We start from the raw sequence: 56,035 nt of genomic DNA on the forward strand, positions 1-56,035 counted from the left end.
TTTAACAATATAAACCTATCAATCTGTGTGGGCACTCGTTGATGATAATCCAATTAGAAACTTCGGTTTCAAATTAGGTTTCAATGATACGAAGTGACCAATGAATCTTCGGATTCAGCACAGTCAATTCAAACATTACTTTATGTAATGTTCAGTATTCATTGAGCCGAACAAAATCTTAAATTGAAGAGTTTGATCATGGCTCAGATTGAACGCTGGCGGCAGGCCTAACACATGCAAGTCGAGCGGAAACGAGTTAACTGAACCTTCGGGGAACGTTAAGGGCGTCGAGCGGCGGACGGGTGAGTAATGCCTGGGAAATTGCCCTGATGTGGGGGATAACCATTGGAAACGATGGCTAATACCGCATAATAGCTTCGGCTCAAAGAGGGGGACCTTCGGGCCTCTCGCGTCAGGATATGCCCAGGTGGGATTAGCTAGTTGGTGAGGTAAGGGCTCACCAAGGCGACGATCCCTAGCTGGTCTGAGAGGATGATCAGCCACACTGGAACTGAGACACGGTCCAGACTCCTACGGGAGGCAGCAGTGGGGAATATTGCACAATGGGCGCAAGCCTGATGCAGCCATGCCGCGTGTATGAAGAAGGCCTTCGGGTTGTAAAGTACTTTCAGCAGTGAGGAAGGTGGTAGTGTTAATAGCACTATCATTTGACGTTAGCTGCAGAAGAAGCACCGGCTAACTCCGTGCCAGCAGCCGCGGTAATACGGAGGGTGCGAGCGTTAATCGGAATTACTGGGCGTAAAGCGCATGCAGGTGGTTTGTTAAGTCAGATGTGAAAGCCCGGGGCTCAACCTCGGAATTGCATTTGAAACTGGCAGACTAGAGTACTGTAGAGGGGGGTAGAATTTCAGGTGTAGCGGTGAAATGCGTAGAGATCTGAAGGAATACCGGTGGCGAAGGCGGCCCCCTGGACAGATACTGACACTCAGATGCGAAAGCGTGGGGAGCAAACAGGATTAGATACCCTGGTAGTCCACGCCGTAAACGATGTCTACTTGGAGGTTGTGGCCTTGAGCCGTGGCTTTCGGAGCTAACGCGTTAAGTAGACCGCCTGGGGAGTACGGTCGCAAGATTAAAACTCAAATGAATTGACGGGGGCCCGCACAAGCGGTGGAGCATGTGGTTTAATTCGATGCAACGCGAAGAACCTTACCTACTCTTGACATCCAGAGAACTTTCCAGAGATGGATTGGTGCCTTCGGGAACTCTGAGACAGGTGCTGCATGGCTGTCGTCAGCTCGTGTTGTGAAATGTTGGGTTAAGTCCCGCAACGAGCGCAACCCTTATCCTTGTTTGCCAGCGAGTAATGTCGGGAACTCCAGGGAGACTGCCGGTGATAAACCGGAGGAAGGTGGGGACGACGTCAAGTCATCATGGCCCTTACGAGTAGGGCTACACACGTGCTACAATGGCGCATACAGAGGGCGGCCAACTTGCGAAAGTGAGCGAATCCCAAAAAGTGCGTCGTAGTCCGGATTGGAGTCTGCAACTCGACTCCATGAAGTCGGAATCGCTAGTAATCGTGGATCAGAATGCCACGGTGAATACGTTCCCGGGCCTTGTACACACCGCCCGTCACACCATGGGAGTGGGCTGCAAAAGAAGTGGGTAGTTTAACCTTCGGGAGGACGCTCACCACTTTGTGGTTCATGACTGGGGTGAAGTCGTAACAAGGTAGCCCTAGGGGAACCTGGGGCTGGATCACCTCCTTATACGATGATTATTGCGATGAGTGTTCACACAGATTGATATGTTTATACACGTTAAGAGACGATACTGGGTCTGTAGCTCAGGTGGTTAGAGCGTTCGCCTGATAAGCGAGAGGTCGGTGGTTCAAGTCCACTCAGACCCACCAATCTTCCTCCCAGAAGAATTGGCACACAGTATCAACACCTGATGGGGCTATAGCTCAGCTGGGAGAGCGCCTGCCTTGCACGCAGGAGGTCAGCAGTTCGATCCTGCTTAGCTCCACCATCTTTAAGCGCATTTGCGTAAGTGTTCTTAAAAATGGTTTCGAAAGAAATCTAGCTCTTTAACAATTTGGAAAGCTGACGAATAACAACAATCCCCATCTCTATGAGATGCGTTGTTATTCAATTAAAAGTTCTCAAATCCTAAAACTATGTTTTAGGTACCAACACACATTCAAGTGTTCTTGGAAACATCCTTGTGATGTTTAATATTTGAGTCCGGCAAAATCGTGTCTGCACATGTATAAAAATGCAGACAACTTTGGTTGTTTAAACAGAAGACCCTTTGGGGTTGTATGGTTAAGTGACTAAGCGTACACGGTGGATGCCTTGGCAGTCAGAGGCGATGAAAGACGTAGTAACTTGCGATAAGCCCAGATTAGGTAGTAACAACCATTTGAGTCTGGGATTTCTGAATGGGGAAACCCAATTGCATAAGCAATTACTGTTAACTGAATACATAGGTTAACAGGGCGAACTCGGGGAACTGAAACATCTAAGTACCCCGAAGGAAAAGAAATCAACCGAGATTCCGAAAGTAGCGGCGAGCGAAATTGGACTAGCCCTTAAGCTTTTAATGAGACAGGTGAATGAGCTGGAAAGCTCAGCGATACAGGGTGATAGCCCCGTAACCGACATCTCATCATCAGTGAAATCGAGTAGGGCGGGACACGTGATATCCTGTCTGAATATGGGGGGACCATCCTCCAAGGCTAAATACTACTGACTGACCGATAGTGAACCAGTACCGTGAGGGAAAGGCGAAAAGAACCCCTGTGAGGGGAGTGAAATAGAACCTGAAACCGTGTACGTACAAGCAGTAGGAGCACCTTCGTGGTGTGACTGCGTACCTTTTGTATAATGGGTCAGCGACTTATATTCAGTAGCAAGGTTAACCATCTAGGGGAGCCGTAGAGAAATCGAGTCTTAACTGGGCGTCGAGTTGCTGGATATAGACCCGAAACCAGGTGATCTAGCCATGGGCAGGTTGAAGGTTGAGTAACATCAACTGGAGGACCGAACCGACTAATGTTGAAAAATTAGCGGATGACTTGTGGCTAGGGGTGAAAGGCCAATCAAACCTGGAGATAGCTGGTTCTCCCCGAAATCTATTTAGGTAGAGCCTCGGACGAATACTACTGGGGGTAGAGCACTGTTAAGGCTAGGGGGTCATCCCGACTTACCAACCCTTTGCAAACTCCGAATACCAGTAAGTACTATCCGGGAGACACACGGCGGGTGCTAACGTCCGTCGTGGAGAGGGAAACAACCCAGACCGCCAGCTAAGGTCCCAAATTATAGCTAAGTGGGAAACGATGTGGGAAGGCTTAGACAGCTAGGATGTTGGCTTAGAAGCAGCCATCATTTAAAGAAAGCGTAATAGCTCACTAGTCGAGTCGGCCTGCGCGGAAGATGTAACGGGGCTAAGCTATAAACCGAAGCTGCGGCAATGCAATTTATTGTATTGGGTAGGGGAGCGTTCTGTAAGCCGTTGAAGGTGAGTTGTAAAGCTTGCTGGAGGTATCAGAAGTGCGAATGCTGACATGAGTAACGATAAAGGGGGTGAAAAACCTCCTCGCCGGAAGACCAAGGGTTCCTGTCCAACGTTAATCGGGGCAGGGTAAGTCGACCCCTAAGGCGAGGCCGAAAGGCGTAGTCGATGGGAAACGGGTTAATATTCCCGTACTTCTTACAATTGCGATGGGGGGACGGAGAAGGCTAGGTGGGCCTGGCGACGGTTGTCCAGGTTCAAGTGCGTAGGCTTGAGAGTTAGGTAAATCCGGCTCTCTCTAAGGCTGAGACACGATGTCGAGCTACTACGGTAGTGAAGTCATTGATGCCATGCTTCCAGGAAAAGCCTCTAAGCTTCAGATTGTAAGGAATCGTACCCCAAACCGACACAGGTGGTCGGGTAGAGAATACCAAGGCGCTTGAGAGAACTCGGGTGAAGGAACTAGGCAAAATGGTACCGTAACTTCGGGAGAAGGTACGCTCTTGACGGTGAAGTCCCTTGCGGATGGAGCTATTGAGAGTCGCAGATACCAGGTGGCTGCAACTGTTTATTAAAAACACAGCACTGTGCAAAATCGTAAGATGACGTATACGGTGTGACGCCTGCCCGGTGCCGGAAGGTTAATTGATGGGGTTAGACGTAAGTCGAAGCTCTTGATCGAAGCCCCGGTAAACGGCGGCCGTAACTATAACGGTCCTAAGGTAGCGAAATTCCTTGTCGGGTAAGTTCCGACCTGCACGAATGGCGTAATGATGGCCACGCTGTCTCCACCCGAGACTCAGTGAAATTGAAATCGCTGTGAAGATGCAGTGTACCCGCGGCTAGACGGAAAGACCCCGTGAACCTTTACTACAGCTTGGCACTGAACATTGACCCTACATGTGTAGGATAGGTGGGAGGCTTTGAAACCGGTACGCCAGTATCGGCGGAGCCGTCCTTGAAATACCACCCTTGTAGTGTTGATGTTCTAACTTAGACCCGTTATCCGGGTTGAGGACAGTGCCTGGTGGGTAGTTTGACTGGGGCGGTCTCCTCCCAAAGAGTAACGGAGGAGCACGAAGGTGGGCTAATCACGGTTGGACATCGTGAGGTTAGTGCAATGGCATAAGCCCGCTTGACTGCGAGAATGACAATTCGAGCAGGTGCGAAAGCAGGTCATAGTGATCCGGTGGTTCTGTATGGAAGGGCCATCGCTCAACGGATAAAAGGTACTCCGGGGATAACAGGCTGATACCGCCCAAGAGTTCATATCGACGGCGGTGTTTGGCACCTCGATGTCGGCTCATCACATCCTGGGGCTGAAGTCGGTCCCAAGGGTATGGCTGTTCGCCATTTAAAGTGGTACGCGAGCTGGGTTTAGAACGTCGTGAGACAGTTCGGTCCCTATCTGCCGTGGGCGTTGGAAGATTGAAGGGGGCTGCTCCTAGTACGAGAGGACCGGAGTGGACGAACCTCTGGTGTTCGGGTTGTGTCGCCAGACGCATTGCCCGGTAGCTAAGTTCGGAATCGATAACCGCTGAAAGCATCTAAGCGGGAAGCGAGCCCTGAGATGAGTCTTCCCTGACCCCTTGAGGGTCCTAAAGGGTTGTTCGAGACTAGAACGTTGATAGGCAGGGTGTGTAAGCGTTGTGAGGCGTTGAGCTAACCTGTACTAATTGCCCGTGAGGCTTAACCATACAACACCCAAAGGGTTTTGATGGACTCAAAGCAAGAACTTTGAATGTGTAACTACAGAACTTAATAACAGCTTTCCGAATTAAAGAATTTGCTTGGCGACCATAGCGATTTGGACCCACCTGATTCCATGCCGAACTCAGAAGTGAAACGAATTAGCGCCGATGGTAGTGTGGGGCTTCCCCATGTGAGAGTAGGACATCGCCAGGCTTTAAATTTCGACTTTAGGTCTAACCAGTGCGGAGCGGTAGTTCAGTTGGTTAGAATACCGGCCTGTCACGCCGGGGGTCGCGGGTTCGAGTCCCGTCCGCTCCGCCACTTATTCCAGACCTCAGCAGCAATGCTGAGGTCTTTTTGTATCTACGGGATTATTTTGGTCTGCGACCAACGAGTCCCGCTTGCCCGCAAGCCCGGCCGACCCGCCACTTATTAAGAAAGCCTAGTCTTACGACTAGGCTTTCGTCGTTTTGGAAGCCCGTTGCTATCGCAACGGGCTTCTTGCTTTTATGGGAGAGATGGAACGGACTGCGTCCTCGGGAACGCTTCGCTATAGATGCGAGAACAGGCTTCGCCCTACGAGAGGTAACTGTTGAAATTAAGTTGGTAGAGCCGATGATTTAGAAGGTGTTGACAGCACTCGTCTCCTAAAAGACACAATTTTCCAGTTCTCCAGTTCTCCAGTTCTCCAGTTCTCCAGTTCTCCAGTTCTCCAGTTCTCCAGTTTTCCAGTTTTCCAGTTTTCCAGTTTTCCAGTTTTCTAATCTTGACGATTAAACATCGTATTTGCAGTCAGTGTCTATGAGAGATACAAAAAGGAGTTACTTATATCTAACTGAGGAAACAGTATGATAGATGCGATTCTTTCGGTCTTGATTGCCTTGTGGAATCAGGACTTTTCAATCCTGCAGAATCCTGAAAGTGCACTGATGATTTATTGCGTTGTCGGGGCTTTGATTTTCCTTGAAAGTGGCTTTATTCCTGCCGCTCCTTTTCCATGTGATAGTGTAGTGGTTCTTTCAGGGACACTTGCGGCAGTCGGAGTTTTGAACCCGATAGTGATATTGCTGTTGATTTGTATTTGTGCTGCTCTTGGCAGTTGGGCTGCTTATTTACAAGGGGCTTGGCTAAATCGACTACCCAAAGTTCAAGGGTGGATAAATGCAGTACCACAGAGTCGTCTCGATCAGGTTGATGTGCTTTTAGGTAAACATGGTTTAGTGGCTCTGTTTAGTGCTCGATTTATCCCAGTTGTACGCTCTTTACTGCCATTAATGATGGGGATGAGGGCCAGAACAGTGGTGAAGTTTCATTATTTCTCTTGGCTTAGTGCGATCTTATGGACGCTACTTCTCTGCTCTTTCGGTATGTTGCTACCATCGCTTCCTGAATCTATAAGTAAATACATCACAGCGGGGCTTATGGCAGCGCCAGTCATTACTTTATGCGCAGCACTTTCAAGCATTATTGTCATCAAGCTGCGTAAATCGATGATGAAACCTGTCACGGAAAATGCTCAAAAATAGCTTTAGGTTACCTATGATCCAAAAGCTTTATATACTAAAAAGGCAGCTTGGTTAGCTGCCTTTGCGTTATAGATGTTTCCAAACCCTATTCTTGCTCTGCCTCTCTATTTTCAGAATCCATCTCTTTTTGGGCAAGCTTAGCTTTTTCGATCATTGGCGTAATGGTTGAGCCTTGGACTAAGATCGAGAACACCACTACCGAGTAGGTCATGACTAGGACAATCTCTTTTACATCGATCAGTTTATCCTGAATAACCCAGATACCAGACGGAATGGAAAGCGCCATGGCTAATGCCAATCCGCCTCTTAACCCACCCCAAGTAAGAATCTTGACCGACCAAGGGTTATATTTTCTAAAACGCTTAAAGCCAATGTATGACAAGAAAACACTTAGGTAGCGAGCTGACAAGACTAGAGGTACTGAGAAAGCCATTAGAATCCAGTCTTCTTTATGGAATTCAAACAACAGCATCGACATACCAATCAGCAAGAATAGAACTCCGTTAAGGAATTCGTCAACGAGTTCCCAGAAGTGATCGAGGTGATCTTCACTCTCTTTGGAGAAACCGATAAATCTGGTCCAGTTACCAATCATAATGCCAGATACGACCATAGCTAATGGTCCAGAAACATGCAGAACTTCGGCAAAGGCATAGCCTGCTGTTGGTATACCTATGGTTAGCAAGAGCTCCATTGAGTGATCGTCGGTAGAGCTGATTAGATAGTGGAACAATAAACCTAAAGCAAATCCATATAAGATGCCGCCCAGCGCTTCTTGGATAAACAGCATGGTAACACTACCAACCGTAGGCGCTTCGGTACCAAAGGCTATGGTAAAGATAGTGACAAAGATAACTAGGCCAAAACCATCGTTAAAGAGAGATTCGCCTTCGATTTGAGTAGAGATGCGTTTAGGAGCGTCGAGCTTTTTAACGATAGCCAGTACAGCGATTGGGTCGGTTGGTGAGATAAGCGCACCAAACAGTAGGCAGTAAACTAGGTCAAACTGAATACCGATAAACTGACAGAAACCATAAAGGACAAAGCCAATAAAGAAGGTCGAGAATAGAGTCGCGCCCAGAGCTAAGGCTGTGATTTCCCATTTTTGATCTTTGAGATTGGGTAGCTTGATACCTAGACCACCGGCAAAAAGGAGAAAACCCAATATGCCTTTAAGTAGGAAATCTTCAAAGTTAATGCTCGCCACTGTGTTTGAAGCGATTTCTGTTAAATGAAACCAATCATTTTGGCCTGCTACAAGAATCAACAGCGACAGCATCATCGATCCAGCAGTGATTGCGATAGTGGTTTGCATTTTACCTATCTTGCTGTTTACAAAAGCAATCAACATAGCTGCAGCTGATAGGAAACAGAGCGTGTAATAGACCGACATTATAATCTCGACATGTAACAAATTGTGAATGGGAATTTTCTGCCTACTATGTACAAATAGCAAACATTTTTTTGTCATAACTAAGTCATCAATTAACTCTTTTAGACGTCTAGACTCCTTTTTAATGTGTGATAGGATGGAGTGATAACTAAAGGAATGAGGCTGTACCGTGGGAAGTAATGTAAGGCAACAGATTGAAGCTCAATTAAAACAACGTATCTTGCTGATCGATGGTGGTATGGGCACCATGATTCAAGATTACAAATTAGAAGAGCAAGATTATCGAGGTGAGCGCTTTGCTGACTGGCATTGCGATTTAAAAGGTAATAACGACTTACTCGTTCTTTCTCAGCCTCAGCTTATTAAAGATATCCATTCTGCTTATCTAGAGGCAGGTGCAGATATCCTCGAAACCAACACCTTCAACGCAACCACTATTGCAATGGCTGACTATGAGATGGAAAGCCTAAGCGAGGAGATCAACTTCGCCGCAGCCAAACTCGCACGTGAGGCGGCTGATGAGTGGACGGCAAAAACGCCAGAAAAACCTCGTTACGTTGCAGGTGTATTGGGCCCAACCAACCGCACATGTTCTATTTCACCCGATGTAAACGATCCCGGCTATCGAAACGTTAGCTTTGATGAGCTCGTCGAAGCGTATTCAGAGTCGACTCGCGCTCTGATTAAAGGTGGCTCAGATCTAATTCTGATCGAGACCATCTTCGATACCTTGAACGCTAAAGCGTGTGCCTTTGCAGTAGACACTGTATTTGAAGAGTTGGGACTCACATTGCCAGTGATGATATCGGGCACCATTACCGATGCGTCAGGTCGAACGCTTTCTGGTCAAACAACCGAAGCTTTCTACAACTCCCTTCGTCACGTTAATCCAATCTCATTTGGTTTGAACTGTGCTCTAGGCCCTGACGAGCTACGCCCGTACGTGGAAGAGCTCTCACGTATCTCAGAGACATTTGTTTCGACTCACCCTAATGCGGGTTTGCCTAACGCCTTTGGTGAATATGATTTATCACCTGAAGATATGGCGGTGCATGTTAAAGAGTGGGCGGAAAGTGGTTTCTTAAACCTTATTGGCGGTTGTTGTGGTACGACTCCAGAGCATATCCGCCAAATGGCTATCGCGGTAGAAGGAGTAAAACCGCGCGCGCTACCAGAACTTATCACGGCTTGTCGTCTATCTGGTCTTGAGCCACTGACAATCGAAAAAGAAACCTTGTTTGTTAACGTTGGTGAAAGAACTAACGTAACGGGTTCTGCGCGCTTTAAACGTCTGATCAAAGAAGAGCTTTATGATGAGGCGTTAGAGGTTGCACGCCAGCAAGTCGAGAATGGTGCGCAAATCATCGATATCAACATGGATGAAGGCATGCTTGATGCTGAAGCATGTATGGTGCGTTTCCTCAACCTGTGTGCCTCTGAGCCAGAAATTTCCAAAGTGCCTATCATGGTCGACTCCTCTAAGTGGGAGGTTATCGAAGCTGGCCTGAAATGTATTCAGGGTAAAGGCATTGTTAACTCTATCTCACTCAAGGAAGGTAAAGAGAAGTTTGTTGAGCAAGCTAAGCTGATTCGTCGCTATGGTGCGGCTGTTATCGTGATGGCGTTTGATGAAGTTGGTCAGGCAGAAACGCGTGAACGCAAACTGGAAATCTGTACTAATGCCTACAATATCTTGGTTGATGAAATTGGCTTCCCACCTGAAGATATCATCTTCGACCCGAATATTTTTGCTGTTGCGACCGGTATCGAAGAGCATAACAACTACGCAGTAGACTTTATTGAAGCGGTTGCGGACATCAAGCGCGATCTGCCTTACGCGATGATCTCTGGTGGCGTGTCTAACGTCTCTTTCTCATTCCGCGGCAACAACTATGTACGTGAAGCGATTCACGCCGTATTCCTTTATCACTGTTTTAAAAACGGTATGGATATGGGGATCGTAAATGCTGGTCAGCTTGAGATTTACGACAACGTACCCGACAAGTTGCGTGAAGCGGTAGAAGATGTCGTTCTAAACCGACGTGATGATGGTACAGAGCGACTGCTCGATATTGCCGCTGAATATGCAGGTAAAGGCGTTGGAAAAGAAGAAGATGCGTCAGCACTTGAATGGCGTAACTGGTCAGTTGAGAAGCGTTTAGAGCATGCGCTAGTTAAAGGTATCACCGAGTTTATTGTTGAGGATACCGAAGAGGCGCGAGTTAATGCGAGCAAGCCGTTAGAAGTGATTGAAGGTCCACTTATGGACGGCATGAACGTGGTTGGTGACCTATTTGGTGAAGGCAAGATGTTCTTACCTCAGGTGGTTAAATCAGCTCGCGTGATGAAGCAGGCGGTTGCTCACTTAGAACCTTATATTAATGCATCAAAGCAAGCGGGCTCGTCGAACGGTAAAATTCTTCTAGCGACAGTAAAAGGTGATGTTCACGATATTGGTAAGAACATTGTTGGCGTTGTTCTACAGTGTAATAACTACGAGATCATCGATCTTGGCGTTATGGTGCCGTGTGAGCAGATCCTCAAGGTCGCCAAAGAAGAGAACGTTGATATTATTGGTTTGTCCGGCCTGATTACTCCTTCATTGGATGAAATGGTTCATGTGGCAAAAGAGATGGAGCGTCTCGACTTTGACTTGCCACTGCTTATTGGTGGCGCGACGACATCGAAAGCCCACACTGCGGTTAAGATTGAGCAAAACTACAAACATCCCGTGGTGTATGTAAACAATGCTTCGAGAGCAGTTGGTGTGTGTACTTCACTTCTGTCAGATGAGCTGCGTCCTGCTTTCGTCGAGAAGTTAGATGCTGACTACGTCCGTGTTCGTGACCAACACAATCGTAAGAAGCCAAGAACTAAGCCTGTGACTCTTGAACAAGCGCGTGCTAACAAAGTGGCGATTGATTGGGAGAGATATACACCTCCAGAGCCTGCTAAGCCGGGTGTTCATGTGTTCGATGATTTTGATGCTGCCACACTGCGCAACTACATTGACTGGACGCCTTTCTTTATGACTTGGTCGCTTGTCGGTAAGTACCCAGCGATTTTAGATCATGAAGAAGTCGGTGAAGAGGCGAAGCGCCTGTTTAAAGATGCCAATGATCTGTTAGATCGAGTAGAGAAAGAAGGTCTACTTAAAGCACGGGGTATGTGTGCGCTGTTCCCTGCAGCAAGTGTTGGCGATGATATTGAGGTGTACACCGATGAGTCACGCACTGAAGTGGCCAAAGTGTTGTATAACCTGCGTCAGCAAACAGAGAAGCCAAAAGGCTTTAACTACTGCCTATCTGATTATATTGCCCCTAAACAGTCAGGTAAGAAGGACTGGATTGGTGCGTTTGCCGTGACGGGTGGTATTGGTGAGCGCGAACTCGCTGACCAGTATAAGGCGGCTGGTGACGACTATAACGCCATCATGATTCAGGCGGTGGCCGATCGCTTAGCTGAGGCATTTGCCGAGTACTTACATGAGCAGGTACGTAAAGAAATCTGGGGCTATTCTGCAGATGAGAACTTATCGAACGATGAACTGATCCGTGAGAAGTATCAGGGGATTCGTCCTGCTCCTGGTTACCCAGCTTGTCCTGAGCACACAGAGAAAGGTTCTCTATGGGATCTGCTTAAAGTTGAAGAGACCATCGATATGTCACTGACGACAAGCTATGCGATGTGGCCAGGCGCGTCTGTTTCTGGTTGGTATTTCTCTCACCCAGATTCTCGTTACTTTGCGATCGCGCAGATCCAACAGGATCAAGCGCAAAGCTACGCGGACCGTAAAGGTTGGGATATGCTCGAAGCCGAGAAATGGTTAGGGCCAAACCTTAACTAGTTCTAAATCAAGAAACAAAAAGCGCAGCTTATGAGCTGCGCTTTTTAGTCTCTGAAAGTCTGATTAAATCATGATGGTTGCTAAGCCAAGGAAGACAGATAGGCCGATAACATCGGTCACGGTTGTGAGCGCCATACCCCCCGCCAGTGCCGGGTCGATGTTCATCTTCTTGAGTAGAATAGGGATAGTTACCCCAGCCACACCTGCGACCAGTAGATTGGTCAGCATTGCGGCGGAAATAATGCCGCCTAACATCCAATTTCCTTTCCAAGCGACAACGATACCGCCAATAATCAGTGCCCACATGATGCCATTGAGTAGGCCGATCGCGGCTTCCTTCATCAGCAGTTCACGTTTATTGGCATCACCAATATGACCAAGTGCTAGACCGCGAATTACGAGCGCTACGGTCTGGTTACCCGCGACACCGCCCATAGAAGGGACTATGGTCATTAAGACAGCAATTGCCGCCATTTGGTCAAGCGTTGCTTCAAACATGTTTGATACGGATGCGGCAGCAAGGGCTGCGAGAACATTCGCACCTAGCCAGATACTACGCTTACGCGCTGACTTAACCACGGGTGCGAAGGTATCTTCGTCATCATCCATACCGGCCATACTCATCATTGAGTGTTCAGCGTCTTCACGGATAACGTCGACTACGTCATCGATAGTGATACGACCAACCAAGTGTTGGTTCTCATCAATAACAGGCGCTGATACCCAGTTGCGGCGTTCAAACAAACTAGCAATGTCTGAGTCGCTCATAGTGACATCAATGGCTTCATCGGTATCTTCCATGACATCACTGATCTTGATGTCAGGCTGAGTAGTCAGAAGGGTTGTGATCGGTAGTTCACCAATCAAGCGACTTTCTTCGTCAATCACGTATAAAGCATCAGTTGCTTCTGGCAGTTCCCCTTTCATACGTAAATAGCGAAGTACAACATCGACGTCGACATCACCACGAATAGTGATAACGTCGGTGTTCATCAAACTACCGGCAGTGTCTTCTGGATAAGATAGGGCCGTTTCAACCAATAGACGCTCAGCTGTATCCATTTGGGATAAGACTTCGCGAGAAACATCATCTGGTAGGCTGCGAAGTACGTAAGCGACGTCATCGGTTTCCATACCTTCTGTTGCTTCAGCAAGCATCTCCGGCGCCATTTTGGACACCAGATCATCTTTAACGTCTTCGTTTAATTCATCAAGAATTTCACCGTAATCTTCCGGATCGGTGAGTTGCCAGAGGACTTCTCGACTTTTACGCGGAGAGGCTTCTAAGAGATGGGCAATATCTTCTGGTTCCATGTCCTGAAGTTGGCGACGGACATGGACAAAACGACCATTTTCTAGAGCTTCGGTAACTTCTTGGAGGGCTTGGTGAGCTTGATCGAATTCTATTTGCTCTGCCATTCATTCCCCCTGACTCTCTATGCTTACAATGCTGTGAATAGTAACTTAATTTTAGAATGTATTTAATAAGTTAATGTGAAGGAAGGTTATTTAGTGCCAAATGACTGGTGAATTACTCATCTTCGTCAAACTTGTCTTCAATAAGATGACAAACGGCTTCAAGAGCAGGGTGCGCATCACTGCCTTCAGCGCTGATAGTGACATGTTCGCCTTGTGCTGACTCGAGCATTAGCAGCCCCATTACGCTGTCTGCAGTCGCTTCTTTGCCTTCATGATTTTGAATGGTAAGGATGGCGTCGAAGGATTGAGCCAGTTCGACCAATTTGACAGCAGCACGAGCGTGAAGACCTAAACGATTTTGGATTAAGACAGTACGACTTTGCTGCTGCATAAATTATTCCTTGTGGTTTTTCTCGAGTGAAGCGTGACGAATCTGAACTTGATGACCCATCTGTGCAAAGTATTCGCCGATTTGCTGAGTGAGATAGACGGAGCGATGTTTGCCACCAGTACAACCAATAGCGACGGTTAGATAGCTACGATTGTTTTTCTCCAGCATTGGCAACCAGTGTTCAATGAACCTTTGAATTTGCTGTTTAAGCTCCATCACCTCTTGATGACCTTCCAAGAAGGATTTGATAGGTGCATCTAAGCCAGTTAAAGGTCTTAAATCTGGTTCCCAATGCGGGTTGGGTAAGAAGCGTACATCAAACACATAGTCGGCATCGCTTGGTAGGCCATATTTGAAACCAAAAGACTGGAAAACCATGACAAGATCTTTGCGTTCACGTCCTTCAACGCGCATACGCACTGTTTCACTTAGATCATGCAGAGATTGGTTACTGCTATCGATCACTAAGTCAGCATGCTCTTTGAGAGGAGAGAGGATACAGCGTTCTTTCTCTATCGCCTGCTCTAACGAGGTGTTTTCAATGCTGAGTGACAAAGGGTGAATTCGACGTGTTTCGCTATAGCGCTTTAATAGAGTCTCTTTGTTGGCATCCAAAAATAGCACGCTGACATCAGAACTTTTCTTTAGCTTAGTTAACACAGCTTCGACTAAGTTTGGCTCTGTTGGTAGGTTACGGATATCGATGCTGACGGCGACATTCTGTTTGCTGGTTTGAACCGATTGAACAAAGACTTCAAGCAGGTCGACGGGCAGGTTATCTACGCAGTAGTAACCTAAGTCTTCCAGTACGCGTAACGCAACGCTTTTACCTGCACCGGACTGACCGCTAACAACGATAAGGCGCATTATTGATTAACCATGATGTCGTAGAGCTCTTGGTCTGACTGAGCTTTACGCAGTTGTTTGAGGATCTGTTTGTCGTTTAGACGTTCTGCCATGCTCGAAAGTGTTTTTAGGTGCTCTTTACATTGTGCGTCTGGCACGAGTAGAGCAAAAAGTAGGTCGACAGGGCGATTGTCAATGGCGTCAAACTCAACAGGTGATTCACACTGCAGCAATACTGCGACAGCTTTATCGCTTGCTTGCATACGAGCATGGGGAATGGCTATTCCATTTCCAATGCCAGTACTGCCCATTTTCTCGCGACTGAGCATACATTCAAAAAGTTCGGTTGAGTTTTGCCCCGTTTGTTCAGCGACAAGTTCACTGATCATTTCAAGGGCTCGTTTTTTACTAGTACATTGAACTGCACTTTTGGTGCAGTCCAATGTAAGGATTTCGCTTAGTTGCATGGTTTTAGTGGGCGTTTAGCTTTTCTTTGTGCTTGTTGAGCTGTCGAACAAGTTTGTCGACGAGCGAATCTATCGCTGCATACATGTTTTCATCGTCTGAAGAGGCATGAATTTCAGCTTGATTTACGTGAAGGGTAGCTTCCGCGATTTGACGGAGTTTTTCAACTTTTAATACCACATGAATACTGTTGATATGGTCAAAAAAGCGTTCGAGCTTCTGAAACTTTTCGTTTACGTAGTCTTGCATTGAATCGGTTAGATCAACGTGGTGGCCATTAATATTGATTTGCATAGACTTTCCTTCTCGGTTGTAGGCCTAAAGCAGGCGTTTGCGCTGACTTGAAGGGGCTATTCCTAAAGACTCTCGGTATTTCGCTATCGTCCTACGAGCGACCTGAATCCCTTGGTCAGCGAGTAGAGCTGCAATCTTACTGTCACTGAGTGGTTTCGCACTGTTCTCTGCAGCGACGAGTTTCTTAATCAGTGCACGGATTGCAGTTGATGAGCACTCTCCGCCATTGTCGGTGCTGACATGGCTTGAAAAGAAGTACTTCAGTTCAAAAATGCCACGAGGGGTATGCATGTATTTCTGCGTGGTAACCCTAGAAATGGTGGACTCATGCATGTCGACAGCTAAAGCAACATCATTAAGCACCATTGGCTTCATGGCTTCTTCACCATACTCAAAGAAATCGCGTTGATGTTCAACAATACACTTAGCAACTTTGAGCAACGTCTCGTTTCTACTTTCTAAGCTTTTGATTAGCCATTTTGCTTCTTGCAGGTTGCTGCGAATGTACTGACTATCGGCAGTATTGCCTTTGCCCAGTGCTGCATATTGCTGGTTGACCTTCAGTCTTGGCACTGAGTCTGGATTAATGGTTACTACCCACTTACCGTGATCCTTAAACACGGACACATCTGGGATAACATATTCAGCATGGTCAGGGGCAATACGGCTTCCTGGTCTTGGATCAAGCTGTTGAATCAGCTTGAGTACTTCACGCAGCTCTGCTTCTTTTAGCTTAGTCTCTTTTATAACCAGTTTGTAATCACGGTTACCTAACTGGTCGATATGGTTAGTTAGTACTAACTTGGCTTCTGCCAACCAAGGAGTGTCTTCTGGGAAGGTGGCGAGCTGAAGTAGCAAGCAGTCTTGGAGATTATTGGATGCAACGCCGAGTGGATCAAATTGCTGGATACGTTTACGTACAGCTTCAATTTCCTCGATCTCAATCTCTTCGTTATTGAAGCTGTCGAGGATGTCCTCAGTCGATACAGTTAAATAACCATAGTCATCAATGGCATCAATCAGTGCCAGGGCGATGGTGCGGTCCGTTTCACTAAATGGCGTGAGGTCTAATTGCCAGATTAGGTAGTCTTGCAGAGATTGAGTGGTTTCACCTTGGTAGACGGGAGCGTCATCATCAAGAGCGATGCCTGTACTACCCGTGTTTGCACTGTAGACATCTTCCCAAGTGGTATCAATTTCGAGGTCGTTGCTGATTTCAGATTTTTCTATCAGCTCTGAGCTGTCTTTTACATCAGGCTCTGCTGTTTCTGCAAGCTCAACTGTGGATTCTTTCTCTTCATTGCGGTTTGTTTCTTCAGCAGACGGCTCATCACTGGTTTCTTCAACCTCGAGGAGAGGGTTTGAATCCAAAGCTTCTTGAATCTCTTGTTGAAGATCTAGCGTCGACAGCTGCAACAAACGAATCGCTTGCTGCAATTGAGGTGTCATCGCTAACTGCTGTCCTAGCTTGAGTTGTAATGAGGGTTTCATTCAGTATTACTTGCCTTAATGCTGGAGAATCTTACCGTTCTTCCCTTTAATCATAGACGGAATTGTTCGCCGAGATAAACTTGTTTCACTTGCTCGTTGTTTAGCACTTGATCTGGTGTGCCTTCTGCGATGAGGTGACCTTGGCTTACAATGTAAGCTTTTTCACATACATCCAGTGTTTCACGAACGTTGTGGTCAGTGATCAATACACCCAGTCCACGATCTCTTAAATGTTCAATGATCTTTTTAATGTCGATAACCGAAATCGGGTCAACACCTGCAAACGGCTCATCCAACAGAATGAATTGAGGGTTGGCTGCTAGTGCGCGTGCAATTTCTACACGGCGACGCTCACCCCCTGATAATGCCATACCCGCGCTGTGGCGTATGTGCTGAATGTGGAATTCTTCTAACAAATCTTCTAGCTTGTCTTGGCGTTCTTCGCGAGTCATCTCTTCGCGAGTTTCCAAAACCGCCATAATGTTGTCTTCAACAGACAACTTACGGAAGATAGATGCTTCCTGAGGCAGGTAGCCAATACCCATACGTGAACGGCTATGCATCGGTAGGATACTGATGTCTTCACCGTCGATAGTTATCGCACCTTGGTCACGCGCCACTAGGCCGACAATCATATAAAACGAGGTCGTTTTACCTGCACCGTTAGGACCTAAAAGGCCAACAATCTGACCCGATTCCACTTGCAAACTTACATCGGTGACAACTGTGCGATTGCCGTAAGTTTTCGCTAAGTGCTCAGCTTTAAGTATTGCCATAATTATTCTTGTACTGCTTGTGGCTGAAGTACGGTAGAGACGCGATCGCCTTTCTGTTTACCGTCAGCAATCAGCTTCTGAGATGAAATTTTGTAGCGTATTTTCGTGCCGCGAATCACGCTGTCATCTTGCGAAAGCATGGCTTCATCGATCATGGTCAATTGGTCATCGACCATGACGTAGTAAAGCTCTTTTGCTTCCCCGTAAAGCGTTTTTCCATCATCCGTTAACTGAGAAAACGTTGCCAAATCCCCATACCCTTCAATCTCTTGGATTGAACCATCTTTGGGGTCACGGGTAACAATAACTTTATCAGCATTGATATTGATACTGCCTTGTTTGAGTTTTACGTCTCCAAGGAAAGTAACTTTATTGCTCTGCATGTCTAGCTGTTGGCTATCTGAGTCGATATAAACCGGTTGGTCTTGGTCCGTCGACAAAGCCATTGCTTGACTAGACAGTAATAAACAAGAAATCAGACTAAGGTGTGAGAGTTTCATATCTACTTTGTACGTGATTGTAGAGGGTAGCGTGATTATCGGCGAAATTGCCCGTCATCGCTTGCCCTACTGTTTCAAATTGAGGCCCAACCATGATTACTTGGTTGTCTGCCCAAAAGTCTCTGCTGTCTAGCTGGATGTTCATAACATCGGTAGACAGGGTGTCAAAGCCAGAGTCAGGTAATAAGTTTGTCGCTAAAACATCTTCATAAAGCGTCAAAACATGATCTTTGCTTAAAACACCACGGACTGCTGTCACTTCCCACTCTTGAGTGGTGCCTTCCTTATAAACTTTAAGGACTGGCTGATAAAAAATGGTATCGCCACTTCTTGCAAAGTGGTCAAGATTTACCGATGTGATTACGTAGCTGCGAATGCCTGACTCATTGTATGAGGTGTTGACTAGACCTTCACCACTGAACATCGGGAGCTCTGTATCTGGCTCTACCTGAATATCATAACCCTGCTGCTTATCGAAAAGATAGTAAGCAGACCAGCATATTATGAAAGTCAGGATGAGATATCCAATACGAGATAGACTCATATACTTAGACCTTTATGAACATCGAGTTCGTTTCGTGCTTGTAGAATTAGGTCGCAGACTTCTCTTACTGCTCCATGTCCACCTCGAATAGAGGTCACGTAGTTTGCTCGACGCGCCAGTAGTGGGTGTCCATCAGCCACACATACTTTTAAAGCAACTTGCTCCATCACTGGCCAATCAATTAGGTCATCACCAATATAGCCAGTTTGTTCTGGTGCAATGTCGAGCTTGGTACAAATATCCTGATAGGCTTTGATTTTGTCATCTTGACCTTGGTAAATCAGGCTGATACCTAATGCCTTCATACGGTTTTCGACGATCTGAGAGCGTCGACCGGTAATAATGGCGATTTCAATCCCCGCATTCATTAGCGATTTTACGCCATAGCCATCACGGGTATGAAATGTTTTCAGTTCTTCACCATTGTTGCCCATGTAAATCAGACCGTCAGAGAAGACGCCATCTACATCGCAGATCAACAGTTTAATGTCTTTGGCAATATCTAGAATGGATTGTTCCACTGGTTGATATAAAGTTTCAATCATTTTCGACATTACATCACTCCAGCTTTTAATAAATCATGCATGTTGAGTGCGCCAACCACTTTACCGTTATCACATAGGATTAGGCCACTAATGCTTTTATCCTGCATTAAGTTTAACCCCTCAGCCGCGAGCATATTTGGTACTGCGACGGTTGGGTTTACGGTCATTACATCACCAATCAGCGCAGTGTGAATATCGACTCGTTTATCCAAGGTTCGGCGTAAATCACCATCGGTAAAAATACCAACCAGTTGCTGGTGGTCATCGACGACCGCCGTCATTCCAAGCCCTTTTTGGCTGATTTCGAGCAGCGCATCACGAACAACTGTGTTTGGGGTGACAAGCGGTAAGTCCTCGCCCGTATGCATGATATCAGACAGCTTAAGCAACAATTTTCTTCCCAACGCACCACCTGGATGCGATAGGGCAAAGTCTTCTGCTGTAAAACCGCGTGCTTGCATCAGTGCCATTGCTAATGCATCGCCCATTACTAGGGTTGCCGTGGTGCTAGATGTTGGCGCAAGTTGGATTGGACAAGCCTCTTTTGGCACTGTGATTTGTAGGTGAATATCAGCCAGTTTTGCCATGTTCGACTTCGGCTTGCCAGTCATACTGATGATTTTAATATTGAGGCGTTTTAATACTGGGAAAAGCCCAAGGATTTCTCCAGATTCACCCGAGTTGGAAATCGCTAGCACAATATCACCGGGCTCGATCATGCCTAGATCGCCGTGAGCAGCTTCGCCTGGATGAACAAAAAAGGATGAGGTGCCTGTGCTGGCAAGTGTCGCAGCAATTTTGTTGCCGATATGACCAGATTTACCCATACCCATGACCACGACCTTGCCATCTTTGTTGGCAAGGATAAGCTCACATGCTTTGATAAAGTCTTGGTTTAGATATTGGTCGAGCTGTTCTAGTGCTGCGATCTCGGTTTTTAGTACTTCTAGTGCCGCAGAGCGATAGTCAAACATACAGAACTCCAACAGGTTTTTAGGCGGTCATGTTCATAATTAAGTAGGCTTGGTAGCCAATAAAGCAGCAGAATAGGGCTGCGCCTTCAAAACGATTAATGCTACGAGATTTACCTAGCGCCATCGCAACAAGCAGTAGTGAGACGCCAAGCATGACCCAGAAATCACGCCCCATTGCATATTCACTTAAAATTGATGGATTTAGAATGCCAGGGATGCCCATGACTGCGAGAATATTGAATACGTTCGAGCCAATGATGTTACCGACTGCCATGTCATCTTCACCTTTCATAACGCCAGCAAGAGAAGCCGCTAGTTCAGGTAAGCTAGTACCAACCGCAATAATCGTCAGGCCTATCACTAGATCGCTCATGCCAAAGTATTGAGCAATGATCACCGCATTGTCGACTAATACATCGGCAGCGAGTGGCAAAACAATCAGGCCGATCACTACCCACATCGCCGCTTTACCGTTACTTACGCCTTCTGGTACTTCGGATTCTTGCTCTTCAATGAATGCATCGCCGTTCTTTTTCTCGCTACGGCTGATGCGCAGCATAGTGAGGATAAAAGCGGCAAAAAGAGCAAACAGTAATACACCTTCGTAGAAGCCTAAGTGGCTATCCCACAATAGAACACCTGCTAAAAGCGTTACTCCGATCATCAAAGGTAATTCGCGGCGTAGAACACCTGAGCTGATTGAGAGTGGCTTGATTAGTGCGGTGATGCCTAAGATTAATGCGATATTGGCGATGTTTGAGCCTAGGACGTTACCTACAGCAGTATCTGTTTTACCATCGAGAGCTGCAGTGGCAGAAACCATCATTTCAGGTGCTGAAGAGCCCATAGCAAGGATGGTCATACCGATAACGAGAGGAGAAATACCTACGTTACGAGCCAGAGCAGCAGCACCAAACACCAGTTTGTCGGCACTCCAAACCAAAAATACCAATCCAATAATGAGAAACACAACGGCTTCAAGCATGATGATTCCTAATCAATATACAACGAGAGAATTTAACCGTTAATTTTGACGGTTTGGGGGTAAAAAGAAAAGCAGTTCATTCAATTAATTGTTAACCAAATACGTAATTGGAGCCACTAAGGTAGAGTAGGCGGGCGATAGAGTCAGAATTCGAATAACTCACATTTAATTGAACAGTGCTTTAAATTCAATTTGAATGTGCTTATGATTGCCCATTCTTAAAGGAACAAATATGAGTCCAGCATGGAATCTAAAGACCTAGTCACCGTTAAGCAGCTAACGTTTTCTCGTGGCGAGCGCAAGATCTTTGATAACGTCAGTCTACGTGTACCTAAAGGTAAAGTGACTGCGATCATGGGTCCATCAGGGATTGGTAAAACAACCTTGCTGCGTCTTATCGGCGGCCAAATCTACCCTGAGAGCGGTGATATTTGGTTTGATGGTAACAATATCCCCACTTTAGGCCGACGCAAGCTCTATCAAGAGCGCAAGAAAATGAGCATGCTGTTCCAATCTGGTGCCTTGTTTACTGACTTGTCAGTGTTTGACAATGTCGCCTTTCCATTGCGTGAGCATACCGAGTTGGACGAGTCGATTATTCGCACTTTAGTTCTGCTTAAATTAGAAGCTGTCGGATTACGTGGTGCAGCGGAGTTAATGCCAAGTGAACTCTCTGGGGGGATGGCAAGACGTGCTGCTTTAGCTCGAGCGATCGCTCTTGACCCCGATCTCATCATGTACGATGAACCTTTTGTTGGCCAAGACCCGATAACGATGGGCGTGTTGGTGGAGCTGATTCGTAACTTAAATCAGGCGTTAGGTGTTACCTCTATCGTCGTGTCGCATGATGTTCCTGAAGTGATGAGTATTGCGGACTGGGTGTATATCTTGGCCAACGGTAAAGTGATTGCGAGCGGAACGCCACAAGAGTTACGCGCCAATATGGATCCACAAGTGCAGCAGTTTCTTAAAGGGGATGCGGATGGTCCAGTGCCATTTCGTTTCCCATCTCAACCTTTAGCTAAGGAGCTGTTCTTATAATGGGCTTAGCGAATTTCGTAGCTTCGATTGGCCGCCGCACTATGTCGGTGTGTGAAGCATTTGGTAGAGCAAGCTTGATGCTGTTTGGCGCATTAGCGAGTCGGCCCCAGCCACTCAAAAATTTACCTCTACTGGTTAAACAACTCTACAGCGTTGGCGTTCAATCTCTGATTATTATTGTTTTATCAGGTCTTTTCATCGGTATGGTGTTGAGTCTGCAAGGTTATGTCATCTTGGTCGACTTTGGCGCTGAAGGTGCTTTAGGCCAGATGGTTGCGCTCTCTTTGCTTCGAGAGTTGGGGCCTGTAGTAACAGCATTATTGTTCGCTGGGCGTGCAGGCTCAGCGTTAACGGCTGAAATTGGTTTGATGAAAGCGACTGAGCAGCTATCGAGCATGGAAATGATGGCGGTTGATCCACTCAAAAGAGTCATCGCGCCTCGGTTCTGGGCTGGCGTTATCTCTATGCCACTGCTAGCGATGATTTTTATGGCTGTCGGTATATGGGGTGGTCAATTAGTCGGGGTTGATTGGAAAGGGATTGACCATGGCAGTTTCTGGTCGGCAATGCAAGCCTCAGTCGAACTTGGACAAGATATTGGTAACAGTATGATTAAGAGCTTAGTGTTCGCGATAACTGTTACTTGGATAGCGCTTTTTAATGGATACGATGCGATTCCTACTTCGGAAGGGATCAGTCGTGCGACGACTCGCACCGTTGTCCACTCTTCTTTGGCTGTACTTGGTCTAGACTTCGTACTAACGGCCTTGATGTTTGGTAATTAAATGATGTTTGGGAACTAATCATGCAACAAACTCGCAAGATTGAATTATGGGTTGGTAGCTTCGTTCTCGCTGGAATTTGCGCAATTCTGGTGATGATTTTTCAAGTTGCTGACGTAAAGGGGCTCGGCTCTAACGATACTTATACTCTCAAAGCCGAGTTCGATAACATTGGCAGCTTAAAAGTACGTTCCCCAGTTAAGGTTGGCGGAGTGGTAGTCGGGCGCGTAACCAGTATTGGTCTCAATAGTGAGTCTTTACTACCTGTTGTTTCTATGGCAATCAACAGCACATACAACCAGTTTCCAGAAACGTCGAGCGTGAAGATTTTAACTTCAGGTCTAATTGGCGAGCAGTACATTGGTTTAACACCGGGCTTTGTATTTGAAGATGAGCAAATGCTGGTGGAAGGCGACTATATCGAAGATACCAAGTCCGCTTTGGTGCTAGAAGATTTGATTGGACAAGTTTTGTATAGCGTTGGTGGTTCTGAAGAGTAAGGAGAGAATTATGTTGAGAAAGTTAGTACTTACTCTGTTTTCAATGTTTTTGGCGTTTAATGCTGCTGCACAGCCAATTGATAAGACTCAACCTTATCAGATGATGAAACAAGTGTCAGAGCATGCTTTCGCTCGCCTAAAAGCAGAGCAAGATCAGGTGCAGCAAGATCCTAATCATCTCAAACTAATTGTTGATGAAGAATTGATGCCTTACGTCAACGAAAAGTATGCGGCTTTGAAACTACTTGGCCCTAATTTAAAAGGGGCAAAACGTGAGGATGTAGGGAAGTTTATCGTCGCATTTCGAGCCTACTTAGTTAGCTCTTACGCGCAAGTATTGACCCAATATACTGATCAGACGATCGAGTTTGGTCCAGAGCCAAAGCTTGACCCTAAAAAGAGCATTACCAGCATCAAAGTCGACATCGTTGATACACCACGACCAAACATTAAGTTGGAATTTAAGCTACGTCGTGACAAGAAAAGTGGCGAGTGGCAAGCATTTGACATGATTGCCGAAGGGATCAGCCTTCTTTCTAGCAAACAGTCTGAGTGGAGCACTAAGCTTCGCCAAGAAGGCATTCTGTCAGTCGCTCAAGAGCTTGAAGAGCTCGCTAAGCAACCAATTCGACTTGAGAGTAAAACTCAATGATGGAACCGAAATGGCAGAAAAATCATGACGGTCAGTACTCACTAACCGGTGACCTAAATCGAGATACTGTGCCTAAACTGTGGCAGTCTCTTCAAACGTTACAGCTCGCTAGCGAGCGGGTTGAAGTCTCGCTTGAGGGCTTAACAAGAATAGACTCTGCTGGAATGGTGATGCTAATTCATCTAATTGAGAATGCAAAAAAACAAAACTGTCATATAATGCTCAGTTTCGTGCCGGAACAACTGCGCACATTATTTCAGTTGAGCAATGTCGATGAACTCATTGCAGGGCATTTAAAGAATACTACAGGGGTGAATTGTGGATAGCGCAAAAGTACAACAGATTTTAAACGAAGCACTTAAATTAGAAGAGCTGCACGTGAAAGGCGAAGGCAGTCATTATGAAGTAGTTGCTGTTGATGCTTGTTTCGATGGAATGAGTCGCGTTAAAAAACAACAGCTAATTTATGCACCACTGATGGAATACATCCAAAGAAATGACATCCACGCCGTCTCTATCAAGGCATTCACTCCAGAAGAGTGGGCTCGTGATAAGAAGTTGATGTCACTGTAAGGTTTAATAATGGAAAAGTTTCGAGTTACGGGTTCTAACAAACCTCTTGTAGGTGAAGTAACCATTTCTGGTGCAAAAAACGCTGCACTGCCAATTTTATTTGCGTCTATCTTGGCTGAAGAGCCAGTTGAAGTGGCCAATGTGCCTCGCTTGCGTGATATCGACACAACGATGGAGCTACTAGAGCGACTCGGTGCTAAAGTCGAGCGCAATGGCTCGGTTCATGTTGATCCAAGCTGTATTAATGAATACTGCGCACCTTACGACTTAGTTAAAACGATGCGTGCTTCAATCTGGGCTTTAGGTCCATTAGTGGCTCGTTTCGGTCAAGGTCAGGTCTCATTACCTGGTGGCTGTGCGATTGGTGCACGTCCGGTTGATTTGCACATTCACGGTCTAGAGCAGCTTGGCGCGACGATTACGCTTGAAGACGGCTACGTTAAAGCGAATGTTGATGGTCGCCTTAAAGGTGCTCACATTGTTATGGACAAAGTCAGCGTTGGCGCAACGATTACAATTATGTGTGCAGCTACTTTGGCGGAAGGTAAAACAGTTTTGGATAACGCTGCTCGTGAGCCTGAGATTGTTGATACTGCTGACTTCCTTAACAAGCTGGGGGCCAAGATCTCTGGCGCAGGTACAGATACAATCACTATTGAAGGCGTTGAGCGCCTAGGTGGTGGTAAGCACTCAGTGGTTGCAGACCGTATTGAAACGGGTACTTTCCTAGTCGCGGCAGCGGTTTCAGGTGGTAAAGTAACGTGTCGCAACACCAAAGCGCACTTGCTTGAAGCGGTACTGGCTAAGTTAGAAGAAGCAGGCGCAATGGTTGAGACAGGTGAAGACTGGATCACTGTCGATATGACGGGTAGAGACCTAAAAGCGGTGACCGTTCGCACTGCGCCACACCCAGGCTTCCCAACCGATATGCAGGCTCAGTTCACGCTGCTTAATCTAATGGCCAAAGGCGGTGGTGTTATCACCGAAAATATCTTCGAGAACCGCTTTATGCATGTGCCTGAGCTGATGCGTATGGGCGCTAAAGCAGAGATTGAAGGCAATACTGTTATTTGTGGTGACGTGGATGAGCTAAGCGGTGCACAAGTGATGGCAACCGATCTTCGTGCTTCAGCAAGTTTGGTCATCGCCGGTTGTATTGCGAATGGCGAAACCATTGTTGACCGTATCTACCACATTGATCGTGGTTACGACAAAATTGAAGACAAGCTGTCTGCCTTAGGCGCAAATATTGAACGTTTTCGCGATTAAAGATAGAATCAGCTAACGCTTGTAAGCCGAAACGCGAGTTTCGGCTTTTTTATGAATGATAGATCAGTTAGAGTCTGCTCAACTGATAAATGACTCTCTATTTTGGAGAACCACAATGATTGCACTATTACGTGTATTGGCTGTTGCGATATTTGCAATTGTGATGTTTATTTTTGGCTGTGGCTATTGCTTACTGAGCCCACGTAATCCAAAGCACGTGTTTACCTTTGGTCGTCTATTCGGAAAAATGTCGAGAGTGTTCGGTATTAAGCTTGAACTGCGCATTCCTGAAGACGCTTATAAACGTGGTCAGCATATCTATATCGCCAACCACCAGAACAACTGGGATTTGTTTACTGTCTCATCAGCGGTAACACCGAAAGTTGTGACAGTAGGTAAAAAGAGCCTAGCTTGGATGCCGCTGTTTGGTCAGTTGTACTGGCTAACGGGGAATATTCTTATCGACCGTGCTAACCGCTCTAAAGCGAAAGGGACGATCGATCAGGTAGTCGATAGCCTCAACAACAGTGACGTATCTGTTTGGATGTTCCCAGAAGGGACTCGTTCGCGAGGCCGTGGTCTACTACCTTTCAAAACAGGTGCTTTCCATGCTGCTATTGGCGCTAAGCTACCAATCATTCCTATTGTGTGTAGCTCGACAGGTGGTGTTAAACTCAACCGTTGGAACAATGGCCACGTTATTATTGAAATGTTGCCTCCAGTACAAGTCGAAGATTACGGCAAAGAGAATGTTCGTGAACTCGCGAATACATGTCGTGAGCAGATGAAAGCTAAGCTAGAGTCGCTTGATAAAGAGGTCGCTATGCTAAACCAACAGCAAGGTGTGAAAGCCTAGCCTAGAGCAAGCGAATAGAGAGCCAGTCCAGAGTGACTGGCTTTTTTGTGTCTCATCGTCTACACCGCAATGCCCACATCGAGCTCATCAAGCCAAGCTAAGAAGCACTGGACATTATCACCTTTAAAAATCCCACCGTGCTGCGGACAAATCATATCGATATCAAGGTTTCGCACTCGTTCAATCCAAGCGCTCTTGGCTTTATTTGATGGCATCCAACGTCGATGGAAGTACTCCATCTTTGGAATATGAGCTTCAAAGTCTTCGACAAACAAGGGCGCATTGGGTACATCGAGCGCCGCCCCAATATCCCCCGACATTAAAATCTTGGCTTTACGATCATAGACGGAGAAATTCCCTGATGAGTGCATGTAGTGAGCGGGAATAAATTCGATGTCTATGTCAGCAAGCGATAAGCGCCCACCTTCATCTTTGATTGGTGAAAAGGAGATAGATTCCATACCAAAGTGACGGATAAAGCCTTCCCATAGCCAAGGAGAGTATAAGGTCGCGCTTGGCAAAGCTTTATCCCATAAGCCGAGAGAGGAGATGATGTCCGGATCTTGGTGAGAAGCGAACAGATACTTAATTTGATCTGTCGGTACTTCCTTGACGACGCTGCTGAGCATGGAAGAAAACATCTCTATACCACCGGGATCAAGCAGAATCGCTTGTCGTTTGTTGACGATCATATATTGATTGGTATCGATGATCTTTTCCGGTTTATGAGGATCGCGGGCAAACATGAGCCAACGGTGTTCATCATCTCTAAATAAGACTTTTGATTGCATAGTATTCCTTTACTCGAACAACGAGAATAATTTGAGGGATTGCAGAACATGGCTACGGATAGCTTCCGCAGACTCTTGGACACTGTCGGCGATAGAGTTCAGTTGCCCTTTAAAGCGCTCTTCCACTTGTGAGGCTTCAACGCTTAGCAAGGTTGAAATAATTAAGGCAACTCTCAGCTCGCTATGGAGCGTATTAAGAAGTGTGCTGAGTTCTTTAGAGTCTTGGACAAAGGTCTGGCTGAGCTGCTCTGCTTCTTCAAAACATCGAGAGCGGGTAGCATCAAGGCTATGAAGGTAAGCCGCCCCTTGTGAGCGCGTATAGACGGTTTCAAAATGATTCAGAACAGTACGAGAGCGCGCTTCAGCGGTGGCTATCTTGCTGAGCCTCTGCGCCTTTAGATTGATGCTGCTAGAAGCATTGAGAGTAAGGCGTACAAGTTCGTCAATGGAATCAGTGATAGGGTGGAAACCAGCCGCACTTTCCCCAGCACGTAAAGCCAAGGCGCGGGCATTGCTTGCAACAAGCTGGAGCTGCTTCGCAATAAGTACACCACGATTAAGTTCTGCAGAGATCTCCGCAGCAATGACAAACAGTTGCTTCCTAGCCATGATATTTCCTTATAAATATTATGGAGTAAATATAGGAAGCTAAGATGGCTTTTTCCAATGTGCTTGAGGAATTACCGACAATGGGGTAGGTGAGGGAGGGCTGACAACAAAAAGCTTCATCTTGCGATGAGGCACTTTCAAATATGGCTCCCTCTGTCGGAACTCAACGCGGCCGGCTAGGACGGTCCGACGCTTCGGCTGAGACATTGGTTTGGAACAAACTAGGAGCAGTAGAAACGAAAAAGCCTCATCTTGCGATGAGGCTTTTTCTAATATGGTTCCCCCCTGTCGGGACTCAACGCGGGCGGCTAGCTCTGAGACATTTACTTGGTACAAGTAAGTCGCAGTTAAAAACGAAAAAAGCCAAGTCTTTCGACTTGGCTTCTTGAAAGTGGCTCCCCCTGCGGGACTCGAACCTGCGACATACGGATTAACAGTCCGCCGTTCTACCAACTGAACTAAGGGGGAATTATGCTTTAAGAACGAATTCTTAAGGATAATAAATGGTGCCGACTACCGGAATCGAACTGGTGACCTACTGATTACAAGTCAGTTGCTCTACCTACTGAGCTAAGTCGGCACACTAAAAGTGGCTCCTCCTGCTGGGCTCGAACCAGCGACCTGCGGATTAACAGTCCGTCGCTCTACCAACTGAGCTAAGGAGGAATTGTCCATTAGGAAAAGAAATGGTGCCGACTACCGGAATCGAACTGGTGACCTACTGATTACAAGTCAGTTGCTCTACCTACTGAGCTAAGTCGGCGCACGTTATTTCTTTTCTTGTTGTTGTCTTGTTTAGACACCAACAAATAAATTGTGGTGCCCGGAGGCGGAATCGAACCACCGACACGAGGATTTTCAATCCTCTGCTCTACCGACTGAGCTATCCGGGCGACGAGGTGTATTAAACGGCTTTTCGTGCTTTAGGTCAACATTAAAATGCAAAAAAAATATCGTTTGTTGTTTTTCTATACTTAATGGGCTGTTTTTATCCATTTTGGATATTAAATGTATAGAGGACAACAGGCGTTATACGCTCTAATAGGTGAAATAGTCCAGTTTAGACAACAAAAAAGCACGCGAAGAGGCGTGCTTTTTGCTACTCCAAGCGGAATTAGTGCTTAACAGTAAACTTGCTAACCCAGTTTTCTAGCTCATTCGCTAATCTTGCTAGGCTTTGAGTGCTGTTATGACTCTCAGTAACGACGCCACTTAACTGGTTGCCGCTCTCTTCAATCATGTTGATTCGTTGAGAAATATCATCACTCACTTGAGTCTGCTCTGCCGCCGCAGTGGCAATTTGCTGACTCATCTGGGTAATAGACTCTAGAGCGACAACGATTTGCTGCAATGCCTCAGAAGCATTTTGCGACTCTTGAACAGTGCTTTCACTGGTTTCTGCACAGACTTCCATAGTCTGGATTGCGTTGCGTGAGCCTTCTTGCAGGTTGCTAATCATCTGCTGAATTTCTTTGGTGCTGTCTTGGGTTCGACCCGCTAGGTTACGAACCTCATCGGCAACCACTGCGAAACCACGGCCTTGCTCACCAGCGCGGGCTGCTTCGATAGCCGCATTAAGCGCTAGCAGGTTAGTTTGCTCGGCAATATCACCAATAACATCGAGAACCTTAACGATATTATTTACATCGTTATCTAGATCTGCCACCGCTTGGCTCGCTGTACCTAATTGAGTGGCTAACCCTTGAATATTATCGACAGTATTATGAATCAGGTGCTGAGTATGTTGGCTCTGTTTGTCAGCTTCATCGGTGTTTCTTGCAGTATCACTGGCTGAATCGGCAACATTGCTTGCTGAAGAGGCCATTTCTGTCATTGCTGTAGCGATCATTGCAGTAGATTGTTGTTGAGAATCAGTTAGCTGCGCAATACTTCCCGCGCGATCTTCTACGCTCGCCAACTCGCTGCGTAAATCATGCATAGAACTTTCAAGGTTACCCACTAGCTGAGCTAAAGACTGGCTCATTTGTTGAACCGCTTGGTAAATACTGCCATCATCGGCTTGATTTTCAAACGTTGTCTGGATGTTGCCCTTCGCGACTTCTTGCACCGCTCGGCGCACTTCTTGTGGCTCTCCACCAAGAAGAGTGAGCATACGGCGGATTGACACAATTAATGTGGCTAAGATTGCGCTCGCAATACCCAAACAGAGTACCAGCTGCCATTGCGCCGTAGACCAGAAGCGAGCATTGACTTCATTAAAGCCGATACCTGTGCCTACCACCCAGCTCCAATGAGGAGTTTTTTCTGCGATAGACAGTTTCTCTTCGATGCTGCCATCTGGTTGTTTCTGCGTCCAAGTATACTCAACCATCTGTCCAGTTTTGCGCCCTAGTACGTCGAGAATGAGTTGCCCAACGCTGTTGCCGTCGCCATCTTTGAAGTCATGGAAACTCGTTCCATGGAGTTGTGGATCAAGAGGGGTGGCCACAAAGGTCATCTTCTCATCGGCAACGTAAACATACTCATTGTCTTTGTAGATGTTGTTGCGCAGTAAGCGCGTTGCTAGTGCTTTAGCTTGTTGCTCTTCAAGCGTGCCGTCGATCGCCATCTGTTCGACTTCAGTAAGGATACTGTAGGCGCTGCGGAACAATTCTGTTACGCGAGCCTTGTTGTCTAAGTTACTTGCCACGCGAAGAGTCCAGAGACCTGTTGCGGTTAACGCAAGCAAGGCGATCAAGATAATTCCTGATAATAAATAAGCTTGTGTCTTAAGTTTCATAAAAATTGCTCATCAATAGGTCGATTTCGAACGAAAACGAAGTTGGTGTCTTATTGTAATATTCTTGTCATCTTATTTGAGATGCTCTAAACCTAATAGCAGACTGAGTTCAAACTATGATTTAGATTAAATTTTTAGCGTGAAATAAGTCGTTTTTTACGACAGCACAAGCATAAACTCGACGTAGGTGGCAATTTTAATAGTAAGAGAATTGAGTAGAACGACAAGCCAAGGTGAAACAACGACGGTGAATCTTGGCAATGGGAAATGAATACTTTGGGGGATATACGAAAAAAGCCTCATCTTGCGATAAGGCTTTCTTTAATATGGCTCCCCTTGTTGGAACTCAACGCGGGCGGCTAGCTCTGAGACATTGGTTTGGAACAAACCAGGAGCAGTAGAAACGAAAAAGCCTCATCTTGCGATGAGGCTTTCTCTAATATGGCTCCCCCTGCGGGACTCGAACCTGCGACATACGGATTAACAGTCCGCCGTTCTACCAACTGAACTAAGGGGGAATTATTTGTGTTAACAACAGGTCTGTAAGACCACTATTTGTTAAGCACCAAATAATGGTGCCTCGAGGCGGAATCGAACCACCGACACGAGGATTTTCAATCCTCTGCTCTACCGACTGAGCTATCGAGGCAAAAGAATGGTGCCGACTACCGGAATCGAACTGGTGACCTACTGATTACAAGTCAGTTGCTCTACCTACTGAGCTAAGTCGGCACACTAATATTCTTTTTGCTAACTTATTGATGTCTTAGACACCAACAATCAAATTGTGGTGCCCGGAGGCGGAATCGAACCACCGACACGAGGATTTTCAATCCTCTGCTCTACCGACTGAGCTATCCGGGCGACGGAGCGCTATTAAACGGATTTTCGGTCTTGCCGTCAACTTGTTTTTAGAAAAAAATTCAAAAAAGTGGTTGAGTGCCGATTATTTAGGCGTTTTTGATGATTATGTTTTGCCTGAGTTAAAATCCTTTTTGAATTTGGTAACTTTTTCGAGATAACGACGTGCTTCCGCATTAGGGTGCTTTTTGGTTAATGCCCAATAAACTTGATTGGGTTGCAGGGAGTTAAGATCGCGCATTGCACGTTTACGGTCATTGCGATTGAAGGTATTGAGTACACCACCTGTGCCCCCGTTGTAAGCAGAAATCATGCTGTACTCCAATGAAAGTGGGTGGCTGACATCCTTCAGGTAGCGATTTTTGAGAATATAGAAATAGGCGGTACCGGTATCGATATTGTTCTCTGGATTAAACAGGTATTCCGGTGAAGGTTGTCCTGACTTTTTCTTTACTAACTTGAAGACGTCTTTTCCGGCTGTTTTTGGCACGACTTGCATCAAGCCATACGCATTCGCCCAGCTAACCGCATATGGATTGAAGCTGCTTTCTGTTTTGATGATTGCGTAGATCAGGTCTTCTGGGATGTCATATTTACGTGAAGCGCGTTGAACAATGTCGGCGTATTTGTAACTCCGGATCTCAAATTGCTCTTCGACCATCGGAATTTCGACGTAATACGCTTTCTTAAAGTCGACATTTTTCACTTTTAGCTTATTAGCGATCAGATAATCAGCGAAACGATTGGCGCGCCAAGACCATTGAATTGCCTTTTTGTCTTGATCGACCACTTGTCGGTAGAGAAAAGGTTGTCCTTCAAGTTTGACGTCTTTGGAAGAAAACAGATCGACGTTAGCGGGATCATCAGGAGTGAGTAGGGTAGTAACGATCGCGTTTTTAAGATGTCTCTTTGGATCAGTCGGAGAGACGGTTTCTATAGTAATCAAGCCTTTATCAAAGTTGACTTCGGAGCGGCTAAGATAGTTATCGATGTACTTTACGTAATTGCTTTTGCCAGCAAATTTAATTTCGCCACGTCCCCAGCGTTTTTCAATGTTGCCAGAAAAGCTGCTGATGAGCGCATCGAGAGCTGCAGTATCTTTCTGAAATTGCCCCGGTAGCTCTGCAAGGTTCTTTGCAAATCTATTGGTCGGTTCGTAATTGACATCATAAAGGCTTTCAACAAACTCGCGGCTACAGCCTGTCAGTGTCACTGCAATTAAAAAGTATGCTAACTTTCTCATAACTCTCCTAAAAAAATGACATCACTGCGGGCAATGATGTCATTTCTCTGTTTCAACTTGGGCTATTCGTTACTCGCTTGGTGGAGTGTAGCCTTCGATATGAACGTCTTTACCTTCAAACAGGAAGTTAACCATTTCGGTTTCGATCAACTTGCGGTGCTCAGGATCCATCATGTTGAGCTTCTTTTCATTGATCAACATGGTCTGCTTGTGTTGCCACTCAGCCCAAGCTTGTTTTGAAATGTTATCAAAAATACGTTTGCCTAGCTCGCCTGGATAAAGTTGGAAATCTAATCCATCGGCTTCTTTTTGTAGTCGAGCACAAAATACAGTGCGGCTCATAACGACTCCTTAACAATAATTAGCTTTGAAGTTCGAATGGTAAGCTTTCCAGTAACTGTTTTACTGGTGCGGCTAAGCCAATCTCTTCAGGTTGCGATAAGTTATACCAAAGACCTTTGCTTCCTTCCATTATCACATGAGGTTGCTTTGATAGGTCTACCAAAATTGGTGTGATATCGAGGTGGTAATGGCTAAAGGTATGGCGAAAGGCAATCAGTTGAGTTTGCTGCTCAATCATTTTCGAAGACACTCCTCGAATATCAAGCTGATGCGCAAGCTCTGCATCTGGATTTTCAGGAAAGCAGAACAAACCACCCCAAATACCGGATTGAGGGCGCTGTTCTAGCCAAACTTGCCCTTGGTAGTGCAGCATTACAAACCAAGTTTCTTTTATTGGCTTGTCTTTCTTAGGTTTTTTACCCGGATAATCGAGTGGGTTACCTTGCTTATTAGCGATGCAATAAGATTCAACAGGGCACAATGTACATTTTGGTTTGCTGCGAGTGCAGACCATCGCCCCCATATCCATCATGGCTTGGTTATACTTATCGACATCGACATCCGGTGTGTGTTCTTCGGCGTATTGCCAAAGTTGATTTTCGACCTTCTTTTGCCCTGGCCAGCCTTCTACGGCAAAACTTCGCGCTAGGGTTCTTTTGACGTTGCCATCTAAAATAGCATGAGGCTGTTTGTATACGGACGAAAGGACTGCCGCAGCGGTCGAGCGGCCGATTCCCGGCAGGGCATTCATCTGCTCGATATCTAATGGAAAATGACCATCATATTCTTGCGCGACAATTTTGGCGGCTTTGTGCAGGTTTCTAGCACGAGCGTAATAACCTAAACCTGTCCAGAGGTGAAGAACCTCATCTTGCTCTGCATTGGCAAGGTCAACCACGGTCGGAAAGCGCTCTAGAAACCGTTGGTAATAGGGAATCACGGTTGCAACCTGAGTTTGCTGCAACATGATTTCTGATAGCCATACGCTATAAGCAGTTTTATCCTGCTGCCAAGGTAGGCTCTTACGTCCATAGTTTTCGTACCAATCTAAGATGGCACTGGCAAATGGGGTCACGATATGCTCAATATTGTTGTTGTGTAATTAAACAAAATTGCATCATAAGTTGAGGGTAAAGTACAACCGATAAAGAGTAAGGATATAAGCGAACCAAGCTGAAATTCGCTAAAAAACTTGCACCGATAGCAATTCTTTGGATAATCACAATCCCTTTGAGGCGAGACCAATTTTTAAACAGGCAAAATCATGAGTGAAGTGACCACTAACGAGTACAACGAAGACGGTAAACTGATACGCAAAGTTCGCAGCTTTGTTCGACGCGAAGGTCGTTTGACCAAGGGTCAAGAAAACGCGATGAATGAGTGCTGGCCGACGATGGGTATTGATTACCAAGAACAGCTTCTTGATTGGAAAGAAGTGTTTGGTAATGACAACCCTGTCGTTCTAGAAATTGGTTTTGGCATGGGCGCGTCGCTAGTAGAAATGGCGAAAAACGCTCCTGAGAAGAACTTCATCGGTATTGAAGTGCATAGTCCAGGCGTTGGTGCATGTCTTTCAGATGCGCGAGACGCAGGCATTACTAACCTGCGCGTAATGTGTCACGATGCGGTAGAAGTTTTCGCTAACATGATTCCTGACAGCAGCTTAGCGACTCTACAGCTATTCTTCCCAGATCCATGGCACAAAAAGCGTCACCACAAGCGTCGTATCGTTCAGTTAGACTTTGCTGAAATGGTTCGCCAGAAGCTTATCGAAGGTGAAGGTATCTTCCATATGGCAACAGACTGGGAGAACTACGCTGAGCATATGATTGAAGTGATGAACGAAGCGCCGGGTTACAAAAATATTGCAGAACAAGGCGATTTTGTACCTCGTCCAGATGAGCGCCCGCTAACAAAATTTGAAGCACGTGGTCACCGTTTAGGTCATGGCGTTTGGGATATTAAGTTTAAGCGCGTAAAATAACCAAAACGAATGCAATGGCTGCTTTCTGAAGACGAGAGCAGCGCATCGAATAGAATTTAAAAGCCAACATGCCTATGTTGGCTTTTTTGACCCTACAAGAAAATAATAATAACTGATTGATTTTTAAGGTTGCCGATGAAACCGACACAACAAATATTACAAGAGATTCTAGAAGAGGTTCGCCCACTTATCGGCCAAGGTAAGGTTGCTAACTACATCCCCGCCTTAGCGAAAGTACCCGCTTCTAAGTTGGGTATTGCTGTTTTTACCAATCAGGGTGAAGTGATTAAAGCGGGGGATGCTGATGAAGCATTTTCTATTCAATCAATCTCCAAAGCGCTTAGCCTGACGCTAGCGATGTGTTTGTATCAACCTGAAGAGATTTGGACTCGTGTTGGCAAAGAGCCTTCTGGGCAAGCTTTTAACTCTCTTATTCAGCTTGAAATGGAGCAGGGCATTCCGCGCAATCCGTTTATCAATGCCGGAGCCATTGTTGTCGCGGATTTGCTCAATAGTCGCTTGTCGGCTCCTCGCCAGCGCTTATTAGAGTTTGTTCGCCAGTTGTCTGGTGATACTCATATCTGTTATGACAAGGTTGTGGCTGCTTCAGAGATGATGCACAGCGACCGCAATGCGGCAATTGCCTATCTAATGCGTTCGTTTGGTAACTTTGAAAATGAAGTCATCCCAGTTTTAAACAACTATTTCCATGCGTGTGCCCTCAAGATGAGCTGTGTCGATTTGGCAAAAACCTTTAGTTACCTTGCCAATAAAGGGAGCTCAGTTCAGACAGGAAAGCCGGTGATTACCCCAACTCAAACCAAGCAACTGAATGCTTTGCTCGCGACCTGTGGTCTATACGATGGTGCCGGTGAGTTTGCGTATCGAGTGGGTATGCCAGGAAAGTCGGGTGTCGGGGGTGGCATTATGGCCGTTGTTCCGGGTGAAATGACGATTGCTGTTTGGTCACCAGAACTGGATCCATCAGGTAACTCGTTGGCAGGAACCAAAGCGCTAGAACTGTTAGCAGAGCGTATTGGGCGATCGATTTTTTAGAGGTTTGAAGAACGCTTTGCTCCGAGATCGGGCTGCGCCCGCGAGAATCGGGAACGGGCTTCGCCCTTCGAGAGGATCACGGGATTGACCTATTGAAACGAAAAGGGTTGACGCACTGCACCAACCCTTTAATTTTTTCTCGCTTCTCGCTTCTCGCTTCTCGCTTCTCGCTTCTCGCTTCTCGCTTCTACTCTTCCACCATAAACGCTTCTAGTAAATCGTTGAGGAACAGTTTGCCTTTCTCGGTGACCTGCCAGTGGGTTTCACTCTCGTCGATGTAGCCCATCTCAACCGCCCAGTCTATGGTTCCTTGAATGGCTGCAAAGCCAAGCCCTGTTGTATCTAAGAAGTCTTGTTTTGGGCACGCTTCTATCAGGCGGAAGCGGTTCATAAAGAACTCGAATGGGCGGTCTTCAACAGCGACTTCTTGTTCGCTGTTGAGATAAGGCTTAACCATATTATCGTAAGCGGCAAGATAGCCCTTAGGATGCTTAATCTTGGTGGTACGTACAATGCGACCATCCGCAAAGCTTATCTTACCGTGCGAGCCACAACCAATGCCTAGATAGTCACCAAAACGCCAGTAGTTGAGATTGTGCTGACATTGATAACCGGGTTTGCTGTAGCCTGAAATCTCGTACTGCACATAGCCTGCGTCAGCTAACTTTTTATGCCCTAACTCAAAGATATCCCACAAATCATCGTCGTCAGGCAAAGTTGGCTGCTTGTAGTAGAACATGGTGTTTGGCTCGATCGTCAACTGATACCAAGATAAGTGGGGGGGATCGAGCTCGATCGCCTTTTCAAGATCGCTAAGTGCTTGATCAACAGACTGATCCGGTAGGCCATGCATAAGATCGAGGTTAAAGCTGTTAAGGCCAATTTTGTGGGCAAGCTTAGCAGCATTTACCGCTTCATCTTGGCCGTGAATACGCCCAAGCCGTTCTAGTTTCTGCTGCTCAAAACTTTGTACACCCACAGATATTCGAGTCACCCCCGCCTTTTGGTAGCCAGCAAAACGCTCTGCTTCTATGGTTCCGGGGTTGGCTTCCATTGTGATTTCGATGTCTGACTTGAATGGGATTCGTGCCTCGATACCTTGCAACAAGTCTGCGATCCCTTGGGCTGAAATCAGACTTGGCGTTCCGCCACCAATAAAAATCGAGTGCAGTTGGCGCTGATTGTCTGCAATCTGGTAGCGCTCAATATCTGCATCTAAATCTTGTAGCAGGGCTGCAATGTACTCTTCCTCTGGAATATCTGCTTTGAGCGCGTGCGAGTTAAAGTCGCAATAAGGACACTTTTGCACACACCACGGGATGTGTACATAAAGACTCAGTGCTGGTGGAATTAACTGATTCATAGTGGTGAAAAAGATGACCTAGACCGCTTGCTCAGATAGCGTCGCAAAAAGTTGCTTCAATGCTTTGCCGCGATGCGAAAGCTGTTTTTTACGTGTAGGTTCTAGCTCTGCTGAAGCGCAATTATCTTCAGGGACGAAGAATACAGGGTCGTAGCCAAAGCCATTCTCGCCGTGTGCTTTAGTCAAGATACGGCCTTCCCATTTACCGTGACAGACGATTGGGGTTGGGTCGTTCTCATGACGCATCAGTACTAGCACGCAGTGGAAGCGAGCAGTGCGTTGCTCTTCTGGGGCATCTTTCATGGCTTCAAGCAGTTTTTCTAGGTTCTGCTGATCGCTTGCGTCTTCGCCTGCATAACGAGCCGAGTAGATACCAGGCGCACCCTTTAAAAAATCGACTTCAAGACCTGAATCATCGGCGATAGCGGCAAGCCCCGTTTCTTTAGCTGCATGGCGCGCTTTGATAATAGCGTTTTCAATGAATGTTGTTCCTGTCTCTGCTACTTCAGACACATTGAACTCGCTTTGAGCAACAACATCAAAACCAAAGTCAGACAGTAAATCTGCCATTTCGCGCACTTTGCCTTGGTTACCGGTCGCTAGAACAATCTTATTGCTTTTCATCGTATCGCCTTATCTATTTCTCGACTGTCGACTTCTATTCTTCGACATAAAATTTTTGGGTGAACTTTAATGCCCCTGCGCCTTTATTACCAGCGCTAACGTCAATGTTGAAGGTGAGTTGCTCTTCGTCTGAGATTGGAAACTCAGCAAGATAGTAAACAGCACTGCCTTCTTTCACTTCGCGGAAGCTGAGTTCGCGCGTTTGACCAATCAGGTTTTTTGCGCTGCCAGAAATCTCTGCGGTGATCGCAGGTTTGCCCACTTGAGAGTTATCTAACACGCTTATATTGAGAATAGCTGAGTAGCCATTGCGCTTGAGTTTGTAGCTGCGCGCGACTTGAGGGGTTAAAAATGTAGAGTTAAAGGCTGAATAATGCACTTCAGCATCTTTGATGGTTTTAAACTGACCGGCCCATGCTGGTAGGGCTAGGGCTGTAGCAAGAATAAGAGTGATCCATTGTTTCATGTCGCTTCCTTTGTTGTAGTTGATAGTAAACATATAGCGATATGGTAGCTCTTCGTTAGGCTTTCTTAAATCCTAGAATGTAGAGATATGATTGTTTGTTCAATTACGTCAAGACTTGATTTGTTAAACTTTAATAAATCAAAAAATAGAATTACCGATATTAATTTGTCATAAGTATATATTTTATGAAACTAAGGGATTATTGAATATGTTACTGATATATTATCTTCTTTAAACACACTACAACTATATAGATATTATGAAAGTTATACTAAGTAGATTGTCTATCACCTTACTCATGACTACTACTGTTCAAGCTCATGCGTGGAGTTGGAGTTCAGGAGAAGCCTGTGCCGTGTCCTCGAATGGCCAAACTATGATGACTAGTGAGACTAGAGATGCAGAAGAATGGTCAACATGTGGCTTTTCTGGTTCTCAAGGTTCCGCAAGTTTAGGTGGAAGTACTGTAGAGCTTAGCGAAGGTACTATTGAGTGGGAAGGCAAGCGTCTTCCTAAAACATATGAACACGCAGATGTACAGCTTAGGACTTCTGGTGGTGCTCCACAATTATGGATTGACGGTAAGAAATATATTGCAGAATGAGTGCAATGAATATTTATCTCTTTGTAGCTTTCTTGAACTTCGTTTTATAAGCCAAAGTAGTTCAGAACATTGAAATTAGACTGATTTAGAGACAAGCTTTCATTCCCATTAAAAGAGTGATTACCTTAGAAGCCATCATAGGATGGCTTCTATCTCGTTAGGTATTTGGGATGGAGAGCTGATTCGGACTTGTTTATGTCTGCCCAGCTCGCCTTTTTCTATTGTTATTAATCCCTTTGCCACCTTAAATTGCTTGGCGAGATACTTACTTAGATGAGCGTTGGCTTTACCATCGACAGGAGGCGCTGTAATCGCTATTTTCAGTTCCTCGCCGTGTTGACCTACAATCTTATCTCGACTTGCTTTCGGCTGAATATAGAGCCGGATAACAAGGTCTTCACCATCAAACCAAGCTGCTTGTGACATTATAGTTGGAACCAGATAGGGCCGATCAGGTCACCCATCAAGAAATTGGCAAACTGTAGCGCAATAAACAGAACCAGTACGCTTAGGTCAAAGCCACCCATCGCAGGAATAATACGACGAATCGGCGCTAGCATAGGCTCTGTTAGTTGATGGAAAACATACTCAATTGGGCTTCGGCCTTGGCTCACCCAGCTTAGAATTGCGCGGATTAATAGCACCCAGAACAATAAGCCGCCTGCTGCTTTAGCCAATGACAATAGACCTAAGAATAGGAAGTCAGCACTGAATGAAACGGAGCCATTTGAAGCGACTAGAATAAGCGCGACAAATTTAAGCACACAAAGCACATAGGCAAATAGCAGAGTCGCTAAATCAAGGCTGCCGACAGAAGGGATTACACGACGTAGCGGTGCAATCACTGGTTGAGTAGCCTTGACGATAAATTGCGAAAACGGGTTATAGAAGTCTGCACGGGCAGCTTGTAACCAAATACGTAAGATCACCACCATGATGTAGAGATCAAACAGGGTGGAAATCAGAAAACTCATTGAATTCATAGGTTACCCTTATTGTCTAGAGACTATTGCTCTGGTCATTTAAAATAATTTTTCCATCTCTTCAGCGCGTGAAACCGCGGCTTGCATCGCTTTGGCTACTATATCTGAAAGTTGATGTTGGTTGAATGTTCGCAGCGCTTCTGCGGTGGTGCCACCTTTTGAAGTCACGTTCTCACGCAGGGTTGAAAGTTCAGTATCGGGATTACCTTCAACCATGCTAGCAGCGCCAAGAGCCGATTGTTGTACCAGCAAGCGAGCCGTTTGTTTATCAAAACCTTGAGCGATGGCTTCAGCTTGCATTGCTTCCATAAACAAGAAGAAATACGCAGGTGCGCTGCCGGCCGCCGCAATAATATTGTTGATGCCAGATTCATGTTCAACCCAGCATACTTTGCCGCATGATTCCATTAGCGCTGCGGCGAAGGTTTTGTCTTGCTGCGATACTTTTTCTGGCGCATAAAGGCCACTCATACCTAGTCCGAGTTGCGAAGGCGTGTTCGGCATGACGCGTACAAGGTTAAGTTCACAATCAAGCATTTGGTCAAAGCGAGCACTTTGAATACCAGCAGCAATGGAAATCACCAGTTTTTGTGACCAATTGATGTCTTGCAGTGGTTTACACACTTCTTCCATCATTTGAGGTTTTACCGACAGTACGACAACGTCTGCTTGCTGCGCAGCTTGGGTGTTGTCATCGGTGGTACGAATTCCAAACTCTTGCTCTAAAGGCACTCGGCGCGTCTCTGATGGCGCAGTCGCTGTAATGAGCTCCGCTGGATAACCATCAGCCACTAAGCCCGACACTATGGCTTTAACCATGTTTCCTGCGCCAATAAAGGCAATTTTCTTATGTTCCATTACTGTTGTATTCCTTGTGAAGCGCTTACGCTCTATTACTGTAATCTCGTGCGCCAAATATCGCTGTGCCGATACGTACCATAGTACTGCCAGCTTCAATCGCTGCTTGCATATCGCCGCTCATACCCATTGATAAGGTATCGATGTTTTGCTCTGGAAAACGCTGCGCAAGCTTCTCTTTTAGTTCAGCTAGCTGAGTAAAGGCTTCTAGCTGTGAGGCATAGTCTGAGACGTTAGCCGGAATTGACATCAATCCTCTTAAAGTGAGGTTGGGCAGGTTAGAAATCAACTCTGCTAGCTCAAAGATTTCATCATCATTGATGCCTGATTTCGAATCTTCACCGCTGGTGTTGACTTGGATTAGCACTTGTATTGGTGCCATATCATCAGGTCTTTGCTCGTTGAGACGCTTAGCAATCTTGGCTCTATCAACGGTATGAACCCAAGCAAAGTTCTCAGCAACATGGCGTGATTTATTCGACTGGATTGGACCGATAAAGTGCCACTCAAGCTCTAACTGTGGATGGTGCTCGGCAAAATACTCGACTTTGTTTGCGCCTTCCTGCACATAGTTCTCGCCAAAAGAGACTTGCCCGGCTTGGGCTGCCTCTAAAATTGCCTCGACTGGCTTAGTTTTACTTACTGCCAGAAGTTGCACTGTGTCTCGACCGCGTCCACACTTTTGTTGTGCGCCCTCAATCTGTGAGGTGATCTGTTCAATGTTTTGTTGAATACTAGTCATAGCAGATTTTACTTAAGGATTTTAAATGGATATCGCCGAATTACTGGATTTTAGTGTAAAGCATAATGCTTCAGATCTACATCTTTCTGCCGGAGTATCTCCAATGGTACGGATAGATGGTGAAGTAAGAAAGCTTGGCGTACCTGCTTTTAGCCATGCAGATGTGCATCGTTTAGTATTCGAAATTATGAATGATGGTCAACGCAGTGAATTTGAAGAGCGCCTTGAGGTCGACTTTTCTTTTGAGCTGCCGAATGTTGGTCGCTTCCGTGTTAATGCATTTAACCAAGCGCGTGGTTGCGCAGCGGTATTTCGCACCATTCCGACCGAGATTCCGACCTTAGAGCAATTGTCAGCCCCGCAAATCTTCGAAAGCATCTCCAATATGGAAAAAGGCTTGGTACTGGTGACGGGCCCTACAGGCTCGGGTAAGTCCACTACTTTGGCGGCGATGGTTGACCATATCAACCGCAACCACAATAAACATATTCTGACGATTGAAGACCCAATTGAATTTGTTCATAGCAATAATAAGTGCTTAATCAACCAACGCGAAGTCCACCGAGATACCCATAGTTTTAACAATGCGCTGCGCAGTGCATTGCGTGAAGATCCAGACGTGATTTTAGTGGGCGAGTTGCGTGACCAAGAGACAATCAGCCTAGCACTGACAGCGGCGGAAACCGGGCACTTGGTGTTTGGTACTTTGCATACCAGTTCAGCGGCAAAAACCATCGACCGTATTATCGATGTATTCCCGGGCAGTGATAAAGACATGGTTCGCTCTATGCTCTCTGAGTCATTACGCGCAGTCATTGCACAAAAGTTGCTGAAGCGTATTGGCGGTGGCCGTACCGCGTGCCATGAGATCATGATGGCGACACCGGCGATCCGTAACTTGATCCGTGAAGACAAGGTTGCTCAGATGTTTTCTGTGATTCAAACCGGTGCTGCACATGGCATGCAAACCATGGAGCAAAATGCCAAGCAGTTGATCGCACAAGGTCTTGTTGATCAAGATGAAGTAGCGAAGAAGATCGAACTTGAAACTTCAATGTTCTAGGGAAAGAGTTATGGATATTGATGTTTTTTTGCAACAGATGATCGACCAGAATGCGTCTGATCTTTACATCACAGTTGATGCGCCAATTCTTTACCGCGTTGATGGAGAATTGCGTGCACACGGGGACAAACTATCGCACGCTGTTGTGAGCTCTTTGTTGGATGGGATTATGGATCATGATCGTCAACATGAGTTTCATTCGAGCAAAGAAGCGAACTTTGCCATTGTGCGTCACTTTGGTCGATTCCGTGTCTCTGCATTCTATCAGCGCGAATTGCCCGGGGCGGTGATTCGCCGAATTGAAACCAAGATTCCTACCTTTGATGAGCTTAAGTTACCAGAAGTTTTGCAAGACTTATCGATTGCGAAACGGGGTTTGGTGCTGGTGGTTGGAGCAACGGGTTCGGGTAAGTCAACAACCATGGCTGCAATGACTGGGTTTCGTAATAGCCACCGGACAGGGCATATTTTGACGGTGGAAGACCCGATAGAGTTTGTTCATGAGCATCAGCGTTGTATTGTGACGCAACGTGAGGTGGGGTTAGATACCGAAAGCTATGAAGTGGCGTTGAAGAACTCACTGCGCCAAGCTCCAGATATGATCTTAATAGGTGAGATTCGTACACGAGAGACGATGGAATACGCGATGAGCTTTGCTGAAACTGGGCATCTGTGTATGGCGACCCTTCACGCAAACAATGCTAACCAAGCGTTAGAGCGCATCCTTCATTTGGTGCCTAAGGAGCAAAAAGAACAGTTCCTATTTGATTTATCGATGAACCTACGTGGTGTAATAGGTCAGCAACTTATTAGAGATAAAAATGGCCAAGGTCGGCACGGCGTGTTTGAAGTTTTACTCAACAGCCCACGTGTGTCGGATCTGATTCGCCGCGGCGATCTGCATGAGCTTAAAGCGACTATGGCTAAATCGAAAGAGGTTGGCATGCAAACTTTTGATCAGGCGCTTTATCGGCTGGTTGTGGAAGACAAGATCAGTGAAGAAGATGCTATGCACAGTGCGGATTCAGCTAATGATTTACGCCTAATGCTTAAAACACAACGTGGTGATGTATCTAGCTCTGGATCACTCAGTGGAGTGAAGATTGATATGGACTAGCCCTCTAGCCTCTAGCGATTACTATTTTTAACTCTGCGATATTTAAATAAACCCAGCCGTACTGGCTGGGTTTTCTCGTTTAGGTTGTTACTTCTTTTTAGTTTGAGAGGCGCAGTCACCGCCACATCCATTGCCACAACTGCCTTTCTTTTTCACCAAACGGAAGTAGAGGTAACCCACGGCGATGGCGACAACGACCACTAGGGTCAGGATGTCCCACATTTCTACGTTTTGTTGATAGATGGCTATTTCTCAATCATCTGAATTGGGATCGGCTTACCCTGCTTTTTTTGTTGCGCACAATCGCGTAAACCTACCATGAGTAATGCCAATAGAGCGGAGAAGTAAGTCAGCGACATGACTTGAATGCCACTGAGTGCGAAGCGAGTCCCAATGGTGTACACCGCTGTCGCGACAGTAAAACCGAGTAAAGTGGGTAAGAAAATCGATAGCAACAGCCATTTATACTGACCCGTTTGGACCTTAATCATCATTACTGTCGCTAGGCATGGCGGGTAAAGAATGAAGAACAGTATAAGTGCCACTGCCGCAACCTCACCATGGCCCGCCAGTTCCTCTGATTCTGCCATTCGTTGCTCGAGCTTTTGATTACTGCCCTCTTCTGGTTGAAACAGTACGCCTAAGGTTGCGACACTACTTTCGCGCGCTGCAAAGGAAGAGAACAGCGCGACGTTGATTTTCCAATCAAAACCAGCAAATTGCGTCACAGGTTCAATGGAGCGACCAAAGCTACCTAGTAATGAAGCTTCTAAGCGTCGTTCTTTCATTTCACGACGAATTTTCTTACGTGCGGAAGCAAGCTTGCGCAGCGGTTTGTTAAGCTTCTTAGCATCTTTGTCACCCTTACGAGCAGTAATCGCGAAGTAGAGCTCATTGCGAGCTTGAAAATCGGCGTTTACCTTCTGCGAGGCTTGTGCGCCTTTGGCATTCAGTTTTGCTTGACGATAGTCGGTGTAGAAGTTGACCAGATCCGTCAAAGTCTGTTGATTAAAAGCATCAGCATATTGCGTTTTGTTGGCTGCTTTTTGGAATTGAGCCACTGCTTTTTCTGCGCGTAGTTGATAATCATTGAGTTCCTGTTGAGGAATACCCGGAAACTGGAGCAGAACGAAGATGACGGTTGAAACCGCAAGCACTATGGTCCCGACTTTGCGAACGTACATCCAAGTTCGCTCCATCGCACGAGTCACGACACTGCGAGCTGTAGGCAGGTTGTAGCGCGGCAGTTCCATGACAAATGGTGCTTGTTCAGTACGTCGCAGCACCGATTTCGTCAGTAGTTTAGCGACCAGTAGGGCGGCAATAATAGAAATTGTTGAAATATAAAATGTCATCAACGACTTATCTTCAACAAAGAAGATCCCGAGCAGTAGTGTATACAGGGGAACTTTAGCCAAACAGTTCATATAAGGAACCGTTAGGATGGTCGCGATACGGGCTCTGTTATCCGGTATCCCTTTGGTTGCCATAACGCCGGGTACTGCGCACCCTCCGGCGAATACGCCGGCTAAAATCATCGGTAGGGTGCTTTGTCCATGGAGGCCGAATCGGTTCAAGACTCGATCAGAAATAAACGCGATTCGAGCCATATATCCCGAGTCTTCCAATATTGCGATTAGGGCAAAAAGGATCAAAAAGATCGGGATGTAGTTGAGTAGAGTGTTGGCTGAATCGACGATCCATAGCCCTAGTGAGCGAACATAAGGGTCGTGCAAGAAGCCCGCTTCGGGAAGTAAGCTTGCCACCAACTCACGAAATGCAGCAAGGTATGGCCACCAATAGTTGGTCAGCTCATAGCCGTAGACAATAGAGCTCTGGTAAATGATAAACACAGTGGCAATTAAGAACAGTGGAGCGCCGAACTTGTTCAGAACCACCCTATCGATTTTGTCGGTGAGTGAAAGCTGATTACTTTGGTGTAGGGATTGAGTTGTGCAGCGCTGAATAATTGTTGATACACGCTGATGGCGCTGAGCGACGATATAATCGCTGACGGTTCCGTTAAGAGCCTGTGCGATTTTTCCTAAGTGTTGTTCGATCCTAGCATTAAGCTGTTCAAGTTGTTGCTCAGGCATTAAATCATCTAGCCACTTTTTGATGTGACTATCTCGTTCAAGTAGTCGTAGAGCAAGCCAGCGAGTACTGTAGGTTTGTGGTTCAATATAAGAATCTATCCACTGGGTTAAAGAGGTAAGCTCTGGCTCTAAGAGAGGATATTCAACAGGTGTTGAGCCAATTTGGGCCTCTACTAACGCAGTCGTGATGCCTTCTACCCCTTTACCTTTTCGGCCTATACATTCAACGACAGGGACGCCGAGTTCCTGACTTAAAGAATGTGAGTTGATAGTAATTCCTTCGGCTTGTGCGACATCCATCATGTTGAGAGCGAGCGCGAGTGGGAGCTCCATCTCAAGTAACTGCATGGTTAGATGTAAAGAGCGATTAAGGTTGGCGGAATCAACAACATTCAAGACCACATCTGCCGCTTCGTTTCGTAATGCGTCGCGAGCGACCCTTTCTTCAAGTGAAAAGCAGCTTAAGCTATAGGTGCCTGGTAAGTCGATGAGCTGATAAGCGCCGTTATCGTTAGAGAAGTAGCCCGTTTTCTTGTCTACGGTCACTCCGGGGTAGTTGGCTACGTGCTGTCTTGCCCCTGTCAGCATGTTAAAAATGGTCGATTTGCCGGCATTTTGTTGACCAGCTAATAGTATTTTTGTCCGTTGCATTACTCTGTCCTCACTGCCTGCGCTTAATCTAAACGCACGATTACAGTGTCTGCTTCTGTTGTTCTGATCACGACGCTGGTGGCACCGACGCGAAACTCAAGTGGGTCCCCTAGTGGTGCCTTGCGGACAAATTCAATCTTGGTCTGTGGAATAAGTCCCAAATCCAGTAAGCGTTGGCGAATCGCGCCATCAGACATGTGAGCTGTGATAGTCGCATGAGCCTTAATTGGTAATTGGCTTAGAGTGGTTTCCATAAAGAACACACCGAGTTGTTTTTAGTCTCAAGATTGTAATCAATATCCGTTTTGTTAAATCAAAAATAACTCCACTAAATATGATTTAAATCAATGAAGGTGTGGTTAAGAATCATTCTCACTTTCATTTAAATAAATAGATCGTTAGCCTTCCCTTCATCAAATTGAGAGCAAGTCTCAATATCTGTCTATTTGCGTAAGCTCAAAATGGAATTAGCAATGAAAAAATCAACCCTGTTGTTATTGGCTAGCACCGCCTTACCTAGCTTGGCGTTTGCCCATACCCCTCTATTTTCCTGTTATGACTTTGGTGATAACACCATTCTTTGTGAAGGTGGTTTCTCTGATGGTTCATCAGCCGCTGGCGTAGAAATTTTAGTCGTGGATGGCTCAGGAACAGAGCTAATTAAAAGTGAAATAAACGAAGACGGTGAAATTGAATTCAATAAGCCACAAGGTGCTTATAAAGTTCTGTTTAATGCAGGTCCAGGACATTCCATCGAAGTCGATGGCAAAGATATTGTTGAATAGTTATTTGTATTTAGGGAAATAAAAAATGAAAAAGCTATCTTTAGCTGTTGGTATGGCAGCACTCTCTTTATCCGCAGTTTCTCAAGCACACTTTCAATTGATGTATACACCAACTTCTCAGCTTGAAAAACCGGCGACTGTCGACATGAAACTTGTGTTTGGTCACCCGATGGAAAATGGTCACGTGATGGACATGGGTCAACCAGAAGAGTTTTTTGTAAGCTTCAAAGGTGAAAAGACAGATCTACTAAAAGATTTGAAGAAAATCTCTTGGGCTGGACACGATAACAAAGCAGATGCGTACAAGGTAGACTACAAAATCCGCCGTAACGGCGATTACATCTTTGGTCTAGTACCAGCGCCTTATTATGAAGGTGGCGAAGACATTTATATCCAACAGATCACTAAACGCTACATCAACAAAGGTGCAATGCCAACAGGTTGGGAAGAGCCTCTAGGCCTTAAGACAGAAATCGTTCCTAAGAACAAGCCTTACCAAGTGTTTGCAGGCAGCACATTCACTGGTCAACTTCTATCTGAGGGTAAGCCAGCAGCTGGCGTTGAGTGTGAGATTGAATTCCTAAACACTGATATCGATACTAAAGCCAATGCGTTTGGCAAAGACACTCACCGTGCGACTCCAGCTTCTGCTATCGTTGCGATTACAGACGACAACGGTATGTTCACTTTCGGCATCCCAACAGCTGGCAAGTGGGGCTTCGCTTGTCTAGGTTCTGGTCCAGATACCGAGTTTAAAGGTAAAGAGCTGTCGCAAGACGCAGTACTTTGGATTGAAGCTCAGGACTTATAGGCTTAGTTGAATGAAAAAAGCTGGCATCGGTGCCAGCTTTTGTCGTTTTGCAAATAGTGGTGTAAGTGATTACTCACCCCATTGGGCTTCAAACCAACTTTCTAAAATGACTACCGCAGATTGGCAATCAACATTGCCTTTGCTCAAGGCTTTATAGCCGCCCATCTCGAACAGATCGGCGCGTGCTTCCATGGTAGATAGCCTTTCATCATGAAGTTCAACAGGCAGACCAAATCGTCCATGTAGGCGGTTGGCGAACTTTTTTGCTCTTGGCGTAATGGTTTCTAAATCTTTGCCATACAGATCGGTGGGTAAGCCAACAACCAGTAAATTGGGTTGCCACTCTTTAATCTGTTTCTCGATATCATCCCAGTTTGGAATGCCATCATTGGCTTTAAATGCTTTTAGTGGTGAAGCTGTGCCTGTGATCTCTTGCCCAATCGCACTACCAATGCTTTTGGTGCCGAAATCAAAGGCCATAATTGTTTTAGACATAAACAGGTATCTTTTTTGTTATGCGTGGCCGATATCACTTGAGAGCTGCGAGACGTCGATACCAAGCATTTGTACCGCTTTCTGCCAGCGTTCATTGATTGGTGTATCGAACATCACGTTTGGATCCGCTTCGACGGTTAACCAAGAGTTTTCAGAGAGCTCGATTTCTAGCTGACCTGCTTCCCAACCTGAATAACCTAAAGCGACGATATAGTGGTTTGGCTCAGCCTCTGTCCCAAGTACGCCAAGAATATCTTTAGAGGTGGTGACAGAGATGTTATCCGTCATCTTGATGCTTGATTCATATTCATCTTTAGGCTGATGAAGAATGAACCCGCGATCTTCAGAGACAGGGCCGCCGTTAAGCACTGGCTTGTCTAAACTCTCGGTCACAAGTTTCGGGTGAGAGGGCTCTACATCGACTCGTTCCAACATTTTACCTATGGTGATATCGATAGGAGCATTAATCATTAAACCCATCGCGCCATCTTCATTGTGCTCGCACACATAGATAACACTGCGCTGGAAGTAGGGGTCTTTCATCCCCGGCATTGCCACTAAAAAATGGTTGGTTAAATTCATAAAGACTCCCACTTACAAAAGGAGGGCAACCAATAGCGTTGCCCAAATATGATTAGGCCTTTAAGCGGCGCTCAATGGCATCCATTAGCTTGCCTGTAATTGACACATCGAATGCAGCCTCGATTTCACGAATACATGTTGGGCTTGTTACATTGATTTCTGTCAGCTTGTCACCAATAACGTCGAGACCAACAAAGATCAGTCCTTTTTCTTTAAGTGTAGGCGCTACAGCCTCTGCGATCTTTTTATCTGTCTCACTAAGTGGTCGAGCTTCACCTGTGCCACCTGCTGCTAAGTTACCGCGAGTCTCGCCTTTGGCTGGAATTCGCGCTAAGCAGTAAGGCATTGGTTCACCGTCAACGACAAGAATACGTTTGTCGCCATTGCTGATATCAGGAACGAAAGTCTGTGCCATTGCGTAGTTTTGACCATGATTGGTCAAGGTTTCAATGATCACCGAAACGTTAGGATCGTTTTCTTTAACGCGGAAGATCGAAGCACCACCCATGCCATCAAGAGGTTTTAGGATCACATCACCATGTTCTTCACGGAAAGCTTTAATCTTATCTGCTTTACGCGTCACAATCGTGGTCGGAGTGAGCTCTGGGAACCAAGCCGTGAATAACTTTTCATTACAGTCACGTAGGCTTTGCGGCTTGTTGACGATCAATGTACCTTGCTCTTCAGCGCGCTCTAGAATGTATGTCGCGTAGATGTACTCAGTATCAAACGGAGGATCTTTACGCATCAATACGGCATCTAGCTCAGACAGTTCAATAGTTTGCTCCGACTTGAACTCATACCAAGCGTTTGGATCTTCTTTTAGTTCAACAACTTTGGTATCTGCGATGGCTACACCTTGATCTAGATGTAGGTCGTGCATTTCCATGTAGTGAATTTCGTAGCCGCGGCGCTGCGCTTCAAGCATCATGGCAAAGCTAGAGTCTTTTTTGATGTTAATGGACGAGATTGGGTCCATTACGATACCTAATTTGATCATGTATTTTCTCCGTTTAACCGAGATCGCCGAAACGAACTTGTAAGGCTGTAATTGCAGTGAGAGCCGCTGTTTCTGTGCGTAATACGCGCGGGCCAAGCAGCGTCTCTTCAAATTTGTATTCTTCAGTCATGCAGATTTCTTCTGCGGACAGCCCACCTTCAGGGCCAATCAACAGGCGCACTTTTTCAACAGGTGCGGGTAGGGTATTGATTGAGTATTTTGCGCGAGGGTGAAGATTGAGCTTCAAGCCGTCATACTCTTCAGCGCACCACTCTTCAAGCTGCATAATTGGGCGAATTTCAGGTACGGTGTTACGTCCGCATTGCTCGCAAGCACTAATAGCAATTTTTTGCCATTGAGCGAGTTTTTTTTCAAAACGCTTTTGATCAAGCTTAACGCCACAGCGTTCTGATATGAGAGGAGTAATGGTGTTTACACCCAGCTCAACAGATTTTTGAATGGTGAACTCCATTTTGTCACCGCGTGAAATGACTTGACCAAGATGTAGGTCGAGCGGTGATTCAGAGCTGCGTTCGATTCGTTCCGTGACGTCGACTTCTACTGATTTCTTCGACACATTCGCTATGGTTGCTGGAAACTCAGCCCCACTACCATCAAACAGTAAAATATCTTGTCCTTCCTTCATGCGCAGCACGCGGCCGATATGGCCAGCAGCGTCATCACTGAGCATCAAAGAGCCTAACTGAGAAATGGCTTCTGGGTGGTAAATTCGTGGGATTCGCATGGTGTCTCGATTTCCAACAAGAGATTTGAAGTTCTCTCTAACATGGATGCTTTAGGTTTAAAAAACAAGGGTTAGAAAGAGTTTCCAATTAATTACCAGAAACTCTTTTGAGCTAACTTATAACGCTTGGCAAGCTTGATACACAAATGGGTTGTGATTGCCTTGAATCTTGAAGATGCGTTGTTCACGCTCGCATTCCCAAAGGTCGACAGGGAACTGCTTATTCCATGCGTTCATTAACTGTGTTTGCTGCTTAGAGAGGCGAAAGCCATATTCTTGGCTCATGTACAGATAGGTACGGGCGATGGAACCCTTAGCGCGATCCGGTGGCATCACCTTGCGCTGCTTAAAATTGACCTGCATTTCACAGCGACCATAGCTTACGCCATCGACACCATGCCACTGACTGAAGTTGTAATTGGAACGGTCACCGTTAACTTCACCAATCGCAGGAGTCAGGTTATGTAAGTCAGCCTCCATCATACGGAAGGCTTTATCATTCTTGGTGCAGTTCTTACGTCCACCATTTTGCCAACATTGACGTTGGTGACCAAACTGCCAAGCCGGAACAACATGTTCCCATTCGATGCGTGATGCTCGTTTTTGCTGTTTACGTACCTGATAACCACACGATTCTAAGTCAGGTATTCCTTTGCGACCTTGCCATGAAATATTGCAGCCACAGTAAAAACTGGTTGGATGGTCAGCGTAAATCTTTACCGCTTCTTTTTTGGCTTTAGAGAAAGATGAAGGGGGCGCAGCAAGTACAGCAGTAGTGCACAACAAGCCGATAGCAGATAACCACAGAGATTTGTTCATGAATAAGTGTTAGAAAAGTAGTAATAACTACAGTTTAACACGCAAATCTAGCTATAAATTAATGATGCTTTACTTAATTATGACAGTTGCTTGCCGGTAAAGCTGAGTGGTTGTTGGCACTGCTGGCAACGGTAGCTTGCTTGATTGCGTAGCACTTTGTTGTGACGACGAATGGATAACGGATAAGTGCTACAGCCACAGTCGTACTCAAAGGTTTTCCCTTGTACTGATGTTGTTTCGAAGCTGTGGGTGGTGCGGGCTGGCACGTTAAATACGGCTTCCATGACCCCTTGCCACTCTTTACCATGTGGTCGAACGCGGCCATAGACTTGGTAGGTAATCAGATGAGCAACTTCATGAGGAATAACTTCCGCTAAAAATGCTTGCTGGTTCTCTGTGAACAAAACAGGGTTGAGGCGAATCTCATTCAGCTGTAAATAGGCTTTACCTGCCGCTTTGCCGCGTAGATTGAAGCTCAATTGCGGGAGAGGAAATGAGCGCTTAAATGTTTGTGATGCGGTCTGGATACAGTCAGCCATGACCTTATTTGCTCGGTATTCAAGTTCCAAATCCAACGCACACCCCAAATAAAACGCCTCTATAGTGAGAGGCGAATCATATACTGGTTCAGCGTAGAGCGCGACTTATGGGTGATGCTTTTTCTTGATCGTTTCGTGATAAGCATGCCAAGTACCATAACCAAGAATTGGCATGGTAAACAGCATTCCAATCCCGTAGGTCGCAAAGCCCACTAAAATACCGCCACAAATGAGGGCTGCCCACACAATCATGGCTGGAATATTCGATTTCACTGCATTGAAGCTTGAGAAGACCGCAGTCATCATATCAACTCGGCGCTCCATCATTAATGGAATGGAAAACGCGGAGATACTGAATACAACACATGCTAAGACAAAACCAACCAGTGACCCTATGACTAAGAAAGGCAGAAACTCTGTTAGCGGTGCGCCTTGGACGGATGGATATAGAGCGTGTAGAAGTGCTGCAATTCTCATCCAGAAGATCATGCATACCGCCAGTAACACGGCGAATGCCCATTGAGAAGAGGAGTTGCGACCAATCGCTTTCATTGAGTGAAGTAGGCTTGCACTATGGCCTTTTTCTCTTTCCCAGCTTGCGTCATAAAGACCAAGCGCCAAGAAAGGACCAATAAGCATATAGACAACGAGACTTGGCATCACGACTAAGTGAGTGCCCTGCCATTGGACAAGTAAAACAATACCTATTGCGGCGGCCATAAAGCACAAACCGTAAAAGGCGCTGATAAGTGGCATGCGGACAAAGTCATGCAGACCGAGTGACAACCAGTGGAACGGGGCAGAAATACTGACCTGATTACACGGAATCGTGCGGGCGTATTCTGAGTCTTTGACTTCTTTGTTCTTGTCATCGAAGTCGTGTGGATTCACCGTACGAGGCATATATCCTCCTTGATCGATTCTCTACCTACACTGTGCTCTTGAGCGACAGTGAACGAAACTCGATGCCCGGCTTGGCGACCTCTAATAATGTAAGCGGCGCATCAGTTAAACAGCTTACGAAACAAAGTCGATTTTCGATTTGTTCGTTAACATATTTTTAACTATTGACCGCATGGCAAAAAAATACAAATTTCTTGATGTTTTTTTGCGCATAAAAAAAGAACGTCTGGTAATCCAGACGTTCTCAATATTTTTATAGTGTAATCAAAGATTACTTCAGACCAGCGAACTCACGTAGAAGAGCGGCTTTATCTGTCGCTTCCCATGGGAACTCTTCGCGACCGAAGTGGCCGTATGCCGCAGTCTTCTTGTAGATAGGCTGAAGTAGGTTCAGCATCTCTTGTAGACCGTATGGGCGTAGGTCGAAGTTTTGACGTACAGCTTCAACGATAACGTCTTGCGATACTTTTTCAGTGCCGAAGGTTTCAACCATGATAGACGTTGGATCAGCAACACCGATTGCGTAAGAAAGTTGGATTTCACAACGATCCGCTAGGCCAGCAGCAACGATGTTTTTCGCAACGTAGCGTGCTGCGTATGCTGCAGAACGGTCTACTTTTGATGGATCTTTACCAGAGAAAGCACCACCACCGTGACGAGCTGCGCCGCCATAGGTATCAACGATGATCTTACGACCTGTTAGACCACAGTCACCCATAGGACCACCGATTACGAAACGGCCGGTTGGGTTAATGAAGAAGTTTGTCTCTTTGTTGATCCACTCAGAAGGCAGTACTGGTTTGATGATCTCTTCCATTACTGCTTCACGTAGGTCAGGAGTCGAGATTGAATCACAGTGCTGGGTAGAAAGAACAACTGCATCAATACCAACGATCTTACCTTGGTCGTACTGGAAAGTTACCTGAGACTTCGCGTCAGGACGTAACCATGGCAGTGTACCGTTTTTACGTACTTCAGCTTGCTTTTGAACAAGAAGGTGAGAGTAAGTAATCGGAGCTGGCATTAGGATGTCAGTTTCGTTAGTCGCGTAACCGAACATGATACCTTGGTCACCAGCGCCTTGCTCTTTAGGGTCAGCTTTATCAACACCTTGGTTAATGTCTGGAGACTGTTTGCCGATGGTGTTTAGAACTGCACAAGAGTCAGCATCGAAACCCATGTCAGAGTGAACGTAACCAATTTCACGAACAGTCTGGCGAGTTAGCTCTTCAATATCGACCCATGCTGATGTCGTGATTTCACCACCAACCATCACCATGCCGGTTTTTACGTAAGTTTCACACGCAACACGTGCTTTTGGGTCTTGCTCGATGATTGCGTCTAGAACTGCATCAGAGATTTGGTCTGCGATTTTATCTGGATGACCTTCTGAAACAGACTCAGAAGTAAACAGGTGCTTAGCCATGTGAGCTCCACTTTTAATTTTAGAGAGTGCTCCGTTATCAATCGTGGAACACTGATAAATAATCTTGATATCTGTAGGTGTATCTACATCTAGACGTCTATTCTAATTTTTATCGCTCGAATTACAAGCTCTTTTTCAAAACCTAACAAGACAATCGTTTGCTTTAATTGTGCGAAATATTAGTAACTTTTATCGATTTGCTGCGAAAGCTAGGAAATTTGTGAGCTTTTGACTTGGAAAACGATTGCAGTGCTGGTGGCGCTTTGAGAGAATTATCGCCCATTTTATTTCGATTCGCTTAATGCACTCAGGAGCTGACATGTCTTCTCGTCAACATCTCGCTAATGCAATCCGCGCTCTAAGCATGGATGGTGTTCAACAAGCTAACTCTGGTCACCCAGGCGCACCTATGGGTATGGCTGATATCGCTGAAGTTCTTTGGCGCTCACATCTAAACCATAACCCAACTAACCCAGAGTGGGCTGACCGCGACCGTTTCGTACTATCAAACGGCCACGGCTCAATGCTGATTTACTCGCTACTGCACCTAGCTGGTTACGAGCTGTCTATCGATGATCTGAAAAACTTCCGTCAACTGCACTCTAAGACACCAGGTCACCCAGAGTACGGTTACGCACCAGGTATCGAGACAACTACGGGTCCACTGGGTCAAGGTATCACTAACGCTGTTGGTATGGCGCTAGCTGAGAAGACACTTGCAGCACAGTTCAACAAAGAAGGCCACGACATCGTTGACCACTTCACTTATGCATTCATGGGTGACGGCTGTCTGATGGAAGGTATCTCTCACGAAGCATGTTCTTTAGCAGGCACCCTAGGTCTGGGTAAACTTATTGCCTTCTGGGATGATAACGGCATCTCTATCGACGGTG

The 56,035-nt window shown here is 46.0% G+C and carries 55 protein-coding genes, 12 tRNA genes and 3 rRNA genes (1 of these 70 cut by a window edge); 24 read left to right on the plus strand and 46 right to left on the minus strand.

Features of this window, described 5'->3' with window-relative positions:
• Positions 1-180: 180 nt before the first annotated feature.
• From AC6R00_RS01845 to AC6R00_RS01875, 7 genes are all read left to right on the plus strand, one after another.
• Positions 181-1,733, plus strand: a 16S ribosomal RNA gene (locus tag AC6R00_RS01845).
• Positions 1,734-1,799: 66 nt separating this feature from the next.
• A tRNA-Ile gene (locus AC6R00_RS01850) sits at positions 1,800-1,876 on the plus strand.
• A 43-nt stretch (positions 1,877-1,919) separates the two neighbouring features.
• Positions 1,920-1,995 (plus strand) — tRNA-Ala (locus tag AC6R00_RS01855).
• 294 nt (positions 1,996-2,289) lie between these two features.
• Positions 2,290-5,180: ribosomal RNA gene (locus AC6R00_RS01860) — 23S ribosomal RNA — on the plus strand.
• Between the two features lie 92 nt (positions 5,181-5,272).
• Positions 5,273-5,388 (plus strand): 5S ribosomal RNA (rrf, locus tag AC6R00_RS01865).
• The 16S, 23S and 5S rRNA genes sit together here with 3 tRNA genes alongside, the layout of an rRNA operon.
• Positions 5,389-5,419: 31 nt before the next feature.
• Positions 5,420-5,496: transfer RNA gene (locus AC6R00_RS01870), tRNA-Asp, on the plus strand.
• 527 nt (positions 5,497-6,023) lie between these two features.
• Positions 6,024-6,701 carry a DedA family protein gene (locus tag AC6R00_RS01875; protein ID WP_500639166.1) on the plus strand — a complete coding sequence of 226 codons (678 nt, stop codon included), beginning with the start codon at positions 6,024-6,026 and terminating at the stop codon, positions 6,699-6,701.
• Positions 6,702-6,786: 85 nt separating this feature from the next.
• Here AC6R00_RS01875 and AC6R00_RS01880 read toward each other — a convergent pair whose 3' ends face one another.
• Entirely contained in the window at positions 6,787-8,094 is a 1,308-nt protein-coding gene (locus AC6R00_RS01880) for a cation:proton antiporter (protein ID WP_500639167.1), read from the minus strand.
• Between the two features lie 169 nt (positions 8,095-8,263).
• On the opposite strand from AC6R00_RS01880, the gene metH reads away from it, so the two are divergent.
• Positions 8,264-11,941, plus strand: coding sequence for a methionine synthase (gene metH, locus AC6R00_RS01885; RefSeq protein ID WP_500639168.1), 3,678 nt, complete (start codon positions 8,264-8,266; stop codon positions 11,939-11,941).
• A gap of 63 nt (positions 11,942-12,004) precedes the next feature.
• On the opposite strand, the gene mgtE is transcribed toward metH, so the two are convergent.
• The 12 genes from mgtE to AC6R00_RS01945 form a co-directional block, all read right to left on the minus strand.
• Positions 12,005-13,360 (minus strand): magnesium transporter, encoded by a 1,356-nt coding sequence (mgtE, locus tag AC6R00_RS01890; RefSeq protein WP_500639169.1) that lies wholly within the window; start codon positions 13,358-13,360, stop codon positions 12,005-12,007.
• A gap of 112 nt (positions 13,361-13,472) precedes the next feature.
• The gene (locus tag AC6R00_RS01895) at positions 13,473-13,751 is read right to left on the minus strand and encodes an HPr family phosphocarrier protein (RefSeq protein ID WP_004409805.1); all 279 of its coding nucleotides are present in this window, start codon (positions 13,749-13,751) and stop codon (positions 13,473-13,475) included.
• A 3-nt stretch (positions 13,752-13,754) separates the two neighbouring features.
• On the minus strand, positions 13,755-14,618 hold the full coding sequence (gene rapZ / locus AC6R00_RS01900) for an RNase adapter RapZ (protein WP_500639170.1): 864 nt from the start codon (positions 14,616-14,618) through the stop codon (positions 13,755-13,757).
• Positions 14,618-15,064, minus strand: coding sequence for a PTS IIA-like nitrogen regulatory protein PtsN (gene ptsN, locus AC6R00_RS01905; RefSeq protein WP_004748606.1), 447 nt, complete (start codon positions 15,062-15,064; stop codon positions 14,618-14,620). Before ptsN ends, rapZ begins: the two co-directional genes overlap by 1 nt.
• 4 nt (positions 15,065-15,068) lie before the next feature.
• Complete coding sequence (hpf, locus tag AC6R00_RS01910) at positions 15,069-15,356, minus strand: ribosome hibernation promoting factor (protein WP_004748604.1); 288 nt, start codon at positions 15,354-15,356, stop codon at positions 15,069-15,071.
• A gap of 24 nt (positions 15,357-15,380) precedes the next feature.
• Positions 15,381-16,847: an RNA polymerase factor sigma-54 gene (locus AC6R00_RS01915; RefSeq protein ID WP_500639171.1), complete on the minus strand. Its 1,467-nt coding sequence runs from the start codon at positions 16,845-16,847 to the stop codon at positions 15,381-15,383.
• 50 nt (positions 16,848-16,897) lie between these two features.
• Complete coding sequence (gene lptB, locus AC6R00_RS01920; protein ID WP_004748600.1) at positions 16,898-17,623, minus strand: LPS export ABC transporter ATP-binding protein; 726 nt, start codon at positions 17,621-17,623, stop codon at positions 16,898-16,900.
• A gap of 2 nt (positions 17,624-17,625) precedes the next feature.
• Complete coding sequence (lptA, locus tag AC6R00_RS01925; protein WP_004748598.1) at positions 17,626-18,123, minus strand: lipopolysaccharide transport periplasmic protein LptA; 498 nt, start codon at positions 18,121-18,123, stop codon at positions 17,626-17,628.
• Positions 18,104-18,667 carry an LPS export ABC transporter periplasmic protein LptC gene (gene lptC / locus AC6R00_RS01930; RefSeq protein WP_004748597.1) on the minus strand — a complete coding sequence of 188 codons (564 nt, stop codon included), beginning with the start codon at positions 18,665-18,667 and terminating at the stop codon, positions 18,104-18,106. The genes lptA and lptC overlap by 20 nt, the downstream gene beginning before the upstream one ends.
• Positions 18,664-19,221: a 3-deoxy-manno-octulosonate-8-phosphatase KdsC gene (gene kdsC / locus AC6R00_RS01935; RefSeq protein ID WP_004748596.1), complete on the minus strand. Its 558-nt coding sequence runs from the start codon at positions 19,219-19,221 to the stop codon at positions 18,664-18,666. The genes lptC and kdsC overlap by 4 nt, the downstream gene beginning before the upstream one ends.
• On the minus strand, positions 19,221-20,186 hold the full coding sequence (locus tag AC6R00_RS01940) for a KpsF/GutQ family sugar-phosphate isomerase (protein ID WP_500639172.1): 966 nt from the start codon (positions 20,184-20,186) through the stop codon (positions 19,221-19,223). The genes kdsC and AC6R00_RS01940 overlap by 1 nt, the downstream gene beginning before the upstream one ends.
• Positions 20,187-20,205: 19 nt before the next feature.
• On the minus strand, positions 20,206-21,171 hold the full coding sequence (locus AC6R00_RS01945; protein ID WP_500639173.1) for a calcium/sodium antiporter: 966 nt from the start codon (positions 21,169-21,171) through the stop codon (positions 20,206-20,208).
• Positions 21,172-21,414: 243 nt separating this feature from the next.
• Between AC6R00_RS01945 and mlaF the strand changes: the two genes are divergently transcribed.
• From mlaF to AC6R00_RS01985, 8 genes are all read left to right on the plus strand, one after another.
• Complete coding sequence (mlaF, locus tag AC6R00_RS01950) at positions 21,415-22,212, plus strand: phospholipid ABC transporter ATP-binding protein MlaF (protein ID WP_500639174.1); 798 nt, start codon at positions 21,415-21,417, stop codon at positions 22,210-22,212.
• Positions 22,212-22,997, plus strand: coding sequence for a lipid asymmetry maintenance ABC transporter permease subunit MlaE (gene mlaE, locus AC6R00_RS01955; protein WP_004748592.1), 786 nt, complete (start codon positions 22,212-22,214; stop codon positions 22,995-22,997). Before mlaF ends, mlaE begins: the two co-directional genes overlap by 1 nt.
• A gap of 20 nt (positions 22,998-23,017) precedes the next feature.
• Positions 23,018-23,494, plus strand: coding sequence for an outer membrane lipid asymmetry maintenance protein MlaD (mlaD, locus tag AC6R00_RS01960; RefSeq protein ID WP_239854263.1), 477 nt, complete (start codon positions 23,018-23,020; stop codon positions 23,492-23,494).
• 10 nt (positions 23,495-23,504) lie between these two features.
• Positions 23,505-24,146, plus strand: coding sequence for a phospholipid-binding protein MlaC (gene mlaC / locus AC6R00_RS01965; protein ID WP_239854262.1), 642 nt, complete (start codon positions 23,505-23,507; stop codon positions 24,144-24,146).
• Entirely contained in the window at positions 24,143-24,472 is a 330-nt protein-coding gene (locus AC6R00_RS01970) for an STAS domain-containing protein (RefSeq protein ID WP_239854261.1), read from the plus strand. Before mlaC ends, AC6R00_RS01970 begins: the two co-directional genes overlap by 4 nt.
• Positions 24,465-24,719 (plus strand): BolA family iron metabolism protein IbaG, encoded by a 255-nt coding sequence (gene ibaG / locus AC6R00_RS01975; protein WP_049845512.1) that lies wholly within the window; start codon positions 24,465-24,467, stop codon positions 24,717-24,719. The genes AC6R00_RS01970 and ibaG overlap by 8 nt, the downstream gene beginning before the upstream one ends.
• A 9-nt stretch (positions 24,720-24,728) precedes the next feature.
• Complete coding sequence (gene murA / locus AC6R00_RS01980; protein ID WP_004748585.1) at positions 24,729-25,988, plus strand: UDP-N-acetylglucosamine 1-carboxyvinyltransferase; 1,260 nt, start codon at positions 24,729-24,731, stop codon at positions 25,986-25,988.
• Between the two features lie 115 nt (positions 25,989-26,103).
• The gene (locus AC6R00_RS01985) at positions 26,104-26,844 is read left to right on the plus strand and encodes a 1-acylglycerol-3-phosphate O-acyltransferase (RefSeq protein ID WP_004748583.1); all 741 of its coding nucleotides are present in this window, start codon (positions 26,104-26,106) and stop codon (positions 26,842-26,844) included.
• Positions 26,845-26,903: 59 nt separating this feature from the next.
• On the opposite strand, the gene AC6R00_RS01990 is transcribed toward AC6R00_RS01985, so the two are convergent.
• The 15 genes from AC6R00_RS01990 to mutY all read right to left on the minus strand — a co-directional run bounded on the left by AC6R00_RS01990 (position 26,904) and on the right by mutY (position 34,505).
• Positions 26,904-27,635: an oxygen-binding di-iron domain-containing protein gene (locus tag AC6R00_RS01990; protein ID WP_500639175.1), complete on the minus strand. Its 732-nt coding sequence runs from the start codon at positions 27,633-27,635 to the stop codon at positions 26,904-26,906.
• Positions 27,636-27,644: 9 nt separating this feature from the next.
• Entirely contained in the window at positions 27,645-28,244 is a 600-nt protein-coding gene (locus AC6R00_RS01995) for a chemotaxis protein (protein WP_500639176.1), read from the minus strand.
• A 392-nt stretch (positions 28,245-28,636) separates the two neighbouring features.
• Positions 28,637-28,712, minus strand: a tRNA-Asn gene (locus AC6R00_RS02000).
• A 36-nt stretch (positions 28,713-28,748) separates the two neighbouring features.
• Positions 28,749-28,824: transfer RNA gene (locus tag AC6R00_RS02005), tRNA-Thr, on the minus strand.
• Positions 28,825-28,834: 10 nt separating this feature from the next.
• Positions 28,835-28,910: transfer RNA gene (locus AC6R00_RS02010), tRNA-Asn, on the minus strand.
• Positions 28,911-28,931: 21 nt separating this feature from the next.
• Positions 28,932-29,007 (minus strand) — tRNA-Thr (locus AC6R00_RS02015).
• A gap of 54 nt (positions 29,008-29,061) precedes the next feature.
• Positions 29,062-29,137, minus strand: a tRNA-Phe gene (locus tag AC6R00_RS02020).
• A 221-nt stretch (positions 29,138-29,358) separates the two neighbouring features.
• A complete protein-coding gene (locus AC6R00_RS02025; RefSeq protein WP_500639177.1) occupies positions 29,359-30,984 on the minus strand; it encodes a methyl-accepting chemotaxis protein in 1,626 nt (541 codons plus the stop codon).
• Between the two features lie 442 nt (positions 30,985-31,426).
• Positions 31,427-31,502: transfer RNA gene (locus AC6R00_RS02030), tRNA-Asn, on the minus strand.
• Between the two features lie 55 nt (positions 31,503-31,557).
• Positions 31,558-31,633 (minus strand) — tRNA-Phe (locus AC6R00_RS02035).
• A 7-nt stretch (positions 31,634-31,640) separates the two neighbouring features.
• A tRNA-Thr gene (locus AC6R00_RS02040) sits at positions 31,641-31,716 on the minus strand.
• A 56-nt stretch (positions 31,717-31,772) separates the two neighbouring features.
• Positions 31,773-31,848, minus strand: a tRNA-Phe gene (locus AC6R00_RS02045).
• A gap of 103 nt (positions 31,849-31,951) precedes the next feature.
• Positions 31,952-33,088 carry a membrane-bound lytic murein transglycosylase MltC gene (gene mltC / locus AC6R00_RS02050; RefSeq protein WP_004742500.1) on the minus strand — a complete coding sequence of 379 codons (1,137 nt, stop codon included), beginning with the start codon at positions 33,086-33,088 and terminating at the stop codon, positions 31,952-31,954.
• Positions 33,089-33,157: 69 nt separating this feature from the next.
• Positions 33,158-33,430, minus strand: coding sequence for an oxidative damage protection protein (locus AC6R00_RS02055; protein ID WP_004742501.1), 273 nt, complete (start codon positions 33,428-33,430; stop codon positions 33,158-33,160).
• Positions 33,431-33,449: 19 nt separating this feature from the next.
• The gene (gene mutY, locus AC6R00_RS02060; RefSeq protein ID WP_500639178.1) at positions 33,450-34,505 is read right to left on the minus strand and encodes an A/G-specific adenine glycosylase; all 1,056 of its coding nucleotides are present in this window, start codon (positions 34,503-34,505) and stop codon (positions 33,450-33,452) included.
• 189 nt (positions 34,506-34,694) lie between these two features.
• On the opposite strand from mutY, the gene trmB reads away from it, so the two are divergent.
• Together trmB and glsB are read left to right on the plus strand one after the other, a co-directional pair.
• Entirely contained in the window at positions 34,695-35,414 is a 720-nt protein-coding gene (gene trmB, locus AC6R00_RS02065) for a tRNA (guanosine(46)-N7)-methyltransferase TrmB (protein WP_500639179.1), read from the plus strand.
• Between the two features lie 135 nt (positions 35,415-35,549).
• Positions 35,550-36,470, plus strand: a complete 921-nt coding sequence (gene glsB, locus AC6R00_RS02070; protein WP_500639180.1) for a glutaminase B — start codon at positions 35,550-35,552, stop codon at positions 36,468-36,470.
• A 187-nt stretch (positions 36,471-36,657) separates the two neighbouring features.
• Here the strand turns inward: glsB and hemW are convergent, their stop codons facing one another.
• Genes hemW through AC6R00_RS02085 form a run of 3 tightly spaced genes read right to left on the minus strand, consistent with a single transcriptional unit; the run spans position 36,658 to position 38,923 of the window.
• Positions 36,658-37,833 carry a radical SAM family heme chaperone HemW gene (gene hemW, locus AC6R00_RS02075; protein ID WP_500639181.1) on the minus strand — a complete coding sequence of 392 codons (1,176 nt, stop codon included), beginning with the start codon at positions 37,831-37,833 and terminating at the stop codon, positions 36,658-36,660.
• An 18-nt stretch (positions 37,834-37,851) separates the two neighbouring features.
• Positions 37,852-38,457 (minus strand): XTP/dITP diphosphatase, encoded by a 606-nt coding sequence (locus AC6R00_RS02080; protein WP_500639182.1) that lies wholly within the window; start codon positions 38,455-38,457, stop codon positions 37,852-37,854.
• 34 nt (positions 38,458-38,491) lie between these two features.
• Positions 38,492-38,923 carry a DUF4426 domain-containing protein gene (locus AC6R00_RS02085; RefSeq protein ID WP_500639183.1) on the minus strand — a complete coding sequence of 144 codons (432 nt, stop codon included), beginning with the start codon at positions 38,921-38,923 and terminating at the stop codon, positions 38,492-38,494.
• Positions 38,924-39,221: 298 nt separating this feature from the next.
• Between AC6R00_RS02085 and AC6R00_RS02090 the strand changes: the two genes are divergently transcribed.
• Positions 39,222-39,527 carry a hypothetical protein gene (locus tag AC6R00_RS02090; RefSeq protein ID WP_500639184.1) on the plus strand — a complete coding sequence of 102 codons (306 nt, stop codon included), beginning with the start codon at positions 39,222-39,224 and terminating at the stop codon, positions 39,525-39,527.
• A 135-nt stretch (positions 39,528-39,662) separates the two neighbouring features.
• Here AC6R00_RS02090 and yggU read toward each other — a convergent pair whose 3' ends face one another.
• Genes yggU through AC6R00_RS02110 form a run of 4 tightly spaced genes read right to left on the minus strand, consistent with a single transcriptional unit; the run spans position 39,663 to position 42,110 of the window.
• Complete coding sequence (gene yggU / locus AC6R00_RS02095) at positions 39,663-39,953, minus strand: DUF167 family protein YggU (RefSeq protein ID WP_004742508.1); 291 nt, start codon at positions 39,951-39,953, stop codon at positions 39,663-39,665.
• Positions 39,953-40,510 carry a YggT family protein gene (locus AC6R00_RS02100; RefSeq protein ID WP_004742509.1) on the minus strand — a complete coding sequence of 186 codons (558 nt, stop codon included), beginning with the start codon at positions 40,508-40,510 and terminating at the stop codon, positions 39,953-39,955. The genes yggU and AC6R00_RS02100 overlap by 1 nt, the downstream gene beginning before the upstream one ends.
• Before the next feature lie 39 nt (positions 40,511-40,549).
• Positions 40,550-41,368 carry a pyrroline-5-carboxylate reductase gene (gene proC, locus AC6R00_RS02105; RefSeq protein WP_500639185.1) on the minus strand — a complete coding sequence of 273 codons (819 nt, stop codon included), beginning with the start codon at positions 41,366-41,368 and terminating at the stop codon, positions 40,550-40,552.
• 25 nt (positions 41,369-41,393) lie between these two features.
• Positions 41,394-42,110 (minus strand): YggS family pyridoxal phosphate-dependent enzyme, encoded by a 717-nt coding sequence (locus AC6R00_RS02110; protein ID WP_500639186.1) that lies wholly within the window; start codon positions 42,108-42,110, stop codon positions 41,394-41,396.
• 25 nt (positions 42,111-42,135) lie between these two features.
• Here AC6R00_RS02110 and AC6R00_RS02115 point away from each other — a divergent pair, with 25 nt between their 5' ends.
• Both AC6R00_RS02115 and AC6R00_RS02120 read left to right on the plus strand, forming a co-directional pair.
• Entirely contained in the window at positions 42,136-43,173 is a 1,038-nt protein-coding gene (locus tag AC6R00_RS02115) for a type IV pilus twitching motility protein PilT (RefSeq protein ID WP_004742512.1), read from the plus strand.
• A 10-nt stretch (positions 43,174-43,183) separates the two neighbouring features.
• Positions 43,184-44,290, plus strand: coding sequence for a PilT/PilU family type 4a pilus ATPase (locus AC6R00_RS02120; RefSeq protein ID WP_500639187.1), 1,107 nt, complete (start codon positions 43,184-43,186; stop codon positions 44,288-44,290).
• Between the two features lie 87 nt (positions 44,291-44,377).
• Here AC6R00_RS02120 and AC6R00_RS02125 read toward each other — a convergent pair whose 3' ends face one another.
• Genes AC6R00_RS02125 through AC6R00_RS02135 form a run of 3 tightly spaced genes read right to left on the minus strand, consistent with a single transcriptional unit; the run spans position 44,378 to position 47,291 of the window.
• Positions 44,378-44,512 (minus strand): FeoB-associated Cys-rich membrane protein, encoded by a 135-nt coding sequence (locus AC6R00_RS02125; RefSeq protein WP_500639188.1) that lies wholly within the window; start codon positions 44,510-44,512, stop codon positions 44,378-44,380.
• Between the two features lie 23 nt (positions 44,513-44,535).
• Complete coding sequence (feoB, locus tag AC6R00_RS02130; protein ID WP_500639189.1) at positions 44,536-47,037, minus strand: ferrous iron transport protein B; 2,502 nt, start codon at positions 47,035-47,037, stop codon at positions 44,536-44,538.
• A 23-nt stretch (positions 47,038-47,060) separates the two neighbouring features.
• Complete coding sequence (locus AC6R00_RS02135; protein WP_004742516.1) at positions 47,061-47,291, minus strand: FeoA family protein; 231 nt, start codon at positions 47,289-47,291, stop codon at positions 47,061-47,063.
• A gap of 219 nt (positions 47,292-47,510) precedes the next feature.
• Between AC6R00_RS02135 and AC6R00_RS02140 the strand changes: the two genes are divergently transcribed.
• Both AC6R00_RS02140 and AC6R00_RS02145 read left to right on the plus strand, forming a co-directional pair.
• Positions 47,511-47,822: a hypothetical protein gene (locus tag AC6R00_RS02140; protein WP_069667657.1), complete on the plus strand. Its 312-nt coding sequence runs from the start codon at positions 47,511-47,513 to the stop codon at positions 47,820-47,822.
• A 25-nt stretch (positions 47,823-47,847) separates the two neighbouring features.
• Entirely contained in the window at positions 47,848-48,633 is a 786-nt protein-coding gene (locus AC6R00_RS02145) for a DUF4198 domain-containing protein (protein ID WP_171326114.1), read from the plus strand.
• A gap of 69 nt (positions 48,634-48,702) precedes the next feature.
• Here the strand turns inward: AC6R00_RS02145 and ruvX are convergent, their stop codons facing one another.
• The 8 genes from ruvX to metK form a co-directional block, all read right to left on the minus strand.
• Positions 48,703-49,128: a Holliday junction resolvase RuvX gene (ruvX, locus tag AC6R00_RS02150; protein WP_004742519.1), complete on the minus strand. Its 426-nt coding sequence runs from the start codon at positions 49,126-49,128 to the stop codon at positions 48,703-48,705.
• Between the two features lie 18 nt (positions 49,129-49,146).
• Complete coding sequence (locus AC6R00_RS02155; protein ID WP_004742520.1) at positions 49,147-49,710, minus strand: YqgE/AlgH family protein; 564 nt, start codon at positions 49,708-49,710, stop codon at positions 49,147-49,149.
• A 52-nt stretch (positions 49,711-49,762) separates the two neighbouring features.
• Entirely contained in the window at positions 49,763-50,710 is a 948-nt protein-coding gene (gene gshB / locus AC6R00_RS02160) for a glutathione synthase (RefSeq protein ID WP_239826808.1), read from the minus strand.
• 13 nt (positions 50,711-50,723) lie between these two features.
• A complete protein-coding gene (gene rsmE / locus AC6R00_RS02165; protein WP_500639190.1) occupies positions 50,724-51,455 on the minus strand; it encodes a 16S rRNA (uracil(1498)-N(3))-methyltransferase in 732 nt (243 codons plus the stop codon).
• Positions 51,456-51,572: 117 nt separating this feature from the next.
• Positions 51,573-52,274, minus strand: a complete 702-nt coding sequence (locus tag AC6R00_RS02170) for an endonuclease (protein ID WP_500639191.1) — start codon at positions 52,272-52,274, stop codon at positions 51,573-51,575.
• 77 nt (positions 52,275-52,351) lie between these two features.
• The gene (locus AC6R00_RS02175) at positions 52,352-52,849 is read right to left on the minus strand and encodes a SprT family zinc-dependent metalloprotease (RefSeq protein WP_500639192.1); all 498 of its coding nucleotides are present in this window, start codon (positions 52,847-52,849) and stop codon (positions 52,352-52,354) included.
• A gap of 69 nt (positions 52,850-52,918) precedes the next feature.
• Complete coding sequence (locus tag AC6R00_RS02180) at positions 52,919-53,716, minus strand: DUF2189 domain-containing protein (protein ID WP_500639193.1); 798 nt, start codon at positions 53,714-53,716, stop codon at positions 52,919-52,921.
• Between the two features lie 271 nt (positions 53,717-53,987).
• Complete coding sequence (gene metK / locus AC6R00_RS02185; RefSeq protein WP_171326133.1) at positions 53,988-55,142, minus strand: methionine adenosyltransferase; 1,155 nt, start codon at positions 55,140-55,142, stop codon at positions 53,988-53,990.
• Between the two features lie 319 nt (positions 55,143-55,461).
• Here metK and tkt point away from each other — a divergent pair, with 319 nt between their 5' ends.
• Positions 55,462-56,035: the 5' portion of a transketolase gene (tkt, locus tag AC6R00_RS02190; protein ID WP_500639194.1), read on the plus strand. The gene runs 1,421 nt beyond the window's last position; 574 of the gene's 1,995 nt are visible here — the first part of the coding sequence; its start codon is at positions 55,462-55,464; its stop codon lies beyond the right edge, outside the window.

This window comes from Vibrio sp. R10-SF1-ISO8 (genome assembly GCF_059833805.1).

Excerpts from the sequence above, each read along its gene's own strand:
- AC6R00_RS02140 (WP_069667657.1), top strand. The coding sequence starts at position 47,511 with ATGAAAAAATCAACCCTGTTGTTATTGGCTAGCACCGCCTTACCTAGC.
- gshB (WP_239826808.1), bottom strand. The coding sequence starts at position 50,710 with ATGATCAAATTAGGTATCGTAATGGACCCAATCTCGTCCATTAACATC.
- rsmE (WP_500639190.1), bottom strand. The coding sequence starts at position 51,455 with ATGCGAATCCCACGAATTTACCACCCAGAAGCCATTTCTCAGTTAGGC.
- glsB (WP_500639180.1), top strand. The coding sequence starts at position 35,550 with ATGAAACCGACACAACAAATATTACAAGAGATTCTAGAAGAGGTTCGC.
- AC6R00_RS02080 (WP_500639182.1), bottom strand. The coding sequence starts at position 38,457 with ATGAAAAGCAATAAGATTGTTCTAGCGACCGGTAACCAAGGCAAAGTG.
- AC6R00_RS02135 (WP_004742516.1), bottom strand. The coding sequence starts at position 47,291 with ATGGAAACCACTCTAAGCCAATTACCAATTAAGGCTCATGCGACTATC.
- mlaE (WP_004748592.1), top strand. The coding sequence starts at position 22,212 with ATGGGCTTAGCGAATTTCGTAGCTTCGATTGGCCGCCGCACTATGTCG.
- AC6R00_RS02170 (WP_500639191.1), bottom strand. The coding sequence starts at position 52,274 with ATGAACAAATCTCTGTGGTTATCTGCTATCGGCTTGTTGTGCACTACT.
- mlaD (WP_239854263.1), top strand. The coding sequence starts at position 23,018 with ATGCAACAAACTCGCAAGATTGAATTATGGGTTGGTAGCTTCGTTCTC.
- AC6R00_RS02090 (WP_500639184.1), top strand. The coding sequence starts at position 39,222 with ATGACTACTACTGTTCAAGCTCATGCGTGGAGTTGGAGTTCAGGAGAA.
- AC6R00_RS01945 (WP_500639173.1), bottom strand. The coding sequence starts at position 21,171 with ATGCTTGAAGCCGTTGTGTTTCTCATTATTGGATTGGTATTTTTGGTT.
- lptB (WP_004748600.1), bottom strand. The coding sequence starts at position 17,623 with ATGGCAATACTTAAAGCTGAGCACTTAGCGAAAACTTACGGCAATCGC.
- hemW (WP_500639181.1), bottom strand. The coding sequence starts at position 37,833 with ATGAATCAGTTAATTCCACCAGCACTGAGTCTTTATGTACACATCCCG.
- kdsC (WP_004748596.1), bottom strand. The coding sequence starts at position 19,221 with ATGTCGAAAATGATTGAAACTTTATATCAACCAGTGGAACAATCCATT.
- AC6R00_RS02055 (WP_004742501.1), bottom strand. The coding sequence starts at position 33,430 with ATGAGCCGCACTGTATTTTGTGCTCGACTACAAAAAGAAGCCGATGGA.
- AC6R00_RS02110 (WP_500639186.1), bottom strand. The coding sequence starts at position 42,110 with ATGACTAGTATTCAACAAAACATTGAACAGATCACCTCACAGATTGAG.
- AC6R00_RS02120 (WP_500639187.1), top strand. The coding sequence starts at position 43,184 with ATGGATATTGATGTTTTTTTGCAACAGATGATCGACCAGAATGCGTCT.
- trmB (WP_500639179.1), top strand. The coding sequence starts at position 34,695 with ATGAGTGAAGTGACCACTAACGAGTACAACGAAGACGGTAAACTGATA.
- AC6R00_RS01895 (WP_004409805.1), bottom strand. The coding sequence starts at position 13,751 with ATGCAGCAGCAAAGTCGTACTGTCTTAATCCAAAATCGTTTAGGTCTT.
- AC6R00_RS02100 (WP_004742509.1), bottom strand. The coding sequence starts at position 40,510 with ATGAATTCAATGAGTTTTCTGATTTCCACCCTGTTTGATCTCTACATC.
- AC6R00_RS01985 (WP_004748583.1), top strand. The coding sequence starts at position 26,104 with ATGATTGCACTATTACGTGTATTGGCTGTTGCGATATTTGCAATTGTG.
- AC6R00_RS01880 (WP_500639167.1), bottom strand. The coding sequence starts at position 8,094 with ATGTCGGTCTATTACACGCTCTGTTTCCTATCAGCTGCAGCTATGTTG.
- AC6R00_RS01970 (WP_239854261.1), top strand. The coding sequence starts at position 24,143 with ATGATGGAACCGAAATGGCAGAAAAATCATGACGGTCAGTACTCACTA.
- AC6R00_RS02155 (WP_004742520.1), bottom strand. The coding sequence starts at position 49,710 with ATGAATTTAACCAACCATTTTTTAGTGGCAATGCCGGGGATGAAAGAC.
- mltC (WP_004742500.1), bottom strand. The coding sequence starts at position 33,088 with ATGAGAAAGTTAGCATACTTTTTAATTGCAGTGACACTGACAGGCTGT.
- AC6R00_RS02145 (WP_171326114.1), top strand. The coding sequence starts at position 47,848 with ATGAAAAAGCTATCTTTAGCTGTTGGTATGGCAGCACTCTCTTTATCC.
- AC6R00_RS02025 (WP_500639177.1), bottom strand. The coding sequence starts at position 30,984 with ATGAAACTTAAGACACAAGCTTATTTATTATCAGGAATTATCTTGATC.
- rapZ (WP_500639170.1), bottom strand. The coding sequence starts at position 14,618 with ATGCGCCTTATCGTTGTTAGCGGTCAGTCCGGTGCAGGTAAAAGCGTT.
- AC6R00_RS02180 (WP_500639193.1), bottom strand. The coding sequence starts at position 53,716 with ATGCCTCGTACGGTGAATCCACACGACTTCGATGACAAGAACAAAGAA.
- AC6R00_RS02085 (WP_500639183.1), bottom strand. The coding sequence starts at position 38,923 with ATGAAACAATGGATCACTCTTATTCTTGCTACAGCCCTAGCCCTACCA.
- lptA (WP_004748598.1), bottom strand. The coding sequence starts at position 18,123 with ATGAAACTCTCACACCTTAGTCTGATTTCTTGTTTATTACTGTCTAGT.
- AC6R00_RS01915 (WP_500639171.1), bottom strand. The coding sequence starts at position 16,847 with ATGAAACCCTCATTACAACTCAAGCTAGGACAGCAGTTAGCGATGACA.
- ptsN (WP_004748606.1), bottom strand. The coding sequence starts at position 15,064 with ATGCAACTAAGCGAAATCCTTACATTGGACTGCACCAAAAGTGCAGTT.
- metK (WP_171326133.1), bottom strand. The coding sequence starts at position 55,142 with ATGGCTAAGCACCTGTTTACTTCTGAGTCTGTTTCAGAAGGTCATCCA.
- ruvX (WP_004742519.1), bottom strand. The coding sequence starts at position 49,128 with ATGTCTAAAACAATTATGGCCTTTGATTTCGGCACCAAAAGCATTGGT.
- yggU (WP_004742508.1), bottom strand. The coding sequence starts at position 39,953 with ATGTCACAAGCAGCTTGGTTTGATGGTGAAGACCTTGTTATCCGGCTC.
- lptC (WP_004748597.1), bottom strand. The coding sequence starts at position 18,667 with ATGAGTCTATCTCGTATTGGATATCTCATCCTGACTTTCATAATATGC.
- hpf (WP_004748604.1), bottom strand. The coding sequence starts at position 15,356 with ATGCAAATCAATATTAATGGCCACCACGTTGATCTAACCGATTCAATG.
- AC6R00_RS02115 (WP_004742512.1), top strand. The coding sequence starts at position 42,136 with ATGGATATCGCCGAATTACTGGATTTTAGTGTAAAGCATAATGCTTCA.
- proC (WP_500639185.1), bottom strand. The coding sequence starts at position 41,368 with ATGGAACATAAGAAAATTGCCTTTATTGGCGCAGGAAACATGGTTAAA.
- mlaC (WP_239854262.1), top strand. The coding sequence starts at position 23,505 with ATGTTGAGAAAGTTAGTACTTACTCTGTTTTCAATGTTTTTGGCGTTT.
- AC6R00_RS01940 (WP_500639172.1), bottom strand. The coding sequence starts at position 20,186 with ATGTTTGACTATCGCTCTGCGGCACTAGAAGTACTAAAAACCGAGATC.
- AC6R00_RS01995 (WP_500639176.1), bottom strand. The coding sequence starts at position 28,244 with ATGGCTAGGAAGCAACTGTTTGTCATTGCTGCGGAGATCTCTGCAGAA.
- AC6R00_RS01990 (WP_500639175.1), bottom strand. The coding sequence starts at position 27,635 with ATGCAATCAAAAGTCTTATTTAGAGATGATGAACACCGTTGGCTCATG.
- feoB (WP_500639189.1), bottom strand. The coding sequence starts at position 47,037 with ATGCAACGGACAAAAATACTATTAGCTGGTCAACAAAATGCCGGCAAA.
- murA (WP_004748585.1), top strand. The coding sequence starts at position 24,729 with ATGGAAAAGTTTCGAGTTACGGGTTCTAACAAACCTCTTGTAGGTGAA.
- mgtE (WP_500639169.1), bottom strand. The coding sequence starts at position 13,360 with ATGGCAGAGCAAATAGAATTCGATCAAGCTCACCAAGCCCTCCAAGAA.
- AC6R00_RS02125 (WP_500639188.1), bottom strand. The coding sequence starts at position 44,512 with ATGTGGGACATCCTGACCCTAGTGGTCGTTGTCGCCATCGCCGTGGGT.
- AC6R00_RS01875 (WP_500639166.1), top strand. The coding sequence starts at position 6,024 with ATGATAGATGCGATTCTTTCGGTCTTGATTGCCTTGTGGAATCAGGAC.
- mlaF (WP_500639174.1), top strand. The coding sequence starts at position 21,415 with ATGGAATCTAAAGACCTAGTCACCGTTAAGCAGCTAACGTTTTCTCGT.